A 57,671-nucleotide genomic window follows, 5' to 3' on the forward strand; every position below is an offset into this window, starting at 1 on the left:
AAATAGTACGAGGGGGCTTCGCTATACCTGGGGGTAGAAGCTTAGTGCTTCTTCTTCGGCTCGCACGCCACGCCGTCACCGTCTTTATCTAGACCAGGGCGGTAACCCGGCTCACCACGATGCAGGGGCGCCGCACCAGCCGCACGAGCATCAGCGCATGTTTCGTAGTAAACACTCGACCGCGCAGGAGCCTGCTGAACCGGCTGAGCCGGGGCCTGCTGCGCGGGCGCCTGCTGAGCGGGGGCCTCAGTTGCCGGAGCCTGCTGAACGGGAGCTTCCTGAACCGGTGCCTGCTGCGCGGGCGCCTGCTGGACGGGCGCCTCCGCGGAAGGTGCCTCAGCAGCCGGCGCCTGCACGGGAGCCTCAGTCGTCGGAACCGGAGACGGGGTTACCGTCGGGGTAGGAGACTCCGAAGGAGACGCAGGCGCACTCGGCGTCGGAGAAGAACTAGGAGTAGCTGAAACCGAAGGGCTAGCAGAGGCAGACGTCGACGACGAGGCAGAAGGCGTAGACTCCGGAGTGCGAACAGGCGAAGAGCAACCGGTCAGCAGTAGAGCACCCGCAAGAACGCCAGCGGTTGCGGCGTGAATTTTCAACACAATATTCCTTGAAAAGTGAGTGGATAAGCGTGTTCACCGTAGAACACACACTCAAGTGTAAATGAAAACGGCCCCATTCGCAGGTAATATTGAGCCCCCTAAACATTTCTGACAAGGGAAGATGCAACGTGCGGGCATAGTAAAGCCCCCTCGTGCCGGTTCACGCAAGAACCGGCACAAGGGGGCTTCGCTCTATTAAGGTGTCTGCATCAGTTAGGGGCGCGGGGAGAGTAGCGCCCCGACCGGACAGCTCTAGTCAGAGCTCTAGCCAGAGCCGCCGCTAGGAGCAGTTACCGTTCATATCGCAGGACGGACCCGCCTCCGCGGCATTGGCACCCGTAGCCTCACCCGAAGTGCCCGCCAGCGGGTTCAGGAACTCAACGCGGTGAGTCTCCTCCCACACCTGACGCAGCGCCTGCACCAGCACTTCCGCAGGCTGCGCACCACTGACCGCCCACTTCGACTCAATCAAGAAGAACGGCACACCATTAATGCCCAGCTGGCGCGCCAACTGCTCATCGGCACGCACATCCGCCGCGTAACGGTCGCTCTTCAACACCGCCTCAACCTCGGCAGTATCCAGGCCAATCTCAGAAGCAATATCCAGAATCGACTCGTGATCCTGCACCGAACGGCCCTGCGTAAAGTACGCCAGCTTAAACGCCTCCTCCGCCGCCGACGCCAAACCCTGCTCCGCCGCATAATGAATCACACGGTGCGCATCAAACGTGTTACCGTAGCGTGCCTGACGCCAATTGAAATCCAAACCAACCTCGCGGGCACGCTCCGCCAACGACTCCTGGCTCGCAATCGCCTGCTCCAGCGGCATCTGATACTTGCCCGCAATCAGCTCAGGCAGCGAACCGGCAGGATGCTCCGTAGCCGACGGGTCCAGCTCAAAACTATGCCACACCACCTCAACCTCGTCACGGTGCTCAAACTCGGCGAGCGCCTGCTCCAGGTTACGCTTGCCCACGTAGCAGAAGGGGCACACAATATCGGACCAAATATCAATACGCATGTTATCTATTCCTTTCATACTCGGATGCGGCACGCTGCCGCCCTGTATGCTCACCTAACGTCCCGGCTACCGTGTTTATTCCTGTTTATTCCCGCGCTACCCGCCCGATGTTCAGCGAGTCGGGGAAAGAAAACCGGCAGCGGTGGGCACGGCGAAGCCCCTTCCCTCCCGCGCAGGGAGAGAAGGGGCTTCCAATAATCACAGCCTCGAGTGCACCTCTCGGAATCACCCGATCCGAACCGGCCTAGCGGTTTGCCGCGGCGGGGGCACCCGCAGTGGCCGAGGCCGTGGTCGAACGCGAAGCCGCGGGCTGGGGCGGCTGGGATGCGCGCGTGGTGGCGGCCGGTTGCGAGGGGGTCTTGGTTGCGGCTACCTCATCCTCGTACCGGGGGGTCGGGGCCGGAGTAGGAGTGGGGGTGGGGGTCGGCGAGGGAGCCTCGGTTGTTGCCTCCGCGGAGGGAGTCTCGCTCGGCTCGGGGGTTGCGGTCGGGCTGGGAGCCGCTGCCTTAATCTCCTCCTCCGAGGCGTCGCCGTAGTAGTCGCGAATCGTGACCGGGGTCAGGCCGCGCTCGTCCAGCAGGCCCTTGAGCTTATCCAGAATCGGAATAATCGTCTCGTAATTCAGGTGGCCCAGAACAATCTGCTGCGGAAGCATGTAGCGCAGCGAACGCATGTAAATCACGCGGGCGCTGGTCTTTGCCTCGTCACCGGTCGTGCCGTTCCACATGACCGGGCGGGTAAAGCCAATCTCACCGGCAGCCTTCAGCACGGCCTCGTTATAGCGGCCGTACGGCGGGCGGAAGTAGGGCTTCGACGAGACACCGAAGATGCTCATAATCTCGTCCTCGTTGCGCTGCAACTCCTCCTTCACGCCCTCGGCGTCCAGGGTGGTCAGGTCGGTGTGGTTGTAGGTGTGGTTCGCAATCTGAATCTGCCCGCTCTGAACCAGCGGACGGAGAATATCAACGTTGTTCTTGAAACCCACGTACGAGGCGTTAATAAAGAAGGTCAGGCGAGTATTCGTACGCTTGGAGAACTCGGCGTAGCCGCGAATAGCCTCGGGGCTGGCACCGTCGTCAACCGTCCACGCGATGTACTTGCCCTCACCCACGAGAGCGTTGCCCACGCCGGGCCACTCGCGCGGCTTATCAATCGGGTTACCGGTGACGGACTGGGTCGGCGAGTTCGTGGCTACAGGTCGGGGAGTAACGGAGGGGCTATCGCTACCGGCCTGGTAGGGAGTAAAGTTGCCGCTCGTGCTGTCGTAGTCGTTATTCGACTTGTTCGAGCAGGCTGCGATGAGCGGAAGCATAGCGGTGCCGAGCACAAAAAGTCGGCGGTTAGGCTGTGAGTGGATCATACCTTCCAGGATAACGCCCGCGCGGGTTCTACAAGAACCTGAACGGCCCCGCCACCCCAAATAATGCGCATATCACAGCGGGGTCTCGTCCTCACCCGCGTATTTATAGGTATCGACGTGCTGGGCTCGGCCCGCGAGGGGACGGGCTCAGTTACACTAGTGGGGTAAGAGTCTGAGGGGATAACGAATTGCGCAACCTAGTCAATGACGCCGCTGACGAGGCGGTTAACATCGGTTACCGCGTGGCCGACCGCCTGCACCGCTGGCGTGAGAAGCGCGCTATCGCCGCCGGCCGCGAGCCGATTCTTGTTCCCAGCGAGGGGTACGGACGAGTTGCATCCGAGGGGAACCCGGGTTGGGTTCGTATCATCGCCCGAGCCCTCTACAACACGGTCGACCTTGAGCGACTCCTGCAGGTCGTGGAGGGTACCCAAGACACCGCTAATCCCATGCGAGGCTGGCGTGCCTTCACCGCGATCGCTATGTCGGATGCCCCGGTCACCATCGTTATCGGCGGTACCAAGTACGAGGCGTACACCGACCGCGGCGGCGTGCTCGACGTGAAGCTTGAGATCGACCTGGAACCCGGCATGCACGAGGTCATCATGTATGTGCCCGGATCGCGCGCCGTAGCCACCAGCGTTTACATCGTGCCGGAGTCGCAGAAGCTAGGCGTCATCATGGACGTCGACGACACTGTCATGGTGACCATGCTGCCGCGCCCCCTCGTGGCCGCATGGAACTCCTTCGTGCTCGACGAGCACGCGCGCATCCCGACCCCCGGCATGGCCGTCATGACCGACCGTATTCGCCGTAGTGAGCCGAACGCGCCGTTCATGTACCTGTCCACCGGTGCGTGGAACATTACCCCGACCCTGCGCCGATTCCTGAGCCGTAACGGTTACCCGCGCGGCACGTTCCTGCTTACCGACTGGGGGCCGACCCCCGACCGCTGGTTCCGGTCCGGCACCAAGCACAAGGTGGATTCCCTGCAGCGCCTGGTTGAGGAGTTCCCGCAGATGAAGTGGATCCTGGTTGGTGACGACGGGCAGCGCGACCCGTATATCTACAACGGCTTCGCGGTGCGTTACCCGGACAACGTGGCGGCCATCGTGATTCGTAACCTGACGGTGGGGGAGTCCGTGCTCGCCTCGGGCCGCGTGTGGAGCGATCACCGCGCCGAGCAGATGATGCGCTCGCCCCTGTGGATCGAAGCCACCGACGGCGTGACGCTCAGCAAGAAGCTACGCGATCTGGGAATCATCGACTTCTAGACGTTCTCAGCTGCACGTTTTGCGCCCACGCATACCCTATATACGCGTATATGCGGTGAAGGCCGACCACTCCAGCACGGGTGGTCGGCCTTCGCCGCGTGCGAGGCTCGGTGGGACCTCAAACCTGCTCTGAAACCCGCCCCGGACCCTGCCCCGAAGATTCCAGTTCGTCCATCGGGGCTGTGGGGTGTTTAAGGCTTAACCAACTTAAACCAACGACACACCGGCCAGTCGCGAAGAGTTAAAAATCTTTTGTACAGCTTTAATCACACCCCTTCGTCGCGGTCAGCCCCCGGGTTAAGGGCTCATTAAGAAAACCTGTTCGTCTTTAAAACCCCGTCGTTCCGCGTCATGATGGGCGAGTGTTAAACCTGCGCTTAAATCAAGCCCGAGGAATACGGCCCCGGACGTCTTAAAACGTCATAGGGGTTAAAAGCACCCTAAGAAACGAACGGGGAGGGCCAACAAAAATGCCACCCAACTTAAACCCCACCTGTGGATAACCCCGCGAGGTCCCCGAAAATCCGGCGAACTCCACCACCGGGCGGGTGTGGATAAGCCCGCGAGGCACCCCATTAAGTGGGTTCGGCTGTGGGTTTATCGAACGAAACGCGACCCGCGCACCACATCATCTTGTGGTGCAGAAATTTCTTGGCACTAGATGTAGTATTAATACTCGGTTCCACCGCTTAGGCCCCTCGGGGCCCTCCCCGCAGAACCGCGAGGCAGCAGATCCGCCCCCGCACGACGGGCGGCACCGCCCCGGCAGGGTAGAGGTACGACGGTGGAGCCCCTAGGAAAACACGCCAGAATCATTCACAAGATAAACCCGCCTGAGCGGGAGAAAGTATGAGGCACTCTCATGGTAGTGACCGTGTACACCAAGCCCCAGTGCGTTCAGTGCAACATGACCTACCGCGCCCTCGACGCGAAGGGTATCAGCTACACCAAGGTTGATATCACCGAAGACACTCAGGCCCTTGAGATGGTTAAGTCCCTCGGCTACCTGCAGGCCCCCGTCGTCATCGCAGGCGAGGAGCACTGGTCCGGTTTCCGCCCCGATAAGATCAACGCTTTGGAAGCGTAAATCCAGCCGAAACCCACATAAACGGAATCGGCGTCACACAGCCATACCGGCACATACGAAGTAAGGAGCTCACGTTGAGTACCGTCCTCACGCCCAACCCCGCAGATGAACACGCAGAAATCCGCAAGATTCTCATGGATGCGCGTAACTCCTCTGAGGGTCGAGCGACCGAGGCTCTGGCGGACGCATCCGCGCCACTCGTCGTGTATTTCTCCTCCATCTCCGGCAACACCCACAAGTTCGTGGAGAAGCTTCGTGCTCGCCGTCTCCGCCTGCCCCTGCGCACCGGCGAAGACACCCTGGTGCTTGATGAGCCCTTCGTGCTGATCGTTCCCACCTACGGCAAGCCCGAAGGTGCAGGCAATGTTCCCCCGCAGGTGGTAAAGTTCCTAAACGTGGATCAGAATCGCGCGAACATGCTCGGTGTGATTGGATCCGGCAACACTAACTTTGGCCCGCTCTTCGGCATCGCGGCAGATATCGTCGCGAAGAAATGCAACGTGCCCGTGCTCTTCAAGTTCGAGCTCATGGGTACCGAAGCAGATGTAGAAAAAGTCAACGAAGGATTGGAAGCATTTTGGACGCAAAACTGCCCTCAGCACTAGAGACTCTCGGTGCGAGCCACACCGGCAACACCGTACCCGAGAAGTTCCGGGGTATGAGCTACCACGAGCTGAACGCTCTGCTGAACCTCTACGATGAGAACGGCAAGATTCAGTTCGACGCCGACCGCCAGGCAGCACGTCAGTACTTCCTGCAGCACGTCAACAACAACACCGTGTTCTTCCACGACCTGGAAGAGAAGATTGAGTACCTGATCGAGAACCAGTACTACGAGCCTGAGCTCTTCGAGAAGTACAACTTCCAGTTCATCAAGAACCTGTTCAAGCGCGCCTACGCCGTGAAGTTCCGCTTCCCGACCTTCCTGGGTGCCTTCAAGTTCTACACCTCCTACGCGCTCAAGACCTTCGACGGTCAGCGCTACCTGGAGCGCTTCGAGGACCGCGTCTGCATGGTGGCGCTGCTGCTGGCAGAGGGTAACGAGAAGCTGGCCGAGGAGATCGTGGACGAGATTATCTCGGGCCGCTTCCAGCCTGCCACCCCGACCTTCCTCAACGCGGGCAAGAAGCAGCGCGGCGAGCTGGTCTCCTGCTTCCTGCTACGCATGGAAGACAACATGGAATCCATCGGTCGTTCCATTAACTCGGCCCTGCAGCTCTCTAAGCGCGGCGGCGGCGTGGCATTCGCCCTGACCAACCTGCGCGAATCCGGCGCGCCCATCAAGAAGATTGAGAACCAGTCTTCGGGCGTTATCCCCGTCATGAAGCTGCTGGAGGACGCCTTCTCCTACGCTAACCAGCTGGGCGCACGTCAGGGCGCCGGCGCGGTGTACCTGCACGCGCACCACCCCGACATCTACTCTTTCCTGGACACCAAGCGCGAGAACGCCGACGAGAAGATTCGTATCAAGACCCTCTCCCTGGGTGTCGTGATCCCCGATATCACCTTCGAGCTGGCCAAGAAGAACGAGGACATGTACCTCTTCTCCCCGTACGATGTGGAACGCATCTACGGTGTGCCCTTCTCCGACATCAACGTCTCCGAGAAGTACTACGAGATGGTCGACGATGCACGCATCACCAAGACCAAGATTAACGCTCGCGAGTTCTTCCAGACCATCGCGGAGATTCAGTTCGAGTCCGGTTACCCGTACGTGATGTTCGAGGACACCGTCAACCGCGCGAACCCCATCGCCGGTAAGGTCATCATGTCGAACCTCTGCTCCGAGATTCTGCAGGTTTCCGAGCCGTCCACCTACCACGCCGACCTCGGCTACGAGACCGTCGGTAAGGATATTTCCTGCAACCTCGGTTCGCTGAACATCGCCCTCACCATGGACGGCGACGACTTTGGCAAGACCGTGGAGACCGCAATCCGCGCGCTCACCTCCGTCTCGGACCAGTCCGATATCCGCTCCGTGCCGTCCATCGAGCGTGGCAACAAGATGAGCCACGCCGTGGGCCTGGGCCAGATGAACCTGCACGGCTACCTGGCACGCGAGCACGTCTTCTACGGTTCCGAAGAGGCGCTGGACTTCACCAACATGTACTTCTACACCGTGACTTACCACGCAATCCGCACCTCCATGCTGCTCGCTAAGGAGCGCGGTGAGCGTTTCGAGGGCTTCGAGAACTCGAAGTACGCCTCCGGTGAGTTCTTCGCCAAGTACATCGAGAAGGAATGGGCACCGCAGACCGAGCGTGCCCGCGAGCTGTTCGCCAAGCACCACATCCCCACCCGCGAGGAGTGGATTCAGCTGGCAGCCGACGTCGCACAGCACGGCATGTACAACCAGAACCTGCAGGCCGTTCCTCCGACCGGCTCGATTTCCTACATCAACGGTTCGACCTCTTCGATTCACCCGATTGCTTCGAAGATTGAGATCCGCAAGGAAGGCAAGCTCGGCCGCGTCTACTACCCGGCACCGTACATGACCAACGAGAACCTGGAGTACTACCAGGACTCGTACGAGATTGGCTACGAGAAGATCATCGACACCTACGCCGTGGCAACCCAGCACGTGGACCAGGGCCTGTCGCTGACCCTCTTCTTCCGCGATACCGCAACCACCCGCGATATCAACCGCGCCCAGATTTACGCATGGCGTAAGGGCATCAAGACCATCTACTACATCCGTCTGCGTCAGATGGCTCTTGAGGGTACCGAGGTTGAAGGCTGCGTATCCTGCATGCTCTAGGCTCGAATGTTGGAGACATTCAGCCTGAGCTGACACACCATAACTACTAAAGGGGGCGGGGCGGCCGGCCCGCGGCTCCGCGCGATTCAGGGTGACTCGCGCGGAGCCCGACGCGGCCCAGATGAGTCGTCACCGCCCCCAAGAATCGGAGAATTATCATGAGCGAAAAGGTGAAGCTCGTCGACCACGTCGTTGAGGCCATCAACTGGAACCGCATCGAGGATGAGAAGGACCTCGAGGTTTGGGACCGCCTGACCGGTAACTTCTGGCTGCCGGAGAAGGTGCCGCTGAGCAACGACGTGCCCTCCTGGAAGACCCTGACCGACGAAGAGAAGCAGCTGACCATGCGCGTCTTCACCGGTCTGACCCTGCTGGACACCATCCAGGGCACCGTCGGCGCCGTCTCCCTGCTGCCCGATGCCGTGACCGCACACGAGGAAGCCGTGTACACCAACATCGCGTTCATGGAGTCCGTGCACGCGAAGTCGTACTCCTCGATCTTCTCGACCCTCGCCTCCACCAAGGAGATTGACGAGGCATTCCGCTGGGCTTCTGAGAACGAGCACCTGCAGAAGAAGGCCAAGATTATTCTGGCCTACTACACCGGTGACGACCCGCTGAAGAAGAAGGTCGCCTCGACCCTGCTCGAGTCCTTCCTGTTCTACTCGGGCTTCTACCTGCCCATGTACTGGTCCTCGCACGCAAAGCTGACCAACACCGCCGACCTGATTCGTCTGATTATTCGTGACGAGGCTGTGCACGGCTACTACATCGGCTACAAGTTCCAGCGTGGCCTGGCCAAGGAGACCCCGGAGCGTCAGGCAGAGCTGAAGGAGTACACCTTCAACCTGCTGTACGAACTGTACGAGAACGAAATCGCTTACACCCACTCCCTGTACGACGGCGTGGGTTGGAGCGAGGACGTGAAGAAGTTCCTGCACTACAACGCCAACAAGGCCCTGATGAACCTGGGCTACGAGGCAATGTTCCCGGCTACCGTGACCAACGTTTCGCCGGCCATCCTCTCGGCACTGTCCCCGAATGCTGACGAGAACCACGACTTCTTCTCCGGTTCCGGTTCCTCCTACGTGATTGGTAAGGCTGTGAACACCGAGGACGAGGACTGGGACTTCTAAGCACCCTTTCTTGCCTTGAGATATAAGGCTTGACAAACCGAGCGGAACCCCCGCGTATCCCAGTGTGGATGCGCGGGGGTTCCGCCGTTTAACCGGGCCATTTAACCTGCCAGGATGCAGTGGGCAAGCGCTAGGGAAGCGGGGGAGCGGCACCCTGGTTCCAGCTGTGGGCACCTCGCTACAAACTCTTCACCCCGTAGCATAAAAGACTGTTGATATATCGGGGTGCGGGGCGTACTGTGGAACCACTATCCCCAAATCCTGGAAGGAACATCATGCGTTCAGTCGTCATGGAAGCCCCCGGTAAGGTCGTCGTCAACGAAGTTGAGAAGCCGATCCTCCTCGAACCCACCGACGCCATCATTAAGCTCGCGGCTTCCTGCATCTGCGGCTCCGACCTGTGGCCCTACCGCGGCGCACAGCCCGTCGACCACCAGGCCATGGGCCACGAGTACATCGGCGAGGTCGTAGAGGTAGGCTCCGAGGTTACCACCGTAGCCCCCGGCGACTTCGTCGTTGGCTCCTTCTGCATCTCCTGCGGCGAGTGCGAAACCTGCACCGCGGGCTACCCCTCCCGCTGCCTGAAGGCAATTGCCGCGGGCGATGCCTTCATCGGTATGCGCTCCAACGGCACCCAGGCAGAGTACGCCCGCGTGCCCTTCGCGGACGGCACCCTACTCAAGACCCCCGCCGCACCCACCGCGGAGCAGATCCCGCACCTGATGGCGGCATCCGACGTGCTCGGCACCGGCTGGTACGCAGCAGACGCAGCGCAGGCAGCCCCCGGCAAGACCATTGTCGTCGTCGGCGACGGCGCGGTTGGTCTGAGCGCAGTCATCGGCGCTAAGCAGCTCGGCGCGGAGAAGATCATCATCATGTCCCGTAACCCCGAGCGTCAGGCGCTCGCCAAGGAATTCGGCGCAACCCACGTGGTGGAGGAGCGCGGTGAGGAGGGCATCGCCAAGGTCATGGAGCTCACCGACGGCGTGGGCGCGCACGGCGTGGCGGAGGCTGTCGGCACCCAGCAGTCCTTCGACCAGGCTCTTGGATGCGTGCGCCACGGCGGCTACATCGGCTTCGTGGGCGTGCCGCACGATAGCTCCATCGGCACCGATAAGCTCTTCGGCAAGCAGGTTCACCTGGAGGGCGGCCCCGCCCCCGTGCGCAAGTACCTGCCGACCCTCATCGACCTGATTTACAAGGGCGAAATTGAGCCCGGTAAGGTCTTCGACCTGGTCCTGCCCATCGACGAGGCAGCTAAGGGCTACGAGGCAATGGACCAGCGCACCGCCACCAAGGTGCTGCTGACCATGCCGTAATAGCCGGTCGTAGAGCCGGCTCCTGTACCGGCAACCCGGCGTGTACGCGTTGCTCATCCCCGCATCCGACCCTGCCCACTCCATGTGAGCGTAGGGTACCGGCTGCGGGGATGACTTTCGTTAAAAAACCACTTTCTTGATGCGCGGGGCGGCGAGGTGAGGGACAAATGCGTGAGCTAACGCATAGAATGAAAGAGCATGATTCGTACAACTCGAAGGATGACAATGACGAAGAAGCCTTTCCCCTCCGACCTCGAAATCGCGCTTGCTGCCGATCTGTGGCCGATTAGCAAGATTGCAGCAGAGAACGGCATCAGCGAAGATCGCCTCGAGCCCTACGGCAAGTACGTCGCCAAGGTTCTGCTCGACGAAAGCACCAACGCAGAGACCGCCCGCAAGCGCGGCTCCAAGTACATCGTGGTGACCGCGGTGACCCCGACCCCGCTTGGCGAAGGCAAAACCGCAACCTCCGTCTCCCTCGCACAGGGCTTCGCACAGACCGGCCGCAAGGCTGCGCTGGCTCTGCGTCAGCCCGCAATGGGCCCGACCTTCGGCATCAAGGGCGGTGCCGCAGGTGGCGGTTACTCCCAGATTGTCCCCATGGAGAAGCTGAACCTGCACCTGACCGGCGACTTCCACGCCGTCACCGCGGCCCACAACCTGCTTGCCGCCATGATCGACAACCACCTGCACCACGGCAACGAGCTGCGCATCGACCCGCGCGCAATCGAGTGGCGCCGCGTTATCGACATGAACGACCGCTCCCTGCGCAACATCGTCGTGGGCCTGGGCGAACGCATGGACGGTGTGGTCCGCGAGACCGGTTTCGACATCACCAGCGCCTCCGAAATCATGGTGATTCTCTCGCTGGCCACCTCCTTCAAGGACCTGCGCGAGCGCCTGGCCAAGATTGTGATTGGCCTGAACTATGACGGCGAGCCCGTCACCGCGGCCGACCTGAAGGCTGACGGCGCAATGTCCGTGATTCTGGCCGACGCCATCAACCCGAACCTGCTGCAGACCCTGGAGCACACCCCGGCCCTGATTCACGCCGGCCCCTTCGGCAACATCGCAACCGGTAACTCCTCCGTGGTTGCCGACTATGTGGGCCTGGAGTACTCCGACTACGTGATTACCGAGGCTGGCTTCGGCGCCGATATGGGTGCCGAGCGTTTCTTCAACGTCAAGTGCCGCGTCTCCGGTCTGAAGCCGGACGCCGCAGTGCTGGTTGTGACCGTGCGCTCCCTGAAGTCCCACTCCGGCCTGTACAAGATTGTTCCGGGCAAGCCCCTGCCCGAGGGCATGCTGCAGGAAAGCCCCTCCGATGTGGAGAAGGGCGCGAAGAACCTGAAGAAGCACATCGAGATTGTGCGCGACTTCGGTGTTCAGCCGGTCGTGGCCATTAACGCCTTCCCGACCGACTTCGATTCCGAGCACGAGACGATTCGCCGTATCGCCGAGGAAGCCGGCGCTCGTGTGGCCATCCACCACGGTGTGGCCGAGGGCGGTAAGGGCACCATCGACCTGGCGAACGTTGTGGCCGAGGCCTGCGACGACGTTTCGGATCTGAAGTACACCTATGATCTTGAAGACTCCATCGAGACCAAGATTGAGAAGGTTGCGACCAAGGTCTACGGCGCAGACGGCATTTCGATTGCTCCGGCTGCCGCTAAGCAGCTCAAGCGCTTTGCTGAGCTGGGCTACTCGCACCTGCCCGTGGTCATTGCGAAGACCCACCTGTCCATCTCTTCGGATGCATCGCTGAAGGGTGCACCGACCGGTTGGACCCTGCCCGTGCGCGAGGTTCGCCTGGCTGCCGGTGCCGGCTACGTCTACGCAATCTGCGGCACCATGCGCACCATGCCGGGCCTGAGCAAGAGCCCCGCGGCTGAGCGCATCGGCTTCGACGAGAACGGCGTGATGGTCGGCCTGTCCTAAGACGGCTGTTTCAGCTGATCTGTAGCTGGTAGAGGCGGCGTTCCTTCCCTAGAGCGGGGGAGGGGCGCCGCCTTTCTGCGCGCCGTGTGCCGATATGGGGTCTGCCGGGTGGTGATCTGGCCCCGTAGGTGATGCTGATTCGTCGGTTGTTTTCGCCGCTCGTCGTCTGTGGAGAGCTCCGCTAGGTGGCTTGAAGACCACCCTCACTATGAGCTGGAGGGTTTATTTACGGGGTGATATACGGACTGTAAGGGGTTGCCATGAGGGGCCCTTTCGGGGTCTGTAAATCTTAAATTGGTCTGTATGTGTTATTTTTCCTCCTCGATATTTGCTTGAGCCTTATCTTTCGTTAAACACCCTCTGGAGGTTGATTTTTAAGCGAGTCATACACCTACATTTTGTGAAAATATGGCTTTGACTAGTATTTTTTCTTTTTCGTGAAAATTTTCGAGGTTGCACTTTTGGGTCTATGGAAGGGTGGATGATGAAGCCTTTGTTTATAAAAGCGTTGGCCAACTAGGTGTTTTTAGGGGTGGAGCAGACCAATAAGATTTCCCATTGGAGGCGTTTGTGGGCTGTTTTGTGGCGGGCAATGCGAAGGGATGTGAACAAAACGAGGTGAAAAGTAGTTGCTTCAACTAGAAAGTTTCTTTAGGTTTAGGTTGATATTCCGCGGAATATCAAGGGAAAACGGGGTATTCAACCCTCGTAAAAGTCTCAGTGGGACCCCCTGAGAAAGATGCACCTGAGTGTCAAATTGAGGGAAAGCTAAAAATTTTTTTCAGTGATATGGCTCACTTATTGGAGCTGAAAAATAAAATTGGTACGTATGTATATCCTAAAAAACGGGTGGAATTATTACAGAACGGTTACAGTGAGGCTCCGGTCACTTAAATTGGCGCTCCGTACCAAAATGACTCGCCGGACAGGGTGAAAAAACTCCGCTATGATGGATGCATCAAGTAATCGTGAGATTTCCAAAGTCCTCGGGTTGCTTGTGTTTGAGTGAGTGATAGATACCCCTGGGTGTCATGAGAAGCGACTGTGTATCGATGCACGGTCGCTTCTCTGTTTAACTTTTAAAATTCATGCGGTGCCTCGACCGGAACCTCATCCGAGCTGAGCCCGTCCCGGGCAAAGGCTGTGCGTTCAAAGTCGAGCGCACCCAAGAAACCGCCGAGGCGCATCCCGCAGGGGAGTACCCCGGCACCTCCTAACCTGGAACACCCCCTACACTGGAAGTATGACTACATACCCCGAATCCACACTCATCTTCGAGAACCCCGAACTGACCGTGCGTGCCCTCAGTGTTTCCGAGATGGACAATAGCGTCTACCTCATCACCATGCGCGCCACGGGCGAACAGGTACTCATCGACCCGGCCGCAGAAGCCGAGGAGCTCTACGCCTTCACCCTCGATGCACTACTTCAGGACTGCCCGCAGCTGGAACTCACCGATGCCGAGGACCGCCGCGTGCGCGTCATGGAGAAGGAAGAAGACTTTGATGCCCTCAAACCCCGCGCAATCGGCCTGACCGGCATCCTGGTTACCCACGGCCACTGGGACCACATTCGCGCCATTGCCGAGCTCGAGAAGCTCACTGGCGCAATCACCTCCGCCGGGGATGCTGATGCCGACGCCATTAAGGAGCAGGAGAACTTCGAAGTGGAGGAGCGCCTGCACGGCGGCGAGATCTTCGACTTCTACCTCTCCGACACCGTGGTACGCGCCCTGCACGTGCCCGGCCACACCCCCGGATCCATCGTCTACACCCTCGAAACCACCTGGGAAGACGGCACCCCCGCAACCCTGCTGTTTACCGGCGACGCCCTCTTCCCCGGCGGCGTGGGCAAGACCGACTCCCCGCAGCAATTCGGTGAGCTCTTCTCCAACGTGCTCGAAAAGCTCTTTGGCGGCTTCGATGATGACGCAATCGTGCTGCCCGGCCACGGTCGTTCCACGACCCTCGGTGACGAGCGCCCGCACCTGGAGGAGTGGGGCACCCGCGGCTGGTAGCCCGGCCCCGGCGCGCTCTCGCCGCCACGCGAATTTGGAGTGTCTCTTCGTGCGTGCGCGACGCCCCTCCTTCCGCGCGTTTTTGCGGATGCTTCGCGCTTGCCGTGCGGCTTCGCACTGCACCCTTACGGCCCCGTACGCCGGCAACTTAATCCCGCCGGCTACGGGGCGCTAAGGTGTAGAATTTAAATTCGAAGATAAGACGAAAGGATTTTCGATGACACCCCGTCCGGCACACGGAAGCACCGCGCTCAAACCCAATGACCTGACCAGTATTCGTGTGCAGGGTGCCCGAGAAAACAACCTTAAGAACGTAGACCTGACCATCCCGCGCGATGCGATGGTCGTCTTCACGGGCCTCTCCGGCTCCGGCAAGTCCTCCCTCGCCTTTGACACCATCTTCGCCGAGGGTCAGCGCCGCTACGTCGAGTCGCTCTCCTCCTACGCCCGCATGTTCCTGGGCCAGGTCGACAAGCCCGATGTCGACTTCATCGAGGGTCTCTCCCCGGCAGTGTCTATCGACCAGAAGTCCACCTCCAAGAACCCCCGCTCGACCGTCGGCACCATCACCGAAATTTACGACTACATGCGTCTGCTCTGGGCGCGCATCGGCCACCCGCACTGCCCCGAATGTGGCGAGGAAATCACCCAGCAGACCCCGCAACAAATTGTGGACATTCTGCAGGAGTACCCCGAACGCACCCGCCTGCAGATCCTCGCGCCCGTCGTCAGCGCACGTAAGGGCGAGTTCGTGGACCTCTTCAAGGACCTGCTCACCCAGGGCTATTCGCGAGCCCGCGTGGACGGCGAAACCGTGCAGCTCTCCGACCCGCCCAAGCTCGCCAAGCAGTACAAGCACACCATCGAGGTGGTCGTCGACCGCATCGTCATTAAGGACGGTATTCACCAGCGCCTGACCGACTCCATCGAAACCGCGCTCAAGCTCGCCGACGGCCGCGTGCTCATCGACTTCGTGGACCGCGAGCAGGACGACCCCGAACGCACCCGCTCCTTCAGCGAAAACCTCGCCTGCCCCAACAACCACCCGCTGCAGATCGACACCATCGAGCCGCGCGCCTTCTCCTTCAACTCGCCGTTCGGCGCGTGTAGCGCCTGCGACGGCATCGGCTCGCGCCTGGAGGTAGACACCGAACTGCTCGTACCCAACCCCGACCTGACCCTCGGCGAGGGCGCTATCGCCCCCTGGTCGCAGGGCAAAGCAACCACCGAATACTGGCTGCGCCTGCTCGCCGGCCTGGGGGAGGAGCTCGGATTCGACCTGAACACCCCCTTCAAGGACCTGCCCGCCAAGACCCGCGCCGCCATCCTGGACGGCAAGGACTACAAGGTTGAGGTGTCCTACCGCAACCGTTTCGGCCGCGAACGCCGCTACACCTCCGGATTCGAAGGCGTGAAGGCATACATCAAGCGCAAGCACGAAGAAACCGAATCGGACTTCGCCCGCGACCGCTACGAACAGTACATGCGCCAGGTCGCCTGCCCCTCCTGCGGTGGCGCGCGCCTGAACCCGACCATCCTCGGCGTGAAGGTCGGTGGCCAGTCCATCGCAGACATCACCGACCTGTCCCTGGCCGACGCGCTCGCCTTCGTGCGCGGCCTGCAGCTCAGCGCCCGCGAAGCCAAGATCGGCGAGCAGGTCCTCAAGGAAATCGACGCGCGCCTGCAGTTCCTGCTGGACGTGGGTCTGGACTATCTGACCCTCTCACGCTCCGCCGGTACGCTCTCCGGCGGTGAGGCCCAGCGCATCCGCCTGGCCACCCAGATTGGTTCGGGCCTGGTCGGTGTGCTCTACGTGCTCGACGAGCCCTCCATCGGCCTGCACCAGCGCGACAACCGCCGCCTCATCGAGACCCTGACCAAGCTGCGCGATATGGGCAACACGCTTATCGTGGTTGAGCACGACGAAGACACCATGCGCGAAGCCGACTGGATCGTGGACGTAGGACCCGGCGCCGGCGAGCACGGCGGCGAAATCGTGCACTCCGGCAGCTTCGAGGAGTTGCTGAAGAATACCAAATCCATTACCGGCGACTACATGGCTGGCCGCCGCAGCATCGAGGTGCCCGCCTCCCGCCGACCCGTGGACAAGAAACGCCAGCTGACCGTGCGCGGTGCCCGCGAAAACAACCTCAAGAACGTGACCGTGTCCTTCCCACTGGGCGTGTTCACAGCGGTGACCGGCGTATCCGGCTCGGGTAAGTCCACCCTCGTCAACGACATTCTGTACACCTCCCTGGCGAACAAGCTCAACGGCGCCAAGCAGGTGCCCGGCCGCCACAAGAGCATCGACGGTCTGGAGCACCTGGACAAGGTCATTCACGTGGACCAGTCGCCCATCGGTCGTACCCCGCGCTCGAACCCCGCCACCTACACCGGCGTGTTCGACCACATCCGCAAGCTGTTTGCAGAGACCAGCGAGGCGAAAATGCGCGGCTACACCCCGGGCCGCTTCTCCTTCAACGTCAAGGGCGGCCGCTGCGAGGACTGCTCCGGCGACGGCACCCTGAAGATTGAAATGAACTTCCTGCCGGACGTGTACGTGCCCTGTGAAACCTGCCACGGCAAGCGCTACAACCGCGAAACCCTCGAGGTGCACTACAAAGGCAAGACCATTGCAGACGTGCTCGAAATGCCCGTGGAGGAGGCCGCCGAGTTCTTCGCCGCGTTCACCCCGATTGCGCGCCACCTGAACACCCTCGTGGACGTGGGCCTGGGCTACATTCGCCTGGGCCAGCCCGCAACCACCCTCTCCGGCGGTGAGGCGCAGCGCGTGAAGCTCGCCACCGAGCTGCAGAAGCGCTCCAACGGCCGCTCCATCTACGTGCTGGACGAGCCGACCACCGGTCTGCACTTTGAAGACATCCGCAAGCTACTCGCCGTGCTGCAATCGCTGGTGGACAAGGGCAATAGCGTCATCACCATCGAGCACAACCTGGACGTCATCAAGTGCGCCGACTGGATCGTCGACATGGGTCCCGAAGGCGGTAGCGGCGGCGGCACCGTAATTGCTGAAGGAACCCCGGAGCACGTGGCGACCGTCAAAGGCTCGCACACCGGTGCCTTCCTGGCAGAGATTCTGAAATAGCGTAGGCAGCCCGACCCCGCGCCCGTGTGGCGCGCAGGGTCGGGCTGAGACCGTATTGCCACCCCGTCTCCCCGTCGATGACACTGCGGCGGGATGCGGTGACCGCATCTCAACCAAAAACTCAATGACGAACGAGAGGACCCCGTGAACACCGAAGATCGCGTCAAAGCAGCCCAAGCCAAGCTCACCGCCCTCGGTGCGCGTCGCGGTGCTGTGACCACCCTGGACCGGGCGCGGCACATCCTGCACACCCAGCTGGAGGCGGACTTCTGCCAGGCGCCCGGTTCGATTAGCCGCGCCCTTCAAGAGCTACGCGACTACCCGGAAGCCGAAAGCCTGCCGCTACTCGCCACCGTGCAGCCTCCCTCCGAGAAGATGGGTGCCGCACGCCGCCGCAACGACGACATCTGGGAGCTGCGCGTCGCCAACTACGCGAGCGTCGGCATTCTCTGCGCCAAGCATCCGCGCGTACTCGAAAAGGCCATCGACTACATGCTCGGCGACCAGTCGAACTGGCTGGGCGACTATGCACAGCTTCGCCAGCTCAACGAACTGCTCACCCCCTACACCCAGCAGGTCAGCGGCACGAGCATCTACTATACGCCCGGCCGCGCCCTGCTGAACTCGGTCGTACCCGAGGGCGTGCAGGCGCAGGAGGTCAAGTGCGCCGTGCCCGGTGTGGGCATGATGCGCCGCGTCGACCCCGCCGAGCTGAAGGCGGCACTGCTTGCCGAAATTACCGGCGAGCGCACTATTCGCAGGGAGGCGAACGCCTCCGCGGGGGCGCTTGAGGTTGCCCCGGAGGATACGGAAGCGCGCGTAACCCGCCTGCGCGTGGACCTGCTGAGCGAAGAGCAGATCGAGTCGTTCCGCGGGGATAAACGTTACTCGAACGCGCTGGGCTTTAGCACGACCCGCCCGGATGTGCTGGTTCTGGCCGCCTACGCTGTAGACGGCGCCGATGACACCGAAGGTGCCGGCATCCCCGCAAATGCCGACCCGGTAGCCATGGTGGGTATGAGCGACGACTCGCCGATTATGCGTCAGATCGGTATTGATGTGCTGCCCGCCTTCCGCGGTGCGGGTATTGCGAGTGCCCTGGTGCGCGATGCCGCCCGCCTGACCCTGGCGGAGGGTTACCTGCCGTTCTACGGTACGAGCCCGTCGCACATGCTGTCGCAGAGGGTTGCGTTGAACGCGGGGCTGGTGCCGACCTGGTGGGAGTACGTTTCCACCAGCATGAACGACCTGCCCATGGACTAGAATTGCCCGCGCTGGGTATAACGGACAATAGGTACGCAGCATGTGCGCAAGGCCCCCGAGATTCTGCATCTCGGGGGCCTTTTATGTACTGAGTTTCGCGTGCTAGTTTCGCGGGGGGGGGGAGGAGAGAACCTTGACCGGTTACAGCTCCGCGCCGTTGCTGGCAATCACCACGCGGTACCAGTGGAAGGACTTCTTGCGGTAGCGCGCCAGGGTGCCGGTGCCGTCGTCGTTGCGGTCCACGTAGATGAACCCGTAGCGCTTGGACATCTGCGCGGTGGAGGCGCTAATCATGTCGATGCAACCCCAGGTGGTGTAGCCGAGCACGTTCACGCCGTCCTCAATCGCTTCGCGTACCGCGTGCAGGTGCTGGCGCAGGTAGTCGATGCGGTAGTCATCCTCCACGGTGAGCTCACCGTTCACCTCGACCAGTTCGTCGCGTGCACCCAGGCCGTTCTCCACGATGAATAGCGGCTTCTGCCAGCGGTCCCAGTACTGGTTGAGGACCACGCGCAGGCCGGTCGGGTCGATCTGCCAGCCCCATTCGCTGGCGGGTAGGGTCGGGTTCACCACGCCGCCGAGGATGTTGCCTTCGCCGCGCTCGCCTCGTGCCGGGTCGCCGGTCGCGCAGGTGGACATGTAGTAGCTGAACGACACGAAATCCACGGTGTTCTTCAGGTCCTCGCGGTCCTGCTCGGTGATGTTCAACTCCACGCCCTTCTCACGCAGGGCACGCAGGAAGTAGCCGGGGTATGCGCCGCGCACGTGCACGTCACCGAACGCGAAGTTTGCCTGTTCCGTCTGCATGGCGGCGAGTACGTCGGCGGGGTCGGGGGTGAGCGGGTAGGTGGGCATGGCAAGAATCATGCAGCCGACCTGGGCGCCGGGCGCCAGTTCGCGTGCCGCAGCGGTGGCGCGTGCGGAGGCGACCAGCTCGTGGTGCATTGCCTGGTAGAGGTCTGCGTCGCTGAGCTGATCCGCCGGGGTGTTAATACCGCCGGACATGAACGGCAGGTGCAGCATCGAGTTGATCTCGTTGAAGGTCAGCCAGTACTTCACACGCTTGCCGTAGCGGGCGAATACGGTGCGGGCGTAGCGTTCGTAGAAGCCGATGAGTTCGCGGCTGGTCCAGCCGTTGTACTGCTCCACCAGGTGCAGCGGGGTTTCGTAGTGGCTGAGGGTGATAAGCGGCTCCATGCCGTGCTTTTCGAGCTCGTCGAGCACACGGTCGTAGAAGGCGAGGCCCGCCTCGTTCGGGGTTTCTTCGTCGCCGCGGGGGAAGATGCGCGACCAGGCGATGGAGAAGCGGAAGACCTTAAAGCCCATCTCCGCGAGCAGGGCGATGTCTTCGCGGTAGCGGTGGTAGAAGTCGATGCCTTCCAGCTTGAGGTTGTCCTCGGTGGGTTCTGCGGTGCGCGGGTACAGGCCGCCGGAGGGCAGCACATCCTGCAGACTGGGGCCCTTGCCGTCCTCGTTCCAGGCGCCTTCGAACTGGTTGGCGGCGGTGGCGCCTCCGAAGAGGAAGCCGTCAGGGAACGCGCCGAGCGGCTGCGGCTCGGTCAGCGCCGGGCTGTTACCGGGCAGGTTGGTGGTCTGGGCGGTGATGTGCTGGTCCTGATGCACGGCGTCCTCCAGGGTGCTGTGGGTCTTTCTTCTACCCTAACGGAGGGGATGGGGGAATACTAGGCTATGCGCTGTTTTGGGACGTTAGCGGGCGCGCAAAAGCCCGGTGTTCTCACACGAAAATTCACATGAGAATACCGGGCTTTTACGCGGTGCTCCTATACAGCGCTTTTACGCTGAGCTAGGCTTTTACGCTGAGCTAAGCCGCCGCTGGGCTTGGGCCGCTAGTTGGCGAAGCCGAGCGCGAACAGCCACGCGGTACCGACGATACCCCAGACGACGAGGTTCACGATAGCAGCCATGAAGCCAATCTTGAACCATTCGCCCACGCTGAAGTATCCGGAACCGTAGTACACGCCTGCCGGGCCGGAGGCGTAGTGGGTGATGCCGCCAATCAGGTTGCCCATGAAGCCAAGGAACAGCGCCGCGAACATCGGCGGGACACCCGCCGCGACGGCCGCACCGAGGAACACAGCGTACAGGGCCACGATCTGGGCGGTGTTCGAGGCGAACATGTAGTGAATGAAGAAGTAGGCCAGAACCAGCACGGTGAAGGCCAGGGGCCAGGCCATGCCGCTGACGCTGTGGGCGGCCTGCTGGCCAATCCAGTCCACGACCTTGAGCTTCTTCAGGTGGTCGGCCATGCCGACGAGCACGGCGAAGAAGATGAGGGTGGACCAGGCGCTGGAGTTCTTCGCCATGTCCTTCCAGGTCAGAACCTTGGTCACCAGCAGAATACCGATGCCGAAGAAAGCGGCGCTGGTGGCGTCAATACCCAGTGCGGTACCGGTCACCCACAGGATTAGCAGCAGCACGAAGGTGCCGAGCATAATCCATTCCTTCACGCTCATGGGGCCCATTTCGTGCAGTTCCTGGCGGGCATGCTCGGGTGCGTCCGGGGTCTTCTTGATGGTCGGCGGGTAAATCTTCGACATGATCCACGGCATGACAATCAACGCAGCAAGACCGGGAACGATGGCTGCGAGCGCCCAGGTACCCCAGTCGAGGTTGATGTTGTGGTCGTGCGCGAACTTCTGCGCCAGCGGGTTACCCGCCATCGCGGTCAGGAACATGGCGGAGGTGATGGTGTTGACCTGTGCCTCGGTCATGAGCAGGTAGGAGCCGAGCTTACGGCGCGATTCGGGGGTCTCGTTCGTGGAGCCGTTGACCTCGGAGAGGGAACGGATAATCGGGTAAATCACGCCACCGGCACGCGCAGTGTTGGAAGGGGTGGCGGGGGCGAGGACCAGGTCGGTGATGGCCATGCCGTAGGACAGGCCCAGGGAGGACTTGCCGAGCGCACGCACGAACAGCAGTGCGATGCGCTTGCCCAGGCCGGTAATGAGGAAGCCGTCGGCGATGAAGAAGGCGGCAACAATAATCCAGATGGAGGAGTTGCCGAAGCCGGTCAGCGCCTCATTCTTGGCGGCCATCGTGCCGGTAATCATGGCGACGGCCAGGCCCACGAGAGCCACGGACGGGGTGGGCAACGGCTGGAAAATCAGGCCGAGAATGGTACCGACGAAGATGGCGAGCATGTGCATGCCGCGCGGGTCGACGCCTTCGGGGGCGGGAACGAACCAGATGGCGAGGGTGACGGCTACGATGATGGCAACCTGCACGATAAGTTTCGTGCGCTTGGACTTCGCCGCCTTCACCTCCTCGGCGGATGCGGCGGTGGGCGCCGCTGCGTTGGCGGGGGTGGACTGTGTCATGGTCCGATCTCCTTTGCGAAACGTACAGGTTGGCGTGCTCGGGGAGTGGTTCTCACCGGGCGCGGAGTGCGTTTCTTCTGCGTTGTCATGCTGTGTCTATGTGCTCGGTGCGGCAGTGTGGGGCGCCGCACTATAGCACCTTTAATCTTAGCGTTTGGGGGTGCCATGCTAAAGGGGTAAGCCGGCGCATTTGAACAGGTGAGCATTTTTCTGCGCGGGCGTTTTCGCAGCCGCCGGTAAGATAGAAAACGTGCAGATTATTCGAGAAACCACACCCGAGTCGGGTGATATCCTCATCCACCACGAGCAGACGGTGCAGATGCTCCGCGAGGTCGCAAGCGGTCAGCGCGAAGCGACCCTACGCATGTACCAGCCGAACCCCACGGTGGCGTTCGGCCGCCGCGATGAGCTGAACCCCGGATTCGCCGATGCCGTGGCCGCGTGCGAGGAGCACGGCTTCAGGACCCTGGTGCGCAAGGTGGGCGGTCACGCCGCCGCGTACCACCGCGGATGCCTGGTAGTGGACCACTTCCAGCCGGCCTCCGACGCCCGCAGCGGCAACACGGTGCGCTATCGGCTCTTCGGTTCCATGTTCGCTCAGGCCCTGCACGAGGTCGGCGTGGATGCGCGCGTGGGCGAGATCCCGGGGGAGTACTGCCCCGGCGAGTACTCGGTGTACGCACAGCTTCCCGAATCCGCCGGCGGCGAGCGCATCAAGCTGGTCGGCACGGCCCAGCGCGTGGTGAGCGGCGGCTGGTGGTTCAGCACGGGCATCGTGGTCTCCGATTCGGCCTCGCTGCGGGCGGTCACCGCGGACGTGTACCGCGCCCTCGGCATGGAGCTCGACCCGGCAACGGTGGGCGCGGCGCAGGATGCGAACCCGAGCCTGCTCATGGAGGACCTTGAGGACGCCATCGTGGAGGCCTACGCGAGCCACGGCTTCAAGTAGGCGGCCCGAGCGGGAACCCCGGAACATCCGTACACAGTAAACGCACTAGAGTAAAGCAAAGGAGCGCATATGCGTTGGGGTCAGATTAAAGACGAGAAGGGCAGCCGCGCCGTCTGTTTCTTTGAGGAAACGGTCTACGAGCTGCCGGCCAAGTTGAGCCCTCTGCTCAATTTCTACAGCCGGTTCCGCCTGAACTTTGGCGACCCGAAGAACGCGCTGTCGATTCTGAAGGAGAACGGTGCGACGGTCATGGGCCACGGCGAGCAGCTCTGGGAATCCCTGCCCTTTGTACGGCCGCTAGATAAGCCCGGCAAGGTCGTGTGCGCCGGCCTGAACTACCGCGACCACGCCGAAGAGATGAACCTGCCGGTGCCCGAGTACCCGGCGCTCTTTGCGAAGTTCTCGAACGCGCTCATCGGCCCGAATGATCAGATTCGCATGCCCGCCGACGACGGCACGGGTAGCACGAAGGTCGACTGGGAGGTTGAGCTGGGCCTGGTGGTCGGGGTGCGCCTGCGCAACGCCACCGAGGAGCAGGCGCTTGAGGCGCTGATGGGTTACACGGTCATCAACGATGTGTCGGTGCGTGACTGGCAGGGGCGTTCTTCGGAGTGGTTCCAGGGTAAGAACTGGGATGCGATGACTCCGTTCGGCCCGGTCATCGTGAGCGCCGACGAGGTGGATCCGCTTGCCGGCCTGGAGCTGACCTGCGCGGTGGACGGTGAGGTTCGTCAGCGCGGCTCGACCGCGGACATGCTGTTCAGCCCCGCGTACCTGCTGTCGTATATTTCGCGGTTCATGACCCTTGAGCCCGGCGATATCGTGGCCACGGGTACGCCCGCCGGCGTGGGGCTTTCGTTGCATCCGCGCCGGTGGCTGAAGCCGGGGCAGGAGGTGCGCACCCGCATCGAGGGCATCGGCGAGCTGGTGAATGTCTGCTCGGAGGCGGGCGCGCTGTAGGGGAGTGCCTGCAGGATAGGGACGATGCGGGATCGGTTCGGCCGATACGGTTTCGTGCCGGTTCCTGTTGAAAAGGCCCGGATTGCGGCCCTTCGCACGGGTCCTCAGAAGGCCTTCAGAACCGAATACTTATGCATCCCATCCGTGTCGGCAAGGCGCGGGTGGGATGCCTTTTTATGCCTTATCTGCCTAGTGGAAACCGCGCAATAGAGATTACATTTCAGGGTAAGAAAAATTGCAGGGATGAATGATTACTCTGTGCGTAAGAGTGGGATTAGGGTGTAAAAACCTTCACCCTTTACCCTGATTTCACCCTCGCGCGAAGGGGTTCGAGGTGTTTGTGGCGGGGTGGTTGCGGGGGTGCAATGGGGCAGGAGTCCCAGGATGTGGCCAGGTGTGAGAAATTCAACATTTGTCATGTCGGGGGTCACAGTGGGCTTGTTTGGTGCACCATTTCGGGGAAGGGTGCGGATTTTTTGTTTTTCGTCGGGAGTTTCCTCTGACTAGGAGGAAGGCTTAGGCACTCCGGTGCAAATTCTTTTGAATCGAACACCGGTAAGTACATTACAGTGCAGTGATAATTCACCCTGAACCTGAACCTTTAGCGACTATATGAGTGGTTGTTATCACATTCTCGTTTTGCGCTTACCCCTCGGGAGTCGGTAGGGTATGGGGATTGTCTGAGAGTTTCCTGGGAATTCCTGCCAGTTTCTCGGGGGCGTCGCAACGCACTCGCAGACGAATATTTCACTCACGTCCGTGTTTGTTCATACAAACGCACTCACTCAAACAAGCCGACACGAACGGAAGAAAAACGCATGACCATTACTGCACCCAAAAACCAGGTACAGAACCCCGCGGTAGCCACTGCTGAGGCCGCCGCGCAGAACTTTACGCAGGCCCTCGCGCTAACCTCCGCGACGGGTCTGGCCGCCGGCTCGGCGCAGAACGCGAACCCGCGCTTTGCCGGCCGCCGCCGCGCATCCCTCGCCGTTACCGCGGCACTGGCCACCGCCCTCACCGGCGCCAACCTGCCGGCGACCTTCGCGGCTCCCGCCGCTTCGACGACCGCGCACGGCACCTCCGATGGAACCACCTGCGTTGAGGCCGGCCAGAAGAACGTGCCGACCCTCGCAACCCTCACCTCCGTGGCACCCGGCCCCACCTGCTACTGGAACGACGACCCGGCCGCTCAGACCATCAACACCCTGGCACCGGTGAACTCGTCCCTGACTCGGGAAAACCTGATTACCACCGAGAACACCTCGCCCCTGAGTGGCAAGCTCGCCAGCGACTCCTTCGCCGCGCAGAAGCTCACCGGCACCGAAGCCGTCGCCCCCAACAGCAGCGAGATTAGCCGCACCTTCCTCGAGTACAGTGCGGACGCCGGTAACCACCCCGTCACCACCGCCATTAACGCGGGTACCGTCCGTAAGGACCGCTCCCAGACCGTTGGCGCCCACGAGAACATCCCGACCCTCGCGGTGAACTCCGCCAACCCGCACCAGGAGTACGTCGAGGTCGTCTCCCGCGACCAGCGCGTCAACGCCAAGGCCGAGAATAAGCGCATCCTGACCGGCGGCGTGCCGATTCCGGGCTGGCTGGCCGAAGACCACGGCCTCTCGGGTGACCAGTCCCTCGCCCTGTACGACGAGGCGACCGGCATCTGGCGTTCCTACTTCAAGTTCGTGAAGGACGCCGACGCCCAGACCTACACCAGCACCGCCCGTGTGCAGGTTGGCGGCGGCAACGCCTCCACCCCCAAGAGCGCCAAGATTCAGTACGAGACCGTGGGCCGCGGCAACGCCGGTCAGACCGTGACCATCAAGGCCCCCGTAAGCATCGACGTGAAGTCCGGCAACGCCCGCACCTCGTACCCGATCGCGCGCGGCGCCAAGTTCCGCCTGGCCAAGAACGTGCCCGGCGCGTCCATCAACGAGACCACCGGCGAGATTATCTACAAGGTGCCTGCAGGAACCCGCGGCACCGTGGATATTCCCGTGGCAGTGGACTACCCTGCGACCTACCACGTCTCCTCGGGCGGCTACATGCTCGCCAAGCCCAACTTCGAGGGCGTGGGCGAGGACAACTACTGGCTGACCCTCAAGAACGGCACCTCCTCGGTCGTGGGCATGGCCAACGAGCTCACCCAGATTGGCGTGGACGAGCTGAAGGCCGGCAAGATCAACCACATGGTCTCCATTACCGCAGCCGACTACGCCGCCATGAGCGCCTCCTTCCCCGCGAAGGGCACCGACGGCAAGCTGGACCTTTCCAAGTACCCGAACGCACCGCGTGCCGGTCAGCGTGGCTTCCTGCCCGCCAGCTTCGACGTGGAGGAGTTCCTGGCCAACACTGGCCACGCGGACGACCAGCTCACCCGCATGATCCTGACCGCGATGAAGGAATACGGCTTCATCCTGACGGACCACAACCTCTTCACCAACGCCTTCAACCTGGAGGCTCCCAGCTCCTACGCGCCCTACGCCCGCCAGGGTAAGAACGTGTACAAGGAAGACCCGCAGCTGGCCGCCATGTTCGCGAACTTCGTGCCCAGCGGCTTTACGGGCAACCAGTTCCCGTGGCAGCAGGTGCAGTGGATGCCGGTGAACTACACCGAGTCCGCAGAGAACGCCGCCCGCCGCGAGGGCCTGCAGGTTCCCGATACGAACGCCGCCGCCGATGCGAAGGCCGCCACCGATAACGCGGCAGATAACGCCGCCGATAAGGATAAGCAGGGCGCCGCGGAGAAGATTGCACGCCCCGTGACCGCACGTAGCCTGCGCGTTCGCCGCGCCACCGTGCGCACCCCGGATGCGCCGCGCATCAGCGACGCCGACAGCCAGGCGACCGCGGTGAACCAGGCCTCGGGCGCCGTGAAGTTCAGCTTCCCCGCTGACTCCTACGGCAAGACCGGCACCGGCTCCGGCGTGATTTACCAGCCGGCAGAGCATCACGCCACCGTCTACTCGGGTGAAACCGCCGTGGCGCAGAGCGTGCACCAGAGCCACAAGGTCTCCCCGAACTACCGTTACGCCCGTGACTACAATTTCCAGGAAATCGAGCAGACCCCGAACTTCCGCCCCAGCCGCTGGGTGAACAAGGAGAAGGTCAACACCGCTGGTGGCCAGTTCTCCAGCGCTGAGACCGGTATTCGTTTTGCCTCCAACGGCAAGACCGGCACCTACTCGATTGATCTGAACACCCACGAGGTCACCGGCACCACCTGGGACCTGCGCCGCGATAATGGTTCGAAGATTACTGTGAACCGCACCGGCAAGGCGCCCGCCCGCATGTCCGACGTGAAGGCGAAGAAGGGTGCAGCCGCGCAGCTGTACTCGATCCCGCTGAAGGTGCACGTTGTGGATAAGAACAGCCCGATTGCCCGCGAGGATTCGGTCTCGCTGTACTCGGGTACCACCCAGAACGTGGCGGTGCTGAACAACGACGAGGCTTCCTTCGGCGCGTTCAGCCGCGGTGAGACCGTGAAGAAGCTGGAGCTGCTGAACCAGCGCGGCCAGGTCGTCAGCTCCTACAGCGACGAGTACGGCACCTACCGCGTGGTGAACCTGCCCGACGGCACCCAGGGCATTGCGGTGACCGCCAAGTCGAAGCAGGGCTTCGCGCCGCTGGTTCGCTACCGCGCGGTGACCGACAAGGGCGTGAAGTCCTCCGAGGGTTACCTGCAGGTGGCAGTCGCTAACCGCTAGCCGGACGCACCAGCAGTATGAGCGCACATAGGGGAGAGGGGCACGTCAAGAAAGCACGCCGCGCAGGCGTAACTTCCTTGACGTGCCCCGCACCTGTACATAAGGTGAAAATACTATGACTAGCCACCACGAAGACCACCACGAAAATTCCGCCGAAGCTAACACCCACCACGCCAACCACTCCGCACAGGCGCACGAGGCGCCCGCCTCTGCGCCTCTCTTCGAGGGGAGCGGCCCCAAAGACTGGGAGGAGCAGTTCGGCCCGTCCGTGGCAATCTTCTCGGCGCTCGCGAATCCGCTGCGCCTGGCCATTGCGCACCACCTGGTGCACCGCCCGCACAGCGTGAGCGAGCTGCACACCTGCCTGGGCATTTCTCAGCCGCTGGCCTCGCATCACCTGCGCATCCTGCGTGAGGCGCACGTGATTGACCGTGAGCAGCACGGCCGCACCACGATTTACCGGCTGAAGGACCATCATATTAGTCACATTGTGACTGACGTTCACGAGCATACGCGTGAGCATCATGCGGACTAGTCCGCCCTCAAGCTGAGCGTTGGCTGGGAGCCGTTGTAAGATGGTGTGTGTCCGTGCACCAGTACAGTGCGGAATAGTATGCGCACCGGCGGCGCCCCGAGCGGCCGCGAGCGCCTGAGTTAAGGAGACTTATGTCTGCCGCTGATTCTTCAGCAATTGTTATTAGCGTTTCCGGTGAGGAGCGCGAGGTCACCGCGAAGACTGCCGCTGAGCTGTTCGCTGACGACCCGAAGATCGTTGTGGCACGCGTGAACGGCGTGCTCGTTGATCTCTCCCACGAGCTGTCTGCTGGCGATTCCGTTGAGCCGGTTTTCATTCACGAACCGGACGGCCTGAACGTGCTGCGCCACTCTGCCGCGCACGTGATGGCGCAGGCGGTGCAGGAGTACCGCAAGGACGCCAAGCTGGGCATTGGCCCGTACATTACTGACGGCTTCTACTTTGACTTTGATGTTGCCGAGCCCTTCACCCCGGAAGATCTGAAGAAGATCGAGAAGTCGATGATGAAGATCATCAAGTCCGGTCAGCTGTTCCGCCGCCGCGTGGTCACCCACGACGAGGCTGTTGCCGAGATGGCGAACGAGCCGTACAAGCTGGAGCTGCTCTCCCTGAGCCAGGGCCCCGGTTCTGGCGCGGATGCTGCCGAGGGCGCATCCGTGGAGGTCGGCGAGGGTGAAATCACCATTTACGACAACGTGCACCCGAAGACCGGCGAGACCGTCTGGAAGGACCTCTGCCGCGGCCCGCACCTGCCGAACACCAAGCTGATCGCTAACGGTTACGCCCTGATGCGTGCCGGTGGCGCGTACTGGCGCGGTTCTGAGAAGAACCCCATGCTGCAGCGTATTTACGGTACCGCATGGCCGAGCAAGGACGAGCTGGTCGCCTACAAGGAGCGCATCGCTGAGGCGGAGCGCCGCGACCACCGCCGTCTGGGCCGTGAGCTGGACCTATTCTCCTTCCCGAAGACCATTGGCCCCGGCCTGCCGGTCATTCACCCTAAGGGTGGCGTGATTAAGCGCGAGATGGAAGACTACGTGCGCACCCGCCACATTCAGGAAGGCTTCCAGTACGTCAGCACCCCGCACATTTCGAAGGAAGACCTGTTCTACACTTCCGGTCACCTTCCGTACTATGCGGACGGCATGTTCCCGCCCATGGAGCTGGACAACGGTCATTACCGTCTGAAGGCTATGAACTGCCCGATGCACAACGAGATTTACCGTTCTCGTGGCCGTTCGTACCGTGAGTTGCCGCTGCGTTTCTTCGAGTTCGGCACCGTGTACCGTGACGAGAAGTCCGGCGTGCTGCAGGGCCTGACCCGCGTGCGCATGATTACCCAGGACGACTCGCACTCGTACGTGACCAAGGAGCAGGCACCGGACGAGGTGCGTCACCTGCTGAAGTTCATGCTGAGCCTGCTTGAGGACTTCGGCATGACCGACTTCTACCTTGAGCTGTCGACCCGCGACACTGAGGGTGATAAGAAGGATAAGTTCATCGGTACTGATGAGCAGTGGGAAGAGGCTACCGCGGTTCTGGAGCAGGTTGCGAAGGAGACCGGCCTGGAGCTCGTTCCGGATCCGGGTGGTGCTGCGTTCTACGGCCCGAAGATTTCGGTTCAGGCGAAGGACGCGATTGGCCGTACCTGGCAGATGTCGACCGTGCAGTACGACTTCAACCAGCCGAGCCGTTTCGGTCTGGAGTACCAGGCTGCTGACGGCACCGTGCAGGAACCGGTCATGATTCACTCGGCGAAGTTCGGTTCGATTGAGCGCTTCCTGGGCGTGCTGACCGAGCACTATGCGGGTGCGTTCCCGGCGTGGCTGGCACCGGTTCAGGTGATTGGTGTGCCGGTGGCTGAGGCGTTCAACGACTACATGACTGAGATCGCGGATAAGCTGCGCGCGCACGGTGTGCGTGTTGAGGTGGATTACGGTTCGGACCGCTTCACGAAGAAGATCCGTACTGCGTCTACTGAGAAGGTTCCGTTCATTCTGATTGCTGGCGGTGAGGATGCGGAGCACGGCGCTGTTTCGTTCCGTTTCCGCGGCAACAGGCAGGAGAACGGTGTGCCCGTGGATGAGGCTGTGGCACGTATTGTGGAGCATATCCGCAACCGCGTGAACGAAGACCCCAAGCCCAGCACTGAGGGTGCTGAGTAGTAAGGGTTAGGATGCGGGTTCGCCGGCGCGGCTAGACACAGTTAACTGTGGTTAGCTGAGCCGGCGGACTTGTATCGAACCTATATATAGAAACCACCCCCTTTGCAGCGACAAGCTGCGAAGGGGGCAGTAGCAATCTTAGGATACATGTCTGGCTTGTGCCAAGAGGTGCCCTAATTTTTTATTTACTAGCGAAAGATGAGTTTAATGTCTAATAAGAATAAAATTACTATTAAGGAAAGAATTAAAATTATCGTCCTAAAGTATGATAAATATAAAGATTTAATAAAAATTGGTGTACCAACCACATTTGCAATTATTGCCCTTATAGCTGGATTTATTCTAGGAAAACCTTGGAGGGGTGACGCGTGGTGGTGGGTTAGTATCGGAGTGACCATAACAACATTTGTAACCAATCTTGGTGTAGAGTATATTTATTATAAGATAGATTCAAGAGATGCAGTTAATTACTCTAAGTTTATTGAATACCTATTGAAGTATAATAAAAATATTGCAAACGGTGAGTACAAAAATGCATACGAGCATGTCATTGATGAAATTTGGGCTCCCGTCCTCGGTAATGGATGTAGGGTGACATATTATGTTATAGACCTCCCGGAAGATCAAAGGACTTCGAGTGATACACGTTTATCTGTTGATGAGCTTATTGAATTTGGGGCAATATTAAAAGCCAAGTCTTATAATAAAAGGGGAAAGAGGGGTCGTCTCGGTAAGGAAATTAGAGATGAACAGCAACTTAGGAGCATTTTTACGAGCATGCAGGGAAGTTCCCATATTTGCTATGACGACATTAGGCAAGAAAAGTACCTGGAAGATATGAAGGAGATGAGTATAGATCCATATAATAAGAAATATGTTTCATTTGTCAGAATTCCAATTGGTGAATGTGAATACACTGATATAGCTGCAGGTGTTCTTATTGCTGATTCTGATATTACATGCTACTTTAGGGATGAGGGGTTTAATTATACATTTGCGCAATACGTAGCTGGGTTGGTAGAATCTATAAAATATGACCCCGATAGGTATTCTGATGCGACTATTGGGGCAAGTTTAGATACTCTTCTTCCCGAAGCAGAAGATTTCCCTGATGTGGACAGGCACTCCTGATGGCGATCCTGGCAGAAGGAGTATATCGGAGATTATTAAAAGTACTTTCAAAAATAGGAGGGGGTTTACGTGGATAGTCTGAAAAAATATTTTCGTACTGATTTGAAAATCGAAGATGTTGCGCTGTATATTCTGCAGTTGTTGTCCCAGAATGAGAGCGAAGTTTCTGCTATGAAACTTCAAAAAATTTGCTTCTATGTGCAGGGTTGGTATGTTGCTAAAAAAGGCTACCCCTTGTTTAGGCATGATTTTCAAGCTTGGCGATATGGCCCAGTTTCTCCAACTTTATATAAGTATCACGCTAAAAATGCTACGGTATCCTTAAATTCCATTGATATCCCAGGAAATATTCAGAATATATCTGATGCTGATAAGAAATTTATTGAGGTTATTGTTTCACTTTATGATGGATTTACGGGACTTCAGTTGAGCGAGCTTTCTCATAAGCAGGATCCTTGGATTAACGCAAGGCGTGGAATTCCTGAAAACTCACCTAGTACTAATGAAATTACTTTAGAATCGATGCAAGCGTATTTCTCAAAATTTTTAAAATCTAAATAAATAATACCTGTAAAAAATTTTCGGGGTGCATGGATTTTTGTAATATATTCCATGCACCCTAATTTTTTTGAGGGGGGTATTTGAAGGCTAGAAGGCGCATTTGAAAGGATTGAAGAATGGCAAGCATTGAAGTGATGAAAGAACGAGCTCGCATCGCGGGACGCTTCAACCTGTCTGCCCGCCGCAATCCAGAACACCGCGCACTCGTAGCCCTAGCGGCTCAACGCGCCGGAGGAGAATGCCACGTCATCCCCGCAGCCCCGGCTGAGAAAGTCGCTGACGTCTTCCGCCGCTCCCGTAACATTGCTGGAGAATCAGCCGTCATCATCGTCACCGAAATCAACGGAACGCTCTACGCCCAAATCATCCAAGCCGAACGCGTCCGAAACCTCGGGCAAGACTCACGCGGTGTAACAACCGTTGCGAGCGCATCCGGCGTTACCCAACCGGAAACCGCACACGAAGACCTGACAATCGGCACCTTCTTGCAGTACGCACAGATGATCCCGAACGGCTCAGTTGTCCTAGAAAGCGACCTGAGCCCGGTACAGGCAGTTGCCCAGAACGCGCTAGGAACCCACTTGGTCACTGCCTAAAGAAGAGCCTAGAAGCACTGCGACAGATAGAAGGAACCCGGCGGACTATCCATCAGATAGTCCGCCGGGTCCCTTCTTTATGCCGTTGCTATGCGCTCAGCCTTTTAGCGGGTGGTGCGTTCCAGCAGCTGCAGCACGTTCTGGTAGCTGTGGCCGGTCGCCTCCGTCATGCCCTGCTCGCAGGTACGGTTAGCCGAAATGTATGCGGCGAACTCCTTCTGCTCGCTCAGCTCCGTAGCCTCAGCCTCCGTAGCGCTCGCCGTCAGCTCGGGGTGCAGCATACCGCGGTCACCCGCGTAACCACAGCAACCCCAGTGCTTCGGCACGTACACGTCGTCACTCATCGCATTCGCAATCTTCTCAAACGCAGGCTGAGTACCCAGGTGAGTCATGGAGCAGGTCGGGTGCAGTGCAATCGACGGCAGGGGAGCAGACACGCTCAGCTTATCCAGCATGTTATCGGCGGCGAACTGAACCGCATCGTACATGCGCAGACGCGAGAAGTCCGGCTCACCCGGCTTCAGGCCGTTCACGATCTTGTGCTCAAGTGCCTTAATAACCTTCTCGCGCATCACCTCAAGGCCCTCAGTACAGGATGAAGCGTCACACACGACCGGCAGGCGGCCACCGTCGGTAGCCTCCCACAGGGACTTCAGCACACGGTCGCTCATAATCGAGTAGCCGTCGGTAAAGCCCTTCGACTTCCACGGGGTAGCACAGCACATCTCACCAATATTGTCCGGGATGCGGTACTTCACGCCGGTACGCTCGCACAGGCGGATGAACGCCTGGGTTGCGTTGACCGGGTCGTGCTTGCCGTCGCCGTCCACGCCGCCGAACATGGAGTTCACGCAGGCGGGGAAGAAGACAATCTCAGCGGTTGCGTCCTTATGCGGCTTACGCGCCGGGCCACCAACCGGCAGGTCCTTCTTGTAGGAAGGAACCATGTCGTCGCCCATGACCTTACGGGCGATGTTGGTGGTACCGTGCACCACGGGGAACGGCAGCTTCTTAGCCACAGTCAGAGACTTACCGGCGACCTTGTCCATGATGCCCCACTGCTGTGCGGCGACCTTCCAGCCGGTAGCGGCCAGCTTGTCCTGGTTCTCAGAACGCAGGCGGCGAATCAGATCACCGGTGTTAATGTTCACGGGGCAGCGGGTCTGGCACATGCCGTCCACAGCACAGGTCTCAATGCCGTAGTACTCGTACTCCTTACGCAGGCGCTCAGCGAGCTCGTGGTCGCCGTTCGCCTCAGCGGCAGCAATCTCACGGCGCAGCACAATACGCTTACGGGGGGTGAGGGTCAGGTTGCGGGAGGGGCAGACCGGCTCACAGTAGCCGCACTCCACACAGCGGTCGACTTCTTCCTCAACGGTCTCAGCGACCTTCAGATCGGTCACGTAGTCGGTGCCCGGCTCAACCAGCAGAACGCCGGGGTTCATGAAGCCCTTCGGGTCAATGAGGCGCTTAATCTGGCGCATCACGTCGAAGAGCTCGTCACCGAACTGGCGGCTCACAAACGGAGCCATGATGCGACCGGTACCGTGCTCAGCCTTCAGCGAGCCTTCGTTACCGAGGATCAGCTGAACCATTTCTTCGGTGAACTCGCGGTAGCGATCCAGCTGCTTCGGGTCGCGGAACTGCTCGTTCAGCATGAAGTGGATGTTACCGTCCTTCGCGTGGCCGAAGATCACGGAATCCTTGTAGCCGTGCGATTCGAACAGCTTGGTCAGGTCGCTACAGGTGTTACCCAGAACCTCAACAGGAACAACCACGTCTTCGAGCAGTGCGTTGGTGCCGGAACGGCGGTTACCCGCCACGGTGGTGTACAGGCCACGACGGGCAGCCCACAGGGCGTTACGCTCAGACAGCTTGCTGGTCATCGACACGGGCGATGCCACGGGCAGGCTCTTAAACATGGGTGCCGCGGCGGCAGCCAGGTCGTTCAGCTCCTGCTCGGAGTTGCCCTGGAACTCAACCAGCAGGGCGGCGTGGTCCTTCACGTCAATGGCGGCGAGCGCCTCCGCAGCCTGGCCGGTACGCTGAGCCACGCGGATGCTGGTGGCGTCCATGAGCTCGACGGTGGCCAGCTTGTTGGCAACCAGCTCGGGTACGGAGCGTGCGGCATCAATCAGGTTGTTGAACACCAGCAGGCCGGTGGAAATGTTCTTCAGAATCGGGCGGGTGCGGTAGGTTGCCGAAGCAACAAAACCGAGGGTACCTTCCGAACCGATTAGCAGGTGCTGCAGAATGTCCACGGGGGTCTCAAAGTCGACCAGGGAGTTCAGGCCGTAACCCATGGTGTTCTTCATGGAGTACTGCTGGCGAATCTTCGCCATGGATTCGGGGTTCTCGGTGACGCGCTTGCGCAGGCGCAGCAGGCCCTCGTGGAGCTCGGGCTCGAGGGAGCGTAGCTTCTGGTCGGCGTCCGGTTCTGCTGTGTCAATGATGGTGCCGCTGGGCAACACGAATACCATGGAGTCCAGGGTGTTATACGTGTTGTAGGCGGTACCCGAAGACATACCGGAGGAGTTGTTAGCGACCACGCCACCGATGGTGCAGGCGGACCAGGATGCCGGGTCCGGGCCGAGCTTGTAGCCGTAGGGTGCCAGGTAGTTGTTGACCATCATGATGGTCGCGCCGGGCTGCACGCGAACCTTCTTGCCGTCTTCAAGGACCTCGATCTTCTTGAAGTGGCGGCGGGTGTCGACCATCAGGCCGTCACCGCTGGACTGGCCGGAGAGGGAGGTACCGCCGGAGCGGAAGGTCAGCGGCAGGCCGAGGTCGCCGGCTGCGCGGAAGATGTTTGCGACGTCTTCGGCGGAGTCGGGGCGGACCAGGCCGGCGGGCACGAGCAGGTAGTGGGATGCGTCGTGTGCAATAGCGAGGCGTTCGAGTTCGGAGACGCTCGATTCGACGGCTTCTGCGCGTGCATCGGAAAGTAGACGATTGAGGGTGTCCGCGTAGGGGGACTTGAGTGCTTCGGACGTGTTTGACACAACGGTCATAATCTTGAGCTTCCTTACTGGTGAAGAGCGTAATGCTGTCCTTGTATCCAGTATCTTCCTTTGAACCCCGTCTTTTCTTCTTAGCGTTGGCTAAGCTTGGAGACTATCTGTCACTATATGGGGCGCCGGGTATGCGCCGGGCAGTGATGTGGTTTCCCCTTGTAGCTATTGGCATCCCGTGGGTTTTTGCGTGCACTCGAGGGAGGCGTCTACGCCGCATATGGACCGATTCGGATTTTTTAGATTCCACCCGCCGGGCGCTGTAACAATTCGGCAGGTGGCGGCCATTGCGCTTTCGGGGCGCGAACTGGGTGCGAGCTGAGAGGGCGAAGCTCAGAATGAGAGGTATTTTCTCCTTCGGCTCGCGGCGCTACAAAGCGGGGGAGTGGGGAACGGAGAGTGGTAGGTATCAACGGTTTAAAAAGCGCGTTAAAAAACGCGGGGCGGAAAGCTGCCTGCCTTCCGCCCCGCGCCGGTGCCCCCCTGCCGCAAGGGGGTGAAAGATTTAGGACTCGTCGAAGAAATCCTCGTCTACGCGCGGGAGCTCAGCGTCGTGAGGGTCCAGCGGGCCGATGCATCCGAGGCCACCACACCGCACAGCAGCGGCGACTTACCCGCCGCGCGCACCCCCAGATCATCCAGGAAAACACGACCGCCGGAGGGCACGCTCCGCTCCTGGCGAGTGGTCCCCGCGCAGTACACCCGAATCGGTGCGTCCGAACGGTTCTCGACGGCGGCAGAACTCGTGCGGCCCGTCGCATCGTGAACAAAACCTCGCGTGCCCTGCTGAACAATATCGCCCGAAGACAGCGTCTGGCTCACGAGCGCCAGGCCCTCCGGGGCGGTCAGCTCGCCAGAAGAATCAACGCCCAGCGAGCGCACCGACACCACCCACTGCGCATCATCGGCCAGGTTCGAGGTGGAGGCAGTCACCCGCGTCGCGCTCAACGACACCCCGGAACCACTCGCGCTCGCGGAAGGAGCCTCCGCGGTATTGCGAACCCACACGCCGCCCATTTCACCCGACTCACCCGCCGGGAACTCCACCGAGGTCCCACCCTCATCGCGTAGGGAAACGCGCATGGGGGCCGTCGGCTCGCCGCGCCGCTCAAACTCAATATAGGAGTACGAGCCGGCACCCGAGGGGCCCTCGAACACGGCCTCATCGACGGGGCCTCGACCCGAGAACAGGCGGTAGCCCTCACGCTCCTCATTAACGGGGGCGACCCCGCGGCTGACCGCAAGCGAACCGTCCACGCTGGCCGAAGCTGAGGCGGAAGAATCCGCGTTCGGCGTGGCGCACCCGCTCAGGGGCACGACGAGGACCGCAGCCAGGGTCAGCGCGATGCCGCGGGTCCGTGCACGGCCCCCGTGCAGGCCGTGCACGGGAAGAGTCGAGGGCGTGGCGGGAAAGGCGGGGGAGAGGAAGCGTGAAGGGGTCATGGGGCACTCCGGTGTGGACTCATAGTCGGAAGGTATCGGCGACGCGCGCTCGCATTTTCTGCTGATGCATGCACCACACATTGTGCCAGTTTTGTGCATACGGTGCAACGAAACCTCGCCGCGTCGGTACCCGCAGAATCAACCCCGCGGGCCTGCCAATGCACTCGGGGACGCTTGGGAATGTTTCGGGACACTCGGAGGCGCTCCGGGGCCCAAAGGGCGCAGAGTATCATGTCTCCTAGAGTATCATGTCTCCTATGGATAGGACGGCACAGAATCAGGCACAGGACCCCGCGGACAACGACGCGTACGATCCCGCGCGGGACGAAGACTATGAAGAGGTAGTCGAAGAGTACGCCACCAGCGACGAACCCGATGGCACGCACCGCGAGAGCCACCGCATTACCCGCACGAGCCACCACCCGCACACGCAGGGTATTCCCGTCATGCCCCGGTCCGCGCTCGGCATCGGCTCCGCCGAGTCCTCCGCCGAAACCTATACCGACACCCGTACCGAAACCGCCCGCGAGGTGCGCGAACCCGGAACGCAGACGACCACCATCCGCACGGTCACCCGCACCGAGACGCACCCCGAGGCCCCGGCACACACTCCGCGAACCCGCCTCTTCCGCCGCCTGAGCGCGTACCGCGGCGAGAAGAACCTGGCCGCGTGGGAAGACCGCACCTCTACGCCCATGTTCGTGGCGTCCGTGCTGTACCTGCTTGCGTTCGCCGCGCCCATCATGAGCACGCGTATTCAGGAGCCGTACGACGGGTACCTCAACATCATTCAGATGATTCTGTGGGGCCTCTTCGCCGCCGACTACTGCGTGCGCCTGTACCTGGCGCCGCGGCGACTCTACTTCATCACGCACAACCTGATGAACCTGGCCATCGTGCTGCTGCCGGCGTGGCGTATCGTTAGCTTCCTGGCCATGATTCACCTGACCGCCAACCGCCAATACAAGAGGCTCTCCGAACTGGGGATGAAGCTCTTCGGCTACACCGCGATCTTCATCATCATGTTTGCCCTGTCGATCTATTCGGTGGAATCTTCCGAGCCGGGCGCGATGATTCGTGACCTGCCCACCGCCTACTGGTGGATGTTCACGACCCTCGCCACGGTCGGCTACGGAGACGTTTACCCGGTCACCGGTATCGGCAGGGTCATCGCCGTGATCGTCATGCTGTACGGCGGGGGCTTGGTCGCGGTTGCTACCGGTGCGCTCGCCAGCTGGATTATCGAAAAGTTTGGTGGCAGGGAGGAGCAGGAGTACCCCGCAACCAAGGCTGACGTGGACGATCTTCGCCAGGAGATTTCTGAGCTGCGCGCCCTGCTGGCTCGTGAGTATGCACGTCGCGATAATCCGGCCTACACGCTTCGGGAGGTGGTGGACGAGGACGGTATTCACCCGGTACCCGCGGCGACGGATGTGCCCGCCGCTGGTTGGGGTGGCGGTTCGGGAGCTGAAGGCCCGAGTGAAGAGTGGGCTGGATTCAGCCGCCGGGTTGCCGCTGACCGCGCTGACTCTGGTGCCGAGACCGGTCGCGCTACCGGTAGCGAGGTTGCGGTGCGCGAGGATGTGTCCGAGCAGGAGCCCGTAGCTCTGCTGGAGGAAACCCGCCAGACCTTCACGATTATTCGTGAGAAGTTCTCATTCCGTTCCCGCAAGTAGCTTCGGGAGGCCCTGTTTCGAGGGCCCTGTCTCGAGGGGTTTGGGAGGGTACGAGCAGGTGCTCCCCTCAAAACGTATCGAAGCACCTTGAACGCACTTAATCCAACGGTAAGCAACATTTAATTTACGGCGCATCAAACCCTCATTGTGGCCGCGAGACACCCCGGGTGGTTAGCTCGAAACTATTCCCCAAAAAGTCAAAATGTGAGGAAACTATCACTCAAGATGCCTAGTAGGTCTACACAATAGGTCACCACTGTGGATACACTATCTACGTGCTGGCGTACGAAGACACCCTGTAGCCCGCGTGCTACGGGGTGTTGTTTTATGTTCGTTTCGTTCGGCATGCACTCACAACTCTCACTCAAACACTCATATCAATAGGAGCAATCCGTGGCTTCTAAAACCACTCTGAGCGTGCTGGCTCTGACCGGTGCGCTCACCCTGGGCATGTGCGCCTCCGCAACGGCCGGCGCTTCTAGCTCATCGAATGGTGCATCCCTGGCCGCCCGAACGGTCACCGTCGATGACGCCTCGTTCGCCTCCGCTCGTGCCACCCCGTCCGGCGCGGCAACCTCGGAAATTCAGATTATCTCCGAGGTTCCCTCCTCCAGTTCCGAGACCTACGTTCCGCGCGATGACGCATCGCAGACGGAGAGCACATGGCTGCAGCTCGGTGATACCGAGAACTACGTGGCTGCCGTGGTGCGCGGCAATAAGATCACCGTGACCTACCACCTCAACTATGAAGAGATGGCCACGGTCGTCTGGGTCGGAACCTTCGAGGCCGGTCAGGGGGATTACAGCTGGACCTCGGTCGGCGACCGCCGAACGATGGACAGCAACCCGCTGGCATCTTCGGAATCCGAAAAGGAATTTGCGGTGCGCGACGGCATGCTGACTTTCTCCCTCACCTTCCGCGGTGAGACTCGCACGGTGCAGCTGACGAAGTTCGAGGGCTAGGGCCCGTAGCGTTGAGGGGCGCCGGTTTCGTTCTTGTGGACGGGACCGGCGCCCCTTTTAGCTTCTGCCGCGGGGCCTCTGCCGACCCACGCTGCCGACCCACGCTGCCGACCCGTGGACACCCCTGGTAGGAACGTGAAAACGCTATAGAATGGGACTATGAGCGAGAACACGACCCCCGAGACTGCCGCACCCTCGGTGCAGGATTCCTTCGAGCTACCCGGCGCACCCGACCAGTTCCAGCGCCTGTGGACCCCGCACCGCACCGCCTACGTGAGCGGCGGGCAGAAAGACTACACCGAAAAGACCTGCCCGTTCTGCACCGCACCCGGCCGCAGCGACGAGGAGTCTCTGATTGTGCACCGCGGCGAGCACGCCTTCGTGATTCTCAACCTCTACCCGTACAACCCCGGGCACCTGCTCGTGTGCCCGTACCGTCACATTCCCTTCTACGACGACGCGACCGAGGCGGAAACCCTGGAGATCGCGCAGCTGACCCAGCTCGCCATGAAGGTTCTGCGCGAGGTGTCGCACAACGACGGCTTCAACATTGGTATTAACCAGGGCAAGGTGGGCGGCGCGGGAATTGCCGACCACCTGCACCAGCACATTCTGCCGCGATGGAGCGGCGATACCAATTTCCTGCCGATTATTGCCCAGACTAAAACCATGTCGCGCACCCTGGACGACATGCGTTCGGCGCTCGCGGAGGGGTTCGCCCGCCTGAGCTAGGTCGGCCCGTACTTCTTATCTTTCGGGCTCGCGGCGCTTTGAGAGCGTTCTTTCGCGGCGCCCCGCCGGGCCGGCTCTTTGCTGCTCTGCAGCGCTTCTCGGGCCGTTCAAACCGCTAGAGTTGATAGTCATGGATTACCCCAATCTGCTTGAGAACGCCTTCCTCGAGAACGCCCTCGACGGTGCCGAGGCCTGCTCCGCCGAACCCGCCGCCGGCGTTGGCGGCGAAACCGCTCCGCGCGCCCTCGTGTGGCGGCAGCTGCGCTGGGTGGACCGCCGCCCCGTACTCGAGCTAGAGGCCGTCGAGGCCGAACCGGGCCAACCCGGACCGAACGGGGCCGGCCCCGCGGAAGCCGAACTGCCAGTGCGCCCCGCGGGCCGACGCCTCCGGGTGCCGCTAACCCCCGGGGCCTACCTGGGTCTGCGCGTGGCCCTCGACGCGTCCGGCGCGCCGTACCGCTTCTGCTCCGGCTACACGACCGGCTCGACCGACCCCGGCACCCCCGGAACCCGCCGTCACCCGTGCCCCGAGGCCGCTCGCATCGACCGGGGCCAGCAGTGCCCCCGATGCGCCGCCCGCGACGAATTTACCGCCCTGCACAGCGCGCACCTTTACCCCGGAACGCTCACCGAATCCATGCGCGCCTACGCCATGCTGGAGCACCGCCTCTACATCGCCACGTTCCCAGACGGCACCCACAAGGTCGGTACGAGCTCCCTGACCTCAACCCCGCGACGCCTCGACGAGCAGGCCGTCGCCACGGCCACCTACGTTGCGCTTGCCCCGGACGGGCTGACCATACGCCGCGCCGAGGATGCCGTGACCGCCCTCGCCGGAATCGGCCAGGTCAAACAGGTGGCGAGCAAGTACCGCGCCTGGACGCATCCGCTCCCGGGTGCTCAGCTGCGCACCGCCCACGAGGATGCGGTGGCCCGCGCCCGCGCCGCCCTCACCGAGTTCCTGGCGAGGGAGCCCGACCTGCAACTATCCGCCCTGGATGAGCCGTGGGTTCCCTCCCTGGCGATGAATCGCCCGTACGCGGCCCTGCGCGCGCGCAACCCGGAACCGCTCGCACCGTGCGACTCGACGTTGGACGGCAGTACGGCCGGGTTCTTCTGCACGGGTGCGGCGGGCCAGTTTGTGAGCGCCCACGTGGGCGATCCCGACGCCGCGTTCCTCGTCAACACCGCCGAGTGGCGCAACCTGCTGGTCGTTCCCGACCGGGGATTCACACGGGTGAGGGTGCAGGGCTCGCTCTTCTAAAACCGCCCGCCCGGCAGGGTTCAAGCCCACCGCGGTCCGTTTTGGCTTGAGCGAACGCCCCCGCCGCACCCTTCAGCGGCACCGTGCGCGTGTACTAAAATGGTAAGCATGTCCAAACCCCTCATTCGCCTTCTGGGTCAGGGCGTGCGCTACGCGACTAAGCTTCGCGGTGGCGGCTCCGCGTTCCCCGGCCTCGTCATGGAAAAATTGCACCCGCAGTTCGTAGCCGAAGAGCTCGCGAAGCTGCCCTACGGCGTGGTCGTCGTCTCCGGCACGAACGGTAAGACCACCACCACGAAGATGGCCGTTCAGCTACTCGAAGCGCAGGGCCTGAAGGTCTTCACCAACCGCACCGGCTCCAACTTTGTGCGCGGTGTGGCCGCCGCCCTGCTGGGTGAGATGACCCTCACCGGCAAGCTTGATGCCGACATCGCCGTGCTGGAACTCGACGAGGCGCACGCCGTGCACTTCGTCAAGGCCGTCAAGCCCGACTACGCGCTGCTGCTGAACGTTCTGCGCGACCAGCTGGACCGCTTCGGCGAGATTGACACGACCCGCCGCATGCTCGCGACCGTGGCCGCCGCAACCACCAACACCGTGGTGCTCAACCGCGAGGACCCGCGCATCCGCTCCCTCGCCGAGAACGTGCAGCCGGGCGTGAAGGTCAACTACTACGGCCTGGCCGAGTCCCTTCGCTCGTACTTCCCCTCGGACGATGAGATGCGCGGCGGCACTGTCGCGAAGCAGTCTCTGCCCAATGCCGACGTTACTCTCACCGCCTTCTCCGGCACCTCCGCAACCTTCGATGTGGCGGGTGTGGAACGAGTCGGCGAGATTAACCTGTACGGCATTTACAACATCTTCAATGCGGCTGGCGCTATGGCGCTGACTCGCGCCGTCATGGGCGAGAAGCTCGATGAAGATAAGCTCATCGCAGAGTTGGCGAAGATTACTCCCGCCTTCGGTCGCGGTGAGACCCTGAACGTGAACGGCCGCCCGCTGCAGCTGCTGCTCGTGAAGAACCCCAGCGGCTTCCGCCTGTCCCTGGCCAGCGCGAACGCTGACGACTACGCCACCATGATTACGATTAACGACCAGTACGCTGACGGTCGTGACGTGTCCTGGCTGTGGGATGTTGACTTCGACGGCCTGCGCGGCACCGGCGTGCAGATGGTCTCGGGCGTGCGCGCCTGGGATATGGCGCTGCGCCTGGAGCACGACGGCGTGAAGGTCGGCGAGGTCGACGAGAACCTGGCCGATGCGCTCAAGCAGTTCATCGCCTCCAGCGGTAACGCGCCCATGCGTATTTTCTGCACCTACACCGCCATGCTGGCCCTGCGTGAAGAGCTGGCAAAGATTACCGACGTTGAGAAGGTCTCATAATGACGGCAACCCACACTTTTGAGGGCACCCCGGCGCCCGGCCCGAACAACGGCAAGACGCTGCGCATCGTGCAGCTCTACCCGCTGGACATGAACATCTACGGCGACTGGGGCAACACCCTGGCGCTGGCCCGCCGCGCGCAGGCACACGGCTTCGACGTGCAGATTCTGGACCACAACCCCGGCCAGGCCTTCCCCGAGGACGTCGACATCATCCTCGGCGGCGGCGGCCAGGACTCCGGCCAGTCCGTGATTCAGGACGACCTGCACGCCATCGGTGGTACCCTGCGCTCGCTGGCCGAGGACGGCGTGCCCATGCTCGTCATCTGCGGCCTGTACCAGCTGTTCGGCAAGGAGTTCCGCACCCGTGAGGGCGAGGTGCTCAAGGGCATCAACATCTTCGATGCGCACACGGTCGGCGGCGACGAACGCCTGATTGGCAACATCGTGGAGGAGTCCGAGGAGTTCGGCACCGTCATCGGTTTTGAGAACCACTCGGGCCTGACCTACCTGGGTTCCGGATGCACCCCGCTGGCTACCGTGACCAAGGGTGAGGGCAACAACGTGACGGACTCTTACGAGGGTGCACGCGTGCACAACGTCATCGGCACCTACCTGCACGGCTCGCTGCTGCCGAAGAACCCGAAGATTGCGGACTACCTGATTGAGCAGGCCGCAATTCGTCGCTTCGGCGAGTTCACTCCGAACGCGATTGACGACTCGCTGGTGGAGAAGGCGCGCGCCTCGGCCGCGTCTCGCCCCCGCTAGCGGTTCACTGACGTGCTATTCCGGGCGCTGGCGTGCACTCTAAGAGGTGGTGTGCGCCTCCGCTACGGTATAGTTGATTGAGTTATAGTACAGTGCGCGGGGCGTTTCGCCGTGCCCGCGCAGAGGTTTTGACTAAGGGAGATACGAATGTCCGGTCACTCTAAATGGGCGACTACTAAGCACAAGAAGGCTGCTATCGACGCTAAGCGCGCGAAGGCTTTCGCGAAGTTCATTAAGGCTATTGAGGTTGCGGCACGTATGGGTGGCGCCGATATTGCCGGTAACCCCGCTCTTGACCTGGCTGTGTCGAAGGCGAAGAAGAACTCCGTCCCCAACGACAACATCGACCGCGCTATCAAGCGTGGCGCCGGCCTGACCGGTGAGACCATCGACTACACCGAGATTATGTACGAGGCACGCGGCCCGCAGGGTACCGCCCTGTACATCGAGTGTCTGACCGATAACCGTAACCGTGCAGCGTCTGAGGTTCGCCTGGCCGTGACCCGTAACGGCGGCACCATGGCTGACCAGGGTTCGGTTGCGTTCCTGTTCGAACGTAAGGGCGTTGCTGAGGTCACCAAGACTGACGGTCTGACCGAGGACGACGTTCTGATGGCTGTTCTGGATGCCGGCGCCGAAGAGGTCCTGGACGAGGGCGATATCTTCACCGTCATCTCCGCACCTACCGACCTGCCCGAGATTCGTAAGGCTCTGGACGAGGCCGGCCTGGAGTACAACAACGACGACCCGGTCTTCCGCCCGACCATGCAGGTCGACCTGGACGCCGAGGGCGCCAAGAAGTTCCTGAAGCTGGCAGACGCCATCGAGGAACTGGACGACGTGCAGAACGTCTACTCGAACGCTAACGTCTCTGACGAGGTTGCTGCTCAGCTGGAAGCCGAGTAATCACCGCCTGAGCGCGCCACTTTTGAGCGTGCACTGAAGCCACTTCCCGGCCGGCCCACCGCGCGTGGACCCGGCGGGAGGTGGCTTTTGAACGTTATGCCGGTCGGCGCCCGACCTAAACACCCGGCCTAAACAATCGGCCGTATTCCGGCTGGCTGCCCCGCGAACTGCGGTATCGCAGACCTTACCCCGCGAAGACCCCGCGAAGACCATGTGAAGACCCCGCGAACTTTGGAAGGAAAGCACACGTGAACGCTGCATCCGCCGCGCGCGATAGCATGCGCGAAAACCATACGGTCGCCGCCGTGGACCGCGTGCCGGGGGCGACCCGCATCATGGGCGTGGACCCCGGCCTCACGCGCTGCGGCTTCTCAATGCTCGACATGACCGCCGACCGTAAGGCGCACTTCGTGAACGTGGGCGTGGCGGGCACCGACCCGGCCCGCACGCTGGACCAGCGCATCCTCTGGATTTTCAACGCGGCCTCGCACTGGCTGGACACCTACCGGCCCGACGCCCTAGCGATTGAGCGCGTCTTTGCGCAGGAGCAGGTGAACACGGTGATTGGTACGGCGCACGCCTCGGGCGCGGTGATTTCTGCGGCGGCGATGCGCGGCGTGCCGGTGTTCTTCCATACGCCCTCCGAGGTGAAGGCGGCGGTGACCGGCAGCGGTCGCGCGGATAAGGCCTCGGTGGGTCGCATGGTGACCCGCATTCTGGGCTTGAACGCCATGCCGAAGCCCGCGGACGCGGCCGACGCGCTGGCCATCGCCATCTGCCACGGCTGGCGCGGCGGCGGCATCGGTTCGGGTATTAACATGTCGGCGCAGACGCAGACGCACCAGGGATCGCGGCCCGCGAAGGCTCGCCGTGCGGGTTCGCTGACCCCCGCGCAGCGCGCCTGGATGGAGGCGGAGGCTAAGGCCCGCCGCTAGGGGTGCCGACTCGTTACCCTTCGAGCAAACCCCTTCGAACGTACCGGGAGCTGGATTCGCTAAAGAATTCGAATATCCCTTGATTTCAGAAGAAATATTCTAATATACTGATAGTATCTTCCCGTGGCATACCCGCCGGCCCCGATGCGCGCCGGCGGCACAGCAGGCCGCGGGGGAGTGCAGTATCGTTCGCCCCGGCGCGGGGCGTTGAAAGGTGGAGAGAATGATTGCATCGCTGACCGGCCGCGTGGCCCAGGTGGGGCTTGACCACACGGTGATTGACGTTAATGGTTTCGGCATGCTGGTGCACGCCACCGCACGCACTCTCTCTAAGCTGCGCACGGGGGAGGAGGCCACCGTGCTGACCACCATGATCGTGCGCGAGGAATCCATGACCCTCTACGGTTTTTCGGAACCGGCCGAGCGTGAGGTCTTTGACATGATGCTCTCGGTCTCGGGCATCGGCCCTCGCATCGCCCTGGCGGTGCTGAGCGTGCACACCGCCGCGGAGGTGGAGCGAGCCGTGGCCACCGGTGACGACAAGGCCTTCACGAAGGTTCCGGGCATCGGCCCGAAGGGTGCCCGCCGCATCGTGCTGGAGCTTGCCGGCAAGCTGATTCTGAGCGACGGCCAGACCGACGAGCTGCCGCTGAGTCAGGGTATCGTGTGGAAGCCGCAGGTGCTGGATGCGTTGACCTCCCTGGGCTGGAGCGAGAAGGACGCCTCCGCCGCCATCGACGCGTACGTGAAGCACAATCCCGCCGCCGAGAGCGAGCCGGTGGGCGTGGCTCTGCGCGGTGTGCTCGCATCCCTGGGTACGCAGAACACGGTGGGTCGCCACTAGGCCGCTCGCCGAGCCCTTGGCTGATCCCGGCCGATTTTGGCGCGCCCGTTACCTCGCGCCTCACTCACTCCACGAAAGAAGAATTTTATGACCCAGAACCCCTACGATCCGCAGGCCGCGGCATCCCCGGTTTCCGGCGGGTATTTTCCCGGTCAGGTGCCCGGCGTCCCGGGTGCGCCCGCGCAGCGCCTGGTCGCAATGGAAGAAGAGCCCGAAGAGAAGATGATTGAGGCGGCCCTGCGCCCCAAGTCCCTGGACGACTTCGTGGGTCAGCGCCGCGTGCGCCAGCAGCTTTCCCTCGTGCTGGAGGCCTCGAAGATGCGCGGCCGCAGCGCCGATCACGTGCTGCTTTCGGGCCCTCCCGGCCTGGGTAAGACCACCCTGGCCATGATTATTGCGGCCGAGATGGACGCGCCCCTGCGCATCACCTCCGGCCCCGCGATTCAACATTCCGGGGATTTGGCGGCGATTCTGTCTTCGCTGACCCCCGGCGAGGTGCTGTTCCTCGACGAGATTCACCGCATGAGCCGCCCGGCCGAGGAAATGCTCTACATGGCGATGGAAGACTTCCGCGTGGACATCGTGGTGGGTAAGGGCGCCGGCGCGACCTCCATCCCGCTGGAGCTTCCGCAGTTTACCCTGGTGGGCGCAACAACCCGCGCGGGTCTGCTGCCCGGGCCTCTGCGCGACCGCTTTGGCTTTACCGGTCACCTGGAGTTCTACTCGGTTGAGGAGCTGGAGCTGGTGCTGCGCCGTAGCGCCGGCCTGATGGACATGCAGATTACCTCCGAGGGCTTCACCGAGATTGCGGGTCGCTCCCGCGGCACACCCCGTATCGCGAACCGCCTGCTGCGCCGCGTGCGCGACTGGGCCCTGGTGAACGGCGTGGACCGCATCAACGCGCGTGATGCCGCGACCGCCCTGGACATGTACGAGGTAGATTCGCGCGGCCTGGATCGCCTGGACCGCGCCGTGCTGGAATCGCTCATCCACAAGTTCGGCGGCGGGCCGGTTGGCCTGTCCACCCTCGCCATTGCGGTGGGGGAGGAGACCGAGACCGTGGAGACCGTGGCGGAGCCCTACCTGGTGCGCGAGGGCCTGATTGGTCGCACCCCGCGCGGTCGCGTGGCCCTGCCCGCGGCCTGGGAACACCTGGGTCTGGAGGCCCCCGAGATTCAGCTCTAGAGCCGCACCGGCCAAGACATACAGCAAGTAGCCCGTGGGAGGTATCGCCCCTCCCGCGGGCTCTTCTACGCGTTCGCAACAGCTCTTCTGCAGGCTCTGTCGGCGCCGCCGAGCCCTGCCGGCGACATAAAATTACGCCACGGGCTGGATAAAACTCAGGTAAACCTCACAAAAACGCTGGTTCGGTGCGCTAAAGCTCCTGCTCTCGCGTAGGATGGATACGTACTGTATCTACGATTCCACGCCTTTTAGCACGCTCAACCCGCGCGGTGAGCGGCGCAGGTGCGGATGTGAAAGTGAGACCATGGATTTTAACCTCCTGATTATGATTGCCATGATGGCGTTCCTGGCATGGATGATGTTCTCCGCCCAGAAGCGTCAGCGTAAGCAGATGGAGGAACTGCGCGCAATGCAGCAGTCTCTCGTCCCCGGCACTCAGGTTATGACCGGTTCCGGCTTCTACGGCACCGTCGTCAGCACCGATTTCGATGACAATAAGATTCAGCTGGAGCTGGCCAAGGGCGTTGTTATCACCGTGGCGCTGAACGCAATTATGAGCGTTGTTGAGGACGAGGCCCCCGCCGCACCCCTGACCGAGGACGTCGAGCCGGCATCCGCGGAATCTCAGGTTCCCGCGGAAGGCGGCGTCTCCGAGGACTCCTCGAAGACCGCCCAGTAACTTAAGACCGAACGACCCGGCGCCGCGCACTCGGCGTCGGGTTTTCGCGTCCGCTAAGGAATCTGTAGAACACCAAATCTACACACGAAAATACTCATAGAAGGAACATTATGGCTAAGCGTTCACCGCTTGCAGCCGCGCGAGGGGCGCTCCTCTCGATGGTCCTGCTCATGGTTGTGATGGCTGCCGGCATCTTCGGCAGCACCTACTCGGGAGGCTCCTGGGCACCGAAACTGGCCCTGGACCTCTCGGGTGGTACGCAGATGATTCTCTCCCCGAAGGTCAACGGATCATCGGACGGGAACGTTACCCAGGAGCAGCTGAACCAGGCGGTTGAGATTATTCGTCAGCGCGTTGACGGCGCCGGCGTGTCTGAGGCGGAGGTCACCACCTCCTTCGGCTCGGGTAACAACGTGGTCGTCTCGGTTCCCGGCACGATTAGCTCCGAGACCCGTCAGCTGATTCAGGCATCCGCAAATATGACGTTCCGCCCGGTCCTGGTGGCCGGTGACGGTGCCGCGGTTGCCGAGGGATCCCGCACCGCGGACGACAAGCTGCCCAAGCCGACCGCCGAGCCGACCGACGGTTCGGATCGCAACTGGATTACCGCCGACCTGTACAAGCAGTACGAGGCGAAGGACTGCACCGCGGCCCGCAGCGAGGACGCGGATAGCGCCGACCCGACCAAGCCGATGGTGGCCTGCTCCGCCGACGGCAAGGAGAAGTACATCCTGGGCCCCGTGGAGCTGAACGGTAGCGACATTTCTACCGCGAGCCACACCCAGGAGACCAGCGGCCAGGGCGTGACCACCGGTCGCTGGGCTGTGAACATTCAGTTCAACGATGCCGCCCGCGAGAAGTTCCAGAACATCACCTCCCGCCTGAACGCGATTCGCGCCCAGAACTCCTCTGATGCGCGTGCTCGCTTCGCGATTATGCTGGACGGCAAGGTGCTGTCCGCCCCGATTTCTCAGGCCGTGATTTCTGACGGTAAGCCGCAGATTACCGGTAACTTCACCGAGCAGCAGGCGAAGGCTCTCGCCGACCAGCTGAAGTACGGCGCCCTGCCGATTAGCTTCACGATCCAGTCGGAGCAGCAGATTTCTGCAACCCTGGGTTCGGAGCAGCTGCGCGTGGGTCTGCTGACCGGCCTGATCGGTCTGCTGCTGGTGTTCATCTACTCGCTGTTCCAGTACCGCCTGCTGGGCTTCGTGACGATTGCGTCGCTGGTGGTTGCCGGCATCATTTCGTACGAGGCGATTGCCCTGCTGGGTTGGGCCCTGAACTACCGCCTGTCCCTGGCCGGTGTGGCCGGTCTGATCGTGGCGATTGGTGCGACGGCCGACTCGTTCATCGTGTACTTTGAGCGTATCCGTGACGAGATTCGTGCGGGCCGCACGATTCCCTCGGCCGTGAACCACGGTTGGAAGCGCGCATCCCGCACGATTCTGGCCTCGAAGGCCGTGAACCTGCTGGCCGCCGTGGTGCTGTACGTGGTGTCCGTGGGTTCGGTGAAGGGCTTCGCGTTCACGCTGGGCCTGACCGCAATCGCCGACCTTCTGGTGGTGTACCTGTTCACCCACCCGGCGCTGACCCTGCTGGCGAACACCCGTTACTTCGGCGAGGGTCACCGCCACTCGGGCCTGTCGCCTGAGTCGCTGGGTTCCACGCCGCTGTACCGCGGTGCCGGTCGCATCCGCACCCCGGAGGAGAAGCAGCTGAGCATCGCCGAGCGTCGCCGTGCGGAACGTGCGGCTGAGGAGTCGGCCTCCGACGGCGCCGCTTCCGCTTCGGACGAGAAGAAGGAGAGCTAGGCATGGCTACCGATGTGAAACCTAATGCTTTTGCCCGCTTCGGTAACGACCTGCACTCGGGCGCCCGCTCATACCCCTTCGTGGGTAAGCGCCGCCTGTGGCTGGCCTTGGCCGCGCTGCTGATGGCCGTCTCGGTTCTGATTCCGGCGGTTGGCGGAGGCTTCAACCTGGGTATTGACTTCCGCGGCGGTTCGGAGTTCGTGGTCTCGAAGACCGCGCACGTCGATGTCGCAACCGGCGAGCGCGTCATTCATGAGAAGGCGAAGGATGCCTCCGAGGTTCACGTGACCAATATTGCGCCGGGCACGATTCGCGCGCAGATGAGCAAGCTCAGCGATGATGAGACCCTGCAGGTGAAGAAGGCCCTGCAGGAGGCGTACGGTGTCTCTGAGAATGACGTGACCTCCTCGTTCGTGGGCCCGACCTGGGGTGCGGATGTGACCCGTCAGGCCTTCTGGGGCCTCGTGGTGTTCGTGATCCTGGCCCTGGTGGGCATGGCCTTCTACTTCCGCACCTGGAAGATGTCGCTGGCGTCTATCGCGGGCCTGTTCTTCACCGTGGTGGTGACGGTCGGCCTGTACGCCGCGTTCGGCTTTGAGATTACTCCGAGTGCAATTATCGGCTTCCTGACGATTCTGAGCTACTCGCTGTACGACTCGGTGGTGGTGTTCGACAAGATCCGTGAGAACACGGACGGCGTGCTGGAACGCCGCGACACGACCTTCGCCGAGCAGATTAACCTGGCCGTGAACCAGACCCTGGTCCGTTCGATTAACACCGCAATCGTGGGTGTTCTGCCGGTGGGCGCGATCCTGTTCATTGGTGCGTTCATGCTGGGTGCGGGTACGCTGCAGGATCTGTCGCTGTCGCTGTTCGTGGGTATTCTGGTGGGCATGTTCGGTACGCTGTTCGTGTCTGCCCCGCTGTACGCGACGCTCCGCCTGGGTGAGGCTAAGATTCGTGAGCACACCGCGAAGGTTGAGAGCGGCGACTTCAAGGACGACGAGGAGGCCGAGGAGTCTGACTCTGAGGGCTCCGAAGACTCTGGCAATAAGGGCTCCGAGGATTCCGCGGAGGCACCCGCCAAGAAGTCGGTCAAGAAGCCGGCCCGCGCGACGATTGAGATTCATCGCGTGAACGTAAGCGAGTAGCCCGCGTTCTCGCCGACACTGGGGGAGTCGATACCGAAAGGTGTCGGCTCCCCTTTAGCGTGCCCGGTTTAGCCTACCCGGGCGTGTGCGGTTGGGGCGTGTCAAAACGCCGCATAGTTTGGTGCCTTCCGGGCCGCTGGGTACGATAAGAGTAGAAGAAGCTGTGCGCCCGCGTGTGAGCCAGCCAACCGGCCCGGTGGTAGCTTTCAACGATGAGGAACCCGAGCGTGCGGCTGATTATCGTGAGCCCGAAGGAGCCTGGAATGAGTGCAGAACCTGCCGTGAACGCCAACGCTGAGACCCCCGCGCCGAACGAGGCTGCCCAGGTGAAGCCCTCCCAGCCCGCGCCGAATCGGGCCGAATCTAAGCGAGCCGCGGCTGACCAGAACACCGCAGCGCATCCTGCTGCGGAAGCCGAGGACAAGCCTGCGGTTCGCCCCGCCGGCCCGATTCCCCTGCCCGAGCCGGATGCATCCGTCGCGAAGAAGCACCGCGGCTCGCACCGCGTCATGGCTGCCGGTGGGCGCAGGCCGAACCGCCTGGTCTTCGGCGGCCGCACCACCATGCAAACCTCCGACGCGAACGGCGAAACGATTCACTTCTCGCCCATGATCGCGCCGGTCGTGCGCGCGGTGCGCCGCTACCACCCCGACGAGGATATCCGCGTGCTGCAGCGCGCCTACGAGGTGGCGAACCACTACCACGAGGGTCAGAAGCGTAAGAGCGGCGACCCGTACATCACGCACCCGGTCGCTGTGACCGCGATTCTTGCGGAGATGGGCGCGACCGGCCCCGTGCTCGCCGCCGGCCTGCTGCACGACACCGTGGAAGACACCGACTACACGATGGAGCAGCTCACCGAGGAGTTCGGCGAGGAAGTCGCCTACCTGGTCGATGGCGTGACCAAGCTGGATAAGATGACGTACGGTGAGAACGCCTCCATCGAGACGATTCGTAAGCTCGTGCTGTCCATGAGCAAGGACATTCGCGTGCTGCTCATTAAGCTTGCCGACCGCCTGCACAACGCCCGTACCTGGCGTTTCGTGCCGCAGGCTTCCGCCGCGAAGAAGGCGGAGGAGACCCTGAAAATTTACGCGCCGCTCGCGCACCGCCTGGGCCTGAACACGATCAAGTGGGAGCTGGAGGACCTCTCCTTCGCCGCCATGAGCCCGGAGATTTACGCCGAAATGGTGCGCATGGTCGGCGAACGCACCCCCGCGCTCGAAAAGTTCCTGAACGAGGCACGCACCAAGATTACGGAGCGTCTGAAAGACGTGGGCATCGACGCGACCGTGACGGGCCGCCCGAAGCACTACTACTCGATTCATCAGAAGATGAAGACGAAGGGCCGCAGCTTCGACGAGATTAACGACATCCTTGCCGTGCGCATCATGGTCGAGGAAGAGGCGGAATGCTACACCGTGCTCGGCCACGTGCTGTCCCTGTGGCCGTCGATGACCGGCCGCTTCAAGGACTACATTAAGAACCCGAAGAACAACAACTACCAGTCGCTGCACCTGACCGTGTACGGCCCGGGTAACCTGCCGCTTGAGATTCAGATCCGCACGTACAAGATGCACGAAGAAGCTGAGTACGGTGTGGCTGCGCACTGGCGCTACAAGGCGGCGTCGCGCGGCGAGAAGGTCGCAGCTCGTGGCAGCGCGCCCGCGAAGGATCCGCAGGAGCCGGGCACCCAGACCTCGGCGATGATGAACGTCGGCATCCTGCAGTCTATTGCCGAGATTTCGAACTCCAACCCGGAGTCGGAGAAGTTCTACGAGTCGCTCGCTGACACCCTCGACACCGACGAAATCGTCGTTCTCACCCCCAACGGCGAGGCAATCGCCCTGCCCAACGGCTCCACCCCCGTGGACTTCGCCTACGCCATCCACAGCGAGGTCGGCGACCGCACCGTCGGCGCGAAGGTCAACGGCCGCCTCGTGCCGCTGCACACGGTCCTGCCCACCGGCGCCACCGTGGAGATTATGACCACGAAGAACGAGGACGCCGGACCCAGCGAGGACTGGCTGAAGTTCGTTCGTTCCTCGCGCGCTCGCACGAAGATCCGCCAGTACTTCGCGAAGGAACGCCGCCTGGAGGCGCTACTCGCAGGCCGCGAAATGCTCACCAAGAGCATGCGCAACAGTGAGCTGCCGCTGCAGAAGATGATGAGCCCGGAGATTATGACTCAGGTGGCTCAGCTGCTGCACAAGAACGATGTGGCGTCGCTGTACCGTGCGATTGGTGAGCACGAGATCGCGCCGAAGCAGGTCATTGACACCCTCGTTGAGGTGCACCGCGGCGACGAGCCGGCACCCGAGGTTGAGGTCAGCGACTTTGACGAGACGCTGCTGAAGTCGACCCGCAAGGCGATTGGCGATAACGGCGTGATTGTGCCGGGTGCTGAGGGTGTGCTGACGAAGATTGCGCGTTGCTGCACCCCGGTCCCGCCGGATGACATTATCGGCATTGTGACCCGCTACAACGGTATTTCGGTGCATCGCCGCGACTGCCCGAACATGCGTAACGCCGACGAGGAGCCGCGCGTGACCACAGTCGAGTGGGCCTCTTCGCCGTCCGCTACGTACCGTGTGCAGATTCAGGTGGAGGCGCTGGACCGTAAGGGCCTGCTGAGCGACCTGATTCGTGCGATTTCTGAGTCGGGCGTGAACATTCTGGATGCGCGCGTGCACACGTCGGAGGATCGTACCGTGGTGGACCGCTTCGCCCTGGAGCTGGGGGACCGCTTCATGCTGGAGCACGTGCTGAACGTGGTCCGTAACGTGACGGGCGTGTACAAGGCGTACCGCCTGACCGGCGCGAAACCCTCGGAGGCGTAGGCTCTTCTTTACGCTGAGAAGCCACATGTGTTTCGAACACATGTGGCTTCTCGCCGTTAAGCGGGGGAAGGGATGGCGCGGCATCGACCCGGCTCTACGCTGCTGGTTAGCCCTTCTGCACAGCGCCGATTTTCGGTCATGGGTTAGTGACTTTGGTGGGGGTTAAAACCCCAGCTCAAAGTCACTAACCCATGGTCGAAGTCCGTAACCCATGACCGAATTTCCGCCCGGCGTGTGGGAGGTAGGGCAACACCGGACAGGAGGCAAGCCCGTCCGCGCCTAATCTTCCGCACGGCGGGGGAGTTTGGCGGGGGAGTGCGCCTCCAGAAAACCCCTCGTCACACATATTTTTTTGCGTATTTTCTCCGGCGCGGGGCGGTGCAGCCCCTTATCTTGTCAGGGGTGCCCCGTACTTTGGCGGTAGAGAACAACGACGCGTTCTCATTCCTCCATCGAACGACCAAAGGAGAAACCCATGTACACGGATGGCTACTACAGCGATGAAGACTTCCGCACCTTCTGCTCCGGTCAGGACGCCGCCAACATCGACGACTTCTTTACCGACAACGGCGAATACCTCATGGAACACCTGCCCGAAGTCACCGACCGCGAGTTCCTCGCCGGCCTCCGCTACGGTAACCGATGCGATGCTCTCTGCCAGAGCGGATACGCCTTCGACGAGGCGGAAGATGCCCTCCGCGACATGTACGCGCTCGCCGTCTGAGTCGGGATGCGGTGGACCCGCCGGGGGAGTAGGGCCCTGCATTTTGGCGATGTGATGGCCTGACGGAAGTGGCTTCGTTGCCGTAAGAGTATAGGCATCGTTGCGGTAGGCAAATGTTGTTTGATAGCGAAAATAATGTATTGCGGTTTTTGACTGTCATAAACCGCAAAAGAGTGCAAACATGGCTAAATTTCCTGTAGGGTGGTTCTGGGACTCATAGTGATGCGCCGGTGCATTGATAGCGTAGGAAACCTCGTCTGGTCGCTTTTGGACACGTTGATGTATCTAAAGAAAGCTTCTTGACTAGCACATACACACCATCACCGACGATTGGAGCACCCAATGGGACCTGAATCCGCTTTGACCCGCCGCACCCTGCTGAGTGGCGGCGCACTCTTCGGCCTGAGCGGTCTGCTGGCGGCATGCGGCCAGCAGGCAAATAACGAGGCGGCAGCCACCGCATCTGCCGCGCCGAGCGAAACCGCTACGGCATCAGCTTCGGCTACCGAGGCGTCTTCGGCCTCGGCGACCCCGAGCCCTGTCATTACCCGCGGCTACTCCGGTGGCTCGAAGGCCCCCGATGGCGAGTACCGTAAGGCTGACGCGTATGGCCCTGCACAGAATGTCCCCAAACCTCGTAACGAACCCGCCCAGTACCCCGAGACCGAAGAAGGCCTCAGCCGCATGATGGAGGATTGGCTGGCCGCCCATAACTACGCTATTCAAACGGGAAATTGTGCGCCAGTCATCCAGTATGTTGAAAAAACTTCTAAAGAATATCCATTTTATGAATATATTGAAGATCTCTACAAGCGTGGTGGTTGGGTTGTGGACGGTCTGGATTCCTACCAAGTTGAGGGCGACCTAATTTATGACGAAAAACAGAAAATCTACCGCATGAAGTTCCGCCGATTCTGGAGCACCGTTATGTATATCGACTCCGATGGAGAAATTACCAAGCGAGCAAATACAGATAAAAACGATGATCTCTTCAACTACTTTTTTAAATATACCGAGGGATATTGGAAAATTATCGGAAGCGGAACAGAAAATAATTTTAAGGATGCATAAACCATGATTAATTCTAAGTACATGCGCATATTATTTACATCCATTCTGTCAATATCCCTTCTAGGTGTTCAAAATGCATACAGTGAAGAATGTACAAATTCAAATTCTAATGGGCACTGTTATAAGACATCGCAAACCCATAAAAATAGGCCAGTAGAACGCGATGGCGATTCAACTAATACAAATAAAGAGGATAATTCCAAGGTCCCCAGTGATAGTTCAAACAATCCCCAGACCCTTTCAAACGACTACCAGAACTGGGTCAATTGGTTTAATAACAACTACCAAACAATAACCGACGAAACAGGCGCCAAAATGTACGCCCGCAAAACAACAAACCGCCGCCCCGGCGAACCAGAATGCTACTCCGAAAACGAGAGACCAGGAAAATACACCCGCATTCGAGAAAAACCCATCACGTCCGACGACACCGCAACATACACAGTCTCCTGCCAACCCAACGATACTAAAACCCTCACCCCCACCAACCCCAAAGAAACCCCCAAAGGTCCCACTATCGAAGAAATGCTCCAAGAAATCGAGAACCAATTCGCTAACACCAATATCCAGGCCCCTGTTTTGAAGCAGTCCTACAACCTCGGCACCGGCCTCGGCGAAAACAACCCCAACGTCTACAAGAACCAAGCCGTCAACTTCTACGTCGACGCACCCACCGCACGTTGGGAAGGCGACCTCATGATCGGCCACGTAGAAATCGAATCCTATCCCACCCAGATGACCATCCAATACGGCAACGGTGACGAGGATACTTTCTACACCATGGGTAAGCCGGTTAGCAGGGCACGCGGCGAAGAGCCACGCAAGACCGCCACCAGTTATGTGTATAAGCGTTCGGGTAATTTCCATGCCTACGCAACAGTGTCTTACTCTGGTCGTTTCCGGGTGAACGGCGGCGATTGGCAGGCGCTGGATGTTGTGCTAACGAAAGATACCGTTGACCCGCTACTGATTCGTGTGTGGTGGGTTGATGTGGGACGCGTCGGCGGCACCTGCGATGAAGACGACACTCGTTGGGGCTGCAAGAATGACCCCACGATGGGCAAGAAGGATAACCCGAACCCGCGCCTGCGCAAGGCTGACATCCGTACCGGCCAGCGCTGGCACCTGGACGATAGCGGTGTGGGGGATTCGGAGTATTCGTTGCACCGCGACTGGCCCGACATGTAAACCAACTCTGACCCAATATATAAATAACCGCAGCAGGCGGCCCCGGATGCGTGTGCATCCGGGGCCGCCTGTTTCGTTTGGGCTAATTCAGCGGGGGCGGAAATTCGGTAATGACTTAGCGATTTCGGTCATGACTTAGCGTCTTTGGTAATGGTTAAAACCCCAGCCTGAAGTCACTAACCCATTACCGAAAAAGCTAAACCACTAACAGCTTCCCGCCCACCTGGCACATCCGGGACCGCCTGCTTTTTAGACAGAGGTTTTCGATAGGT

General features: G+C 61.2%; 42 protein-coding genes. 35 read left to right on the forward strand and 7 right to left on the reverse strand.

Translation table 11 applies throughout. The features are described from left to right. Positions 1-41: 41 nt before the first annotated feature. The 3 genes from AC3E6W_RS07920 to AC3E6W_RS07930 form a co-directional block, all read right to left on the reverse strand. The gene (locus AC3E6W_RS07920; protein ID WP_490652797.1) at positions 42-356 is read right to left on the reverse strand and encodes an excalibur calcium-binding domain-containing protein; all 315 of its coding nucleotides are present in this window, start codon (positions 354-356) and stop codon (positions 42-44) included. A gap of 523 nt (positions 357-879) precedes the next feature. After that, the gene (locus AC3E6W_RS07925) at positions 880-1,620 is read right to left on the reverse strand and encodes a DsbA family oxidoreductase (protein ID WP_490652798.1); all 741 of its coding nucleotides are present in this window, start codon (positions 1,618-1,620) and stop codon (positions 880-882) included. A 244-nt stretch (positions 1,621-1,864) separates the two neighbouring features. Next, on the reverse strand, positions 1,865-2,980 hold the full coding sequence (locus AC3E6W_RS07930) for a polysaccharide deacetylase family protein (protein WP_490652799.1): 1,116 nt from the start codon (positions 2,978-2,980) through the stop codon (positions 1,865-1,867). Positions 2,981-3,168: 188 nt separating this feature from the next. Between AC3E6W_RS07930 and AC3E6W_RS07935 the strand changes: the two genes are divergently transcribed. The 10 genes from AC3E6W_RS07935 to AC3E6W_RS07980 all read left to right on the forward strand — a co-directional run bounded on the left by AC3E6W_RS07935 (position 3,169) and on the right by AC3E6W_RS07980 (position 18,878). Further along, on the forward strand, positions 3,169-4,254 hold the full coding sequence (locus AC3E6W_RS07935; protein WP_049343013.1) for an App1 family protein phosphatidate phosphatase: 1,086 nt from the start codon (positions 3,169-3,171) through the stop codon (positions 4,252-4,254). An 862-nt stretch (positions 4,255-5,116) separates the two neighbouring features. Next, the gene (nrdH, locus tag AC3E6W_RS07940) at positions 5,117-5,341 is read left to right on the forward strand and encodes a glutaredoxin-like protein NrdH (protein ID WP_049343012.1); all 225 of its coding nucleotides are present in this window, start codon (positions 5,117-5,119) and stop codon (positions 5,339-5,341) included. A 74-nt stretch (positions 5,342-5,415) separates the two neighbouring features. After that, positions 5,416-5,946, forward strand: a complete 531-nt coding sequence (gene nrdI, locus AC3E6W_RS07945; protein ID WP_049332502.1) for a class Ib ribonucleoside-diphosphate reductase assembly flavoprotein NrdI — start codon at positions 5,416-5,418, stop codon at positions 5,944-5,946. Next, positions 5,919-8,099, forward strand: a complete 2,181-nt coding sequence (nrdE, locus tag AC3E6W_RS07950) for a class 1b ribonucleoside-diphosphate reductase subunit alpha (protein WP_490652800.1) — start codon at positions 5,919-5,921, stop codon at positions 8,097-8,099. Before nrdI ends, nrdE begins: the two co-directional genes overlap by 28 nt. Before the next feature lie 158 nt (positions 8,100-8,257). Next, entirely contained in the window at positions 8,258-9,235 is a 978-nt protein-coding gene (gene nrdF / locus AC3E6W_RS07955; protein WP_049343010.1) for a class 1b ribonucleoside-diphosphate reductase subunit beta, read from the forward strand. A gap of 275 nt (positions 9,236-9,510) precedes the next feature. After that, positions 9,511-10,554 carry a zinc-binding dehydrogenase gene (locus tag AC3E6W_RS07960; RefSeq protein ID WP_490652801.1) on the forward strand — a complete coding sequence of 348 codons (1,044 nt, stop codon included), beginning with the start codon at positions 9,511-9,513 and terminating at the stop codon, positions 10,552-10,554. Positions 10,555-10,779: 225 nt separating this feature from the next. Next, the gene (locus tag AC3E6W_RS07965; RefSeq protein ID WP_490652802.1) at positions 10,780-12,492 is read left to right on the forward strand and encodes a formate--tetrahydrofolate ligase; all 1,713 of its coding nucleotides are present in this window, start codon (positions 10,780-10,782) and stop codon (positions 12,490-12,492) included. A 1,243-nt stretch (positions 12,493-13,735) separates the two neighbouring features. Continuing rightward, complete coding sequence (locus AC3E6W_RS07970) at positions 13,736-14,509, forward strand: MBL fold metallo-hydrolase (RefSeq protein ID WP_490652803.1); 774 nt, start codon at positions 13,736-13,738, stop codon at positions 14,507-14,509. 217 nt (positions 14,510-14,726) lie between these two features. After that, positions 14,727-17,615 (forward strand): excinuclease ABC subunit UvrA, encoded by a 2,889-nt coding sequence (uvrA, locus tag AC3E6W_RS07975; protein WP_490652804.1) that lies wholly within the window; start codon positions 14,727-14,729, stop codon positions 17,613-17,615. Positions 17,616-17,759: 144 nt separating this feature from the next. Beyond that, entirely contained in the window at positions 17,760-18,878 is a 1,119-nt protein-coding gene (locus AC3E6W_RS07980; RefSeq protein WP_490652805.1) for a GNAT family N-acetyltransferase, read from the forward strand. A 141-nt stretch (positions 18,879-19,019) separates the two neighbouring features. Here AC3E6W_RS07980 and AC3E6W_RS07985 read toward each other — a convergent pair whose 3' ends face one another. Continuing rightward, the gene (locus AC3E6W_RS07985; protein ID WP_490652806.1) at positions 19,020-20,501 is read right to left on the reverse strand and encodes a glycoside hydrolase family 1 protein; all 1,482 of its coding nucleotides are present in this window, start codon (positions 20,499-20,501) and stop codon (positions 19,020-19,022) included. Positions 20,502-20,725: 224 nt separating this feature from the next. After that, complete coding sequence (locus AC3E6W_RS07990) at positions 20,726-22,216, reverse strand: anion permease (RefSeq protein WP_490652807.1); 1,491 nt, start codon at positions 22,214-22,216, stop codon at positions 20,726-20,728. Between the two features lie 250 nt (positions 22,217-22,466). On the opposite strand from AC3E6W_RS07990, the gene AC3E6W_RS07995 reads away from it, so the two are divergent. From AC3E6W_RS07995 to AC3E6W_RS08030, 8 genes are all read left to right on the forward strand, one after another. Beyond that, positions 22,467-23,165, forward strand: a complete 699-nt coding sequence (locus AC3E6W_RS07995; protein WP_490652808.1) for a lipoate--protein ligase family protein — start codon at positions 22,467-22,469, stop codon at positions 23,163-23,165. A 69-nt stretch (positions 23,166-23,234) separates the two neighbouring features. Beyond that, complete coding sequence (locus AC3E6W_RS08000) at positions 23,235-24,125, forward strand: fumarylacetoacetate hydrolase family protein (RefSeq protein WP_049347339.1); 891 nt, start codon at positions 23,235-23,237, stop codon at positions 24,123-24,125. 818 nt (positions 24,126-24,943) lie between these two features. After that, a complete protein-coding gene (locus AC3E6W_RS08005) occupies positions 24,944-27,835 on the forward strand; it encodes a Rib/alpha-like domain-containing protein (protein ID WP_490652809.1) in 2,892 nt (963 codons plus the stop codon). Positions 27,836-27,950: 115 nt separating this feature from the next. After that, positions 27,951-28,370, forward strand: coding sequence for an ArsR/SmtB family transcription factor (locus AC3E6W_RS08010; RefSeq protein WP_049343000.1), 420 nt, complete (start codon positions 27,951-27,953; stop codon positions 28,368-28,370). Positions 28,371-28,501: 131 nt separating this feature from the next. Next, entirely contained in the window at positions 28,502-30,535 is a 2,034-nt protein-coding gene (gene thrS, locus AC3E6W_RS08015; protein ID WP_490652810.1) for a threonine--tRNA ligase, read from the forward strand. Positions 30,536-30,742: 207 nt separating this feature from the next. Then, complete coding sequence (locus tag AC3E6W_RS08020; protein ID WP_490652811.1) at positions 30,743-31,666, forward strand: hypothetical protein; 924 nt, start codon at positions 30,743-30,745, stop codon at positions 31,664-31,666. Between the two features lie 69 nt (positions 31,667-31,735). Further along, positions 31,736-32,227, forward strand: coding sequence for a Panacea domain-containing protein (locus AC3E6W_RS08025; protein WP_490652812.1), 492 nt, complete (start codon positions 31,736-31,738; stop codon positions 32,225-32,227). A gap of 116 nt (positions 32,228-32,343) precedes the next feature. Further along, a complete protein-coding gene (locus tag AC3E6W_RS08030; RefSeq protein ID WP_490652813.1) occupies positions 32,344-32,823 on the forward strand; it encodes a hypothetical protein in 480 nt (159 codons plus the stop codon). Between the two features lie 104 nt (positions 32,824-32,927). Here AC3E6W_RS08030 and AC3E6W_RS08035 read toward each other — a convergent pair whose 3' ends face one another. After that, positions 32,928-35,834 carry an FAD-binding and (Fe-S)-binding domain-containing protein gene (locus AC3E6W_RS08035; protein ID WP_490652814.1) on the reverse strand — a complete coding sequence of 969 codons (2,907 nt, stop codon included), beginning with the start codon at positions 35,832-35,834 and terminating at the stop codon, positions 32,928-32,930. A gap of 531 nt (positions 35,835-36,365) precedes the next feature. Further along, entirely contained in the window at positions 36,366-37,277 is a 912-nt protein-coding gene (locus tag AC3E6W_RS08040; protein ID WP_490652815.1) for a hypothetical protein, read from the reverse strand. 248 nt (positions 37,278-37,525) lie between these two features. On the opposite strand from AC3E6W_RS08040, the gene AC3E6W_RS08045 reads away from it, so the two are divergent. The 17 genes from AC3E6W_RS08045 (at position 37,526) to AC3E6W_RS08125 (ending at position 57,399) form a co-directional block, all read left to right on the forward strand. Further along, a complete protein-coding gene (locus AC3E6W_RS08045; protein WP_239662759.1) occupies positions 37,526-38,953 on the forward strand; it encodes a potassium channel family protein in 1,428 nt (475 codons plus the stop codon). A 393-nt stretch (positions 38,954-39,346) separates the two neighbouring features. Further along, complete coding sequence (locus AC3E6W_RS08050; RefSeq protein ID WP_490652816.1) at positions 39,347-39,916, forward strand: hypothetical protein; 570 nt, start codon at positions 39,347-39,349, stop codon at positions 39,914-39,916. Between the two features lie 159 nt (positions 39,917-40,075). After that, positions 40,076-40,648, forward strand: a complete 573-nt coding sequence (locus AC3E6W_RS08055; protein WP_049332458.1) for an HIT family protein — start codon at positions 40,076-40,078, stop codon at positions 40,646-40,648. 130 nt (positions 40,649-40,778) lie between these two features. Continuing rightward, the gene (locus AC3E6W_RS08060; RefSeq protein ID WP_490652817.1) at positions 40,779-41,912 is read left to right on the forward strand and encodes a hypothetical protein; all 1,134 of its coding nucleotides are present in this window, start codon (positions 40,779-40,781) and stop codon (positions 41,910-41,912) included. Between the two features lie 99 nt (positions 41,913-42,011). Beyond that, positions 42,012-43,295 carry a Mur ligase family protein gene (locus AC3E6W_RS08065; protein WP_490652818.1) on the forward strand — a complete coding sequence of 428 codons (1,284 nt, stop codon included), beginning with the start codon at positions 42,012-42,014 and terminating at the stop codon, positions 43,293-43,295. Further along, positions 43,295-44,062 (forward strand): type 1 glutamine amidotransferase, encoded by a 768-nt coding sequence (locus tag AC3E6W_RS08070; RefSeq protein WP_070825360.1) that lies wholly within the window; start codon positions 43,295-43,297, stop codon positions 44,060-44,062. Before AC3E6W_RS08065 ends, AC3E6W_RS08070 begins: the two co-directional genes overlap by 1 nt. A 147-nt stretch (positions 44,063-44,209) precedes the next feature. Beyond that, complete coding sequence (locus AC3E6W_RS08075; protein WP_012903452.1) at positions 44,210-44,968, forward strand: YebC/PmpR family DNA-binding transcriptional regulator; 759 nt, start codon at positions 44,210-44,212, stop codon at positions 44,966-44,968. A gap of 278 nt (positions 44,969-45,246) precedes the next feature. After that, positions 45,247-45,903 carry a crossover junction endodeoxyribonuclease RuvC gene (gene ruvC, locus AC3E6W_RS08080; protein WP_049343020.1) on the forward strand — a complete coding sequence of 219 codons (657 nt, stop codon included), beginning with the start codon at positions 45,247-45,249 and terminating at the stop codon, positions 45,901-45,903. 223 nt (positions 45,904-46,126) lie between these two features. Beyond that, on the forward strand, positions 46,127-46,747 hold the full coding sequence (gene ruvA, locus AC3E6W_RS08085; protein ID WP_490652819.1) for a Holliday junction branch migration protein RuvA: 621 nt from the start codon (positions 46,127-46,129) through the stop codon (positions 46,745-46,747). A gap of 198 nt (positions 46,748-46,945) precedes the next feature. Further along, positions 46,946-47,932: a Holliday junction branch migration DNA helicase RuvB gene (ruvB, locus tag AC3E6W_RS08090; protein WP_192830500.1), complete on the forward strand. Its 987-nt coding sequence runs from the start codon at positions 46,946-46,948 to the stop codon at positions 47,930-47,932. 304 nt (positions 47,933-48,236) lie between these two features. Next, positions 48,237-48,611, forward strand: coding sequence for a preprotein translocase subunit YajC (gene yajC, locus AC3E6W_RS08095; protein ID WP_049346390.1), 375 nt, complete (start codon positions 48,237-48,239; stop codon positions 48,609-48,611). Between the two features lie 110 nt (positions 48,612-48,721). Further along, positions 48,722-50,425: a protein translocase subunit SecD gene (secD, locus tag AC3E6W_RS08100; protein ID WP_490652820.1), complete on the forward strand. Its 1,704-nt coding sequence runs from the start codon at positions 48,722-48,724 to the stop codon at positions 50,423-50,425. Between the two features lie 2 nt (positions 50,426-50,427). Continuing rightward, entirely contained in the window at positions 50,428-51,576 is a 1,149-nt protein-coding gene (gene secF, locus AC3E6W_RS08105; RefSeq protein ID WP_490652821.1) for a protein translocase subunit SecF, read from the forward strand. A 263-nt stretch (positions 51,577-51,839) separates the two neighbouring features. After that, positions 51,840-54,416: a RelA/SpoT family protein gene (locus AC3E6W_RS08110; RefSeq protein ID WP_490652822.1), complete on the forward strand. Its 2,577-nt coding sequence runs from the start codon at positions 51,840-51,842 to the stop codon at positions 54,414-54,416. 475 nt (positions 54,417-54,891) lie between these two features. Continuing rightward, positions 54,892-55,140, forward strand: coding sequence for a hypothetical protein (locus AC3E6W_RS08115; RefSeq protein ID WP_294618440.1), 249 nt, complete (start codon positions 54,892-54,894; stop codon positions 55,138-55,140). 342 nt (positions 55,141-55,482) lie between these two features. Then, a complete protein-coding gene (locus tag AC3E6W_RS08120) occupies positions 55,483-56,211 on the forward strand; it encodes a DUF6318 family protein (protein WP_490652823.1) in 729 nt (242 codons plus the stop codon). Between the two features lie 525 nt (positions 56,212-56,736). Continuing rightward, positions 56,737-57,399 carry a hypothetical protein gene (locus AC3E6W_RS08125; RefSeq protein ID WP_490652824.1) on the forward strand — a complete coding sequence of 221 codons (663 nt, stop codon included), beginning with the start codon at positions 56,737-56,739 and terminating at the stop codon, positions 57,397-57,399. The last annotated feature ends 272 nt before the right edge of the window (positions 57,400-57,671 follow it).

The organism is Rothia sp. SCPM-O-B-18226 (M350), assembly GCF_058213595.1.

Bases quoted from the DNA above. Each gene is read 5' to 3' on its own strand.
- AC3E6W_RS07925 (WP_490652798.1), bottom strand. From the start codon at position 1,620: ATGCGTATTGATATTTGGTCCGATATTGTGTGCCCCTTCTGCTACGTG.
- AC3E6W_RS07930 (WP_490652799.1), bottom strand. From the start codon at position 2,980: ATGATCCACTCACAGCCTAACCGCCGACTTTTTGTGCTCGGCACCGCT.
- nrdH (WP_049343012.1), top strand. From the start codon at position 5,117: ATGGTAGTGACCGTGTACACCAAGCCCCAGTGCGTTCAGTGCAACATG.
- nrdF (WP_049343010.1), top strand. From the start codon at position 8,258: ATGAGCGAAAAGGTGAAGCTCGTCGACCACGTCGTTGAGGCCATCAAC.
- AC3E6W_RS07960 (WP_490652801.1), top strand. From the start codon at position 9,511: ATGCGTTCAGTCGTCATGGAAGCCCCCGGTAAGGTCGTCGTCAACGAA.
- AC3E6W_RS07965 (WP_490652802.1), top strand. From the start codon at position 10,780: ATGACGAAGAAGCCTTTCCCCTCCGACCTCGAAATCGCGCTTGCTGCC.
- AC3E6W_RS07970 (WP_490652803.1), top strand. From the start codon at position 13,736: ATGACTACATACCCCGAATCCACACTCATCTTCGAGAACCCCGAACTG.
- uvrA (WP_490652804.1), top strand. From the start codon at position 14,727: ATGACACCCCGTCCGGCACACGGAAGCACCGCGCTCAAACCCAATGAC.
- AC3E6W_RS07990 (WP_490652807.1), bottom strand. From the start codon at position 22,216: ATGACACAGTCCACCCCCGCCAACGCAGCGGCGCCCACCGCCGCATCC.
- AC3E6W_RS08000 (WP_049347339.1), top strand. From the start codon at position 23,235: ATGCGTTGGGGTCAGATTAAAGACGAGAAGGGCAGCCGCGCCGTCTGT.
- AC3E6W_RS08005 (WP_490652809.1), top strand. From the start codon at position 24,944: ATGACCATTACTGCACCCAAAAACCAGGTACAGAACCCCGCGGTAGCC.
- AC3E6W_RS08010 (WP_049343000.1), top strand. From the start codon at position 27,951: ATGACTAGCCACCACGAAGACCACCACGAAAATTCCGCCGAAGCTAAC.
- thrS (WP_490652810.1), top strand. From the start codon at position 28,502: ATGTCTGCCGCTGATTCTTCAGCAATTGTTATTAGCGTTTCCGGTGAG.
- AC3E6W_RS08020 (WP_490652811.1), top strand. From the start codon at position 30,743: ATGTCTAATAAGAATAAAATTACTATTAAGGAAAGAATTAAAATTATC.
- AC3E6W_RS08030 (WP_490652813.1), top strand. From the start codon at position 32,344: ATGGCAAGCATTGAAGTGATGAAAGAACGAGCTCGCATCGCGGGACGC.
- AC3E6W_RS08035 (WP_490652814.1), bottom strand. From the start codon at position 35,834: ATGACCGTTGTGTCAAACACGTCCGAAGCACTCAAGTCCCCCTACGCG.
- AC3E6W_RS08040 (WP_490652815.1), bottom strand. From the start codon at position 37,277: ATGACCCCTTCACGCTTCCTCTCCCCCGCCTTTCCCGCCACGCCCTCG.
- AC3E6W_RS08045 (WP_239662759.1), top strand. From the start codon at position 37,526: ATGTCTCCTATGGATAGGACGGCACAGAATCAGGCACAGGACCCCGCG.
- AC3E6W_RS08055 (WP_049332458.1), top strand. From the start codon at position 40,076: ATGAGCGAGAACACGACCCCCGAGACTGCCGCACCCTCGGTGCAGGAT.
- AC3E6W_RS08060 (WP_490652817.1), top strand. From the start codon at position 40,779: ATGGATTACCCCAATCTGCTTGAGAACGCCTTCCTCGAGAACGCCCTC.
- AC3E6W_RS08065 (WP_490652818.1), top strand. From the start codon at position 42,012: ATGGTAAGCATGTCCAAACCCCTCATTCGCCTTCTGGGTCAGGGCGTG.
- AC3E6W_RS08070 (WP_070825360.1), top strand. From the start codon at position 43,295: ATGACGGCAACCCACACTTTTGAGGGCACCCCGGCGCCCGGCCCGAAC.
- AC3E6W_RS08075 (WP_012903452.1), top strand. From the start codon at position 44,210: ATGTCCGGTCACTCTAAATGGGCGACTACTAAGCACAAGAAGGCTGCT.
- ruvC (WP_049343020.1), top strand. From the start codon at position 45,247: ATGCGCGAAAACCATACGGTCGCCGCCGTGGACCGCGTGCCGGGGGCG.
- ruvA (WP_490652819.1), top strand. From the start codon at position 46,127: ATGATTGCATCGCTGACCGGCCGCGTGGCCCAGGTGGGGCTTGACCAC.
- ruvB (WP_192830500.1), top strand. From the start codon at position 46,946: ATGGAAGAAGAGCCCGAAGAGAAGATGATTGAGGCGGCCCTGCGCCCC.
- yajC (WP_049346390.1), top strand. From the start codon at position 48,237: ATGGATTTTAACCTCCTGATTATGATTGCCATGATGGCGTTCCTGGCA.
- secD (WP_490652820.1), top strand. From the start codon at position 48,722: ATGGCTAAGCGTTCACCGCTTGCAGCCGCGCGAGGGGCGCTCCTCTCG.
- secF (WP_490652821.1), top strand. From the start codon at position 50,428: ATGGCTACCGATGTGAAACCTAATGCTTTTGCCCGCTTCGGTAACGAC.
- AC3E6W_RS08110 (WP_490652822.1), top strand. From the start codon at position 51,840: ATGAGTGCAGAACCTGCCGTGAACGCCAACGCTGAGACCCCCGCGCCG.
- AC3E6W_RS08115 (WP_294618440.1), top strand. From the start codon at position 54,892: ATGTACACGGATGGCTACTACAGCGATGAAGACTTCCGCACCTTCTGC.
- AC3E6W_RS08120 (WP_490652823.1), top strand. From the start codon at position 55,483: ATGGGACCTGAATCCGCTTTGACCCGCCGCACCCTGCTGAGTGGCGGC.
- AC3E6W_RS08125 (WP_490652824.1), top strand. From the start codon at position 56,737: ATGCTCCAAGAAATCGAGAACCAATTCGCTAACACCAATATCCAGGCC.